The organism is Arthrobacter sp. fls2-241-R2A-172 (genome assembly GCF_030208885.1).
Lineage (GTDB): Bacteria > Actinomycetota > Actinomycetes > Actinomycetales > Micrococcaceae > Arthrobacter.
The window spans coordinates 171,941-229,611 of record NZ_JARVTB010000004.1 but is presented as its reverse complement, the minus strand read 5'-3'; the positions used below and the strand labels follow the sequence as shown (position 1 = coordinate 229,611).

Below are 57,671 nucleotides of genomic sequence, written 5' to 3'. Positions count from 1 at the left end.
TGCGACGGCGGCCGGCGTCCCCGGCGATCTGCTCACGGTTATCGCTGCGGGCGCCGGAGTTCAATTGTGGTTCCTGGCCGCATACCTCATCTGCCAAGCCATGGTGCCCACCATGGCCAAACTCCACAGCGTGGCACCCTACCGGACCATTGCGGCGCTGGCCGCGGGCGCCGTCGTCGTCGATGTTTTTCGCCTGGGCTTGGAGCACAATCCCTGGGGCTTCGACTCAAATCCGATCGGGTTGCTGAACATGGTGTTCGTTTGGGGGTTGCTGCAGCAACTTGGGTTCTTCTATGCGGACGGATTCTTTGATCGATTTGCGCGCTGGAAGCTGATTCTGGGAGCTGTGGCCTGTTACGTTGCGCTGGTTCCACTGACCCACGCCGGTCCGTACCCGGTGGACATGCTGACCAACCAAAACCCGCCGATGTTCCCGCTGATCCTTGTGGGTCTGGCCCATGTCCTCCTGGTCAAGGCCGTGTATCCCGTTTTGCAGGGGTTCGTGAGGGTCGGCTGGGTGCAAAAGACCATGTTCGTGGTCGGCAGCAGGGCCATGACCATCTACCTGTGGCACCTCCCGCTGATCATCGCGATGTTTGGCATCGCGCTGCTCCTCCGGCTTCCGTTCCCCGAGCCGGCGAGCGCCGAGTGGTGGTTGAGTCGTCCCCTGTTCTACCTGGCTGCATGGGCGCTTGTGCTCCTGGTGTCCACACCACTGGTCCGGCTGGAGCTAGCCGGCACCGCGCTCACTCCAGGTGCGGCCCGGCCCGCGATGTGGCGCATCCTGACGGGGACCGTAGTGGCGATCATCCCGCCCTTCGTGGTGATGCGGACAGCGTTGGATACAGTCAACGCGACGTGGGGACTGGTGCTACTGGTGGTTGCAGTGGTTTTGGTGACGGGCAACGTTCCTGACCGGGCGTGGAAGTCGCCCCGTCCGGTCGCGGTGGTCTCCTGAGCCTCTTTGAAAGCCAAACGGCCGCAGAGCAACCTGATGGGGGTGTTCTGCGGCCGTTCTCTGTGGTCAGGATTGCTAGCTATGGCATGCGGTAGAGGAAGGCCGCCATGGCGTCGCGGTTGATGGGCTCGAGAGCCTTATAGACGAAGTTGCCTTCGCCGATCTGCCAACCTGTCGAAATGCCGGTGACCTTCATCCAGACCATCTCTTTGTAGAACTGCTGGTTCGGGTCAAGATCACTGAAAGGCGGAGTCGTGGGAGCTTCATAATCCGGTTTGTTAGCCAAACGGTAAAGGAAGGCAGCCATCGCATCGCGGTTGATGGGGTTCAGCGGCCGGTAAGTCCGAGATCCGTCCGATTCGGTCCAACCCGACGAAATGCCACTATCGGCAAGCCAGGACATTTCCTTGTAGAACTGCTGGGTGGTCAGGACATCCTTGAACGGCGACTGCGCGGGCGGCGTGTAATCGGGAGATCCAGCCATCCGATACAGGAACGCAGCCATGGCATCGCGGTTGATGGGTGTTACCGGCCTGTAGGTGACCGACTGGTCCGCTTCAACCCAGCCCGTGGAGATTTTGCGATCCGCCAACCAGGACATTTCTTTATAGAACTGCTGGGTGGTCAGGACATCCTTGAATGGCGAAACGGCCGGCGCAGTGAAGTCCGGGCCCTTGCTGCTGAAGTAGGCCTTCCATTCGGAGGTGGCGCCGTTAAGCAGCGCCCAGCCTTCCTTCGGCTGGGCAGTGACCTTCACCTGGCCGCGGGCAGTGCGGGTACCGGCAACGACAGTTTTACCGTCCACCAGGTAATTCACTGACTCCGACTCCGGGATGGTGTAGCTGTCATTGGCCATGTATGGCTCTTCGTTGAAGATGACAGGCGCGGGGGTCACCGCTTTGTCTGCGGCGACAACTGTGGACGTGGGCTTGCTGGTCATTTGCAGCAACCAGTACGGCGTCTTTACGCCCGTTACTTCCACCGTCAGCGTGGAACCAACGTCCTCGCCTGTGAGTGTGTATTCCGGCAGGCTGGAAACGTTGTCACCCGTGGTACCCGCCTTATGGCGCGTCCAGTTGTAACGCAATTCCACGGGCGCTGGTTCCCAGGTTCCGGCATCGACGGTCAGGGTGCTCCCGACATAGGCATTGCCAACAATAAGGGGAACCACGCCACTCAAAGTACCTGGAGTGACCTGCGCTGTGGGTTCGGAAGTAGCTGACACAGCCGGAACATAGGACTTAGTGGCAGTAACCGTCACAGTTATCGCAGCTTGGTAGTCGTCTGCCACCAAAGTGTAGGTGGGGTCAGTGGCACCGGCAATGGGTGCGCCCCATCGGTTCCACTGGTACGTCCATTGTGCAGACTCCACATTGGACCACGTGCCGCGGTCGGCGGTCAGGGTCTTACCCACTGCGGCCTCGCCGGCAATGGTCGGGGTTCCTGCAACGATCGGTGCTGCGTCCGCGGCCACCTGCTTCACCGTGGCGTTGGCGTCTACCAGACCCGAACCGCACCCTGTGCAACCTGCTACCGGACGGGCATTGGCCTTCAGGCGCTGTTCGACGTCTGCCGGTGTGAGGGCGGGAAGCGTGGCCAGCATCATCGCTGCAACAGCTGCGACGTGGGGGGCCGCCATGGAAGTACCGGATTTCAGGTAGTAATCCTCGATGGTGGCTGTATCAGCACCCTGGTTGAGCGTGGACACGATCCCGTTCAGTGCGTCTTTCGTCATGTCTCCGCCGGGAGCCATGACGTCCACGTTCGCGCCAAAGTTGGAGTAGTAGGCCCTCTCAGCGGTCCGGGTGCTTGCTCCAACCGTGATGACGTTGTTGCAGTTGGCCGGGCTGACCAGGGACGCGTCAACGTTCTCGTTGCCAGCAGCTACCACAACGGCTGTACCCTGGCTCCGGGCGAAGTCCAAGGCATTCTGGTAAGTGGCTGAGCAGGTCCCGCGGCCGCCCACGCTGAGGTTTATCACACGGGCAGGGTTGGCGTTGGCGGGGACGCTGGGCACCGCACCACCGGCTGCCCACCTGATACCGTCTGCGATGTCTGACGTGTAACCGCCGCAGGTTCCAATGGCTCGGATGGGCACGATCTTGGCCTTCGGAGCAACGCCGGCTACGCCCTTGTTGTTACCGGCAACTGCGGCGATGATGCCGGCGACGTGGGTGCCATGCCAGGACGACCGGGCACCTGCGCGCCCAGCTGCACACTGGTTGTCGGAGGTTGCGTCACCTTCGTCGCGGGGATTCGGGTCGCGGCCATCGCCATCACGGGCCGTCGTCGCGTTGGAGATCATGTCATACCCGGGCAGGACGTTTGCGTTCAGGTCGCTGTGGTCCAGGATACCGGTGTCGATGACGGCGACTGTGCTGCCTTCGCCCCGGCTGACATCCCACGCCCCCAAAGCATTGATGCCCCCTGTTCCCGCGCCAAGGCCCCACTGGAGGTTGTAATAGGTATCGTTGGGCGCCGTGGCCAAGGTCTGCATAATGGCATCGGGTTCGGCGTACTCCACGGCCGGGTCGGCGGCCAGTGTGGCCACCAGCGCACTTGCCTCCTGGGCTGCGAGTTTACGGTCGGTTTTGACCACTTCCTCCCCGGTGGAGGTGGTCCGCAGGCTCTTGACGGGTACGCCCACAGAGTCGGCGGCTTCATTGAAGGACTTCTGCGGGTCCACGGACTGGATCCCCGCGCGATCCTTGAACTTCACAATGAACTGGTCTGTCGGAGTTGCCGGAATGGTTGATGTCACCGGCAGAGGCGCGGCGCTGGGAAGCGGCGGCGCAGGCGTGTCGACAGCTGCGGCCGGGAGTGCAGGCAGCGCTGCGCCCACCACGGCCACGACACTGAGAAGGATTAAACGAGAACTAACCACGGCTTTCCGCTGGTTATGCATGAACAGTCGCCCTTTACTCAAAACGCCCCCCAAAGAGCGCTGAAAAATGGCCGCGAGCGCAGCCAAAAATGAGTTTAGCCAAGAATTTGAGATTCCTGCGAATCTCCCGTGAGTCACGTCTCCGCGGCGGTGAACACCAAGGGCCGGTTGGAGGAATTCCTGCAATCGGCCCAGGTTGAGCTTGAACGGCTACCTCACGCCTTATGAAGGTGCCGGGGCCGGACTAGTAGTTCCGGCGGTGCTTCAGCCTCGGAATCGCGACGGCGAAGACCGCCGCCGCTGCGAACCCCAGTATTCCGGTGGCCCAGACGCCGACGGACAAGGACACCGCGGCCGTCAACCCGGACAGCAGCACCGGTCCCCCAGTTGCCCCCGAATCTGCGATGAACCTCCAAATGCCAAGAAAATGACTGCGGCCGTTATCCGGGGAGAAGTCGGCACCCAACGTCATGATCAGCCCCGAGCTGATGCCGTTGCCAAATCCGATCAGCAGGGCTGCCAGCAGCAAGGATACGAATCCGCCCGTGAAGGGGATCAATATCAGCGCTGTGCCCATGATCAGCGTGGACGGGACAGCTACCCATTGCCTGCCCTTCCTGTCCATGAGCTTTCCCGCCGGATAAAACACCAGCATGTCGATCGCCCCGGAGAGCCCGAAGAGCAGCGACGCGTGTGTGGCGTCGAGCCCCAGGTGATCCGCCCACAGCGGGATAACAACTTGTCGCGATGCCCTCAACGCGCTCAGCAGGAGGATCCCGAAACCAACGGTCAGGAACACTCCCGCGTGCGAAACGGCGACGCTCCGCAACGTCGACGCCGGAGGGCGGGGACCGCCGTCGGACATTTCAGGAGCCACCAGATCCGGAATGGTGAGCGACAAGGCGGCAGCCGCCATCATGCCCGCGAAGCCCACCCAGTAGGCCCCGCTGATGCCGGCAAACTGCATCACGCCAGCACCGACGAAGGGGCCAATGAAGATGCCTATCCTTGTCACGCCGCCCAAGGTGGAGAGGGCGCGTGCCCGGAAGATCACCGGGACGGCTTCGGTGAGGAACTTTTGCCGGGCAAGGTTAAAGACGCTGGCCGACATACCCACCAAGGTCATGGACACTGCCAACAACCACAGGCCGTTATCCACCTGCGGTGCGAAGGCTGATGCGCCAAGGGCAATGGCACCCAAAGCGCCGGCGCCAACGATGGACCAGCGTTCACCGAACTTCTCCGTGATGATCGACGCCGGAATGTTGAAAAGCCAGGAGCCTATGCCAATGAGCGTTACGACCAACGCCGATACTGCAACGGAGGCGCCGAGGTCGCGGGCAGAGAGAGCAATGACCGGGAGGACCGCACCTTCGCCAATACAAAACAACAGCGCGGGCCCGAATGCCGGGAGTGCGATGCTGCGCAGGCTGAAAGCTTGGTTTGTCTGGGTGTTGGTCATCCCTTTCATCCTAGGACTGCGGTAGCCGCAAGCCGTGCCAGCATGACGTTTCGCAATGCACGCACCGGTCTGATTGCACGCTGACCAGCGCGCGGGTGTTGCGGTTCCGGGCTCCGGAACCGCAACACCAACCTGCGACGTGGAATCGTCCGGTACTACCGGCGGCTGGCTGCCGCCTTCCGACGGCCGGCTACCGCCAGGAACAGGCCCATCAGGAGCATGGCTCCCGACCAGAGAACGAAGGTTTCGTTCAGGCCCGTCGTAGCCAGCACGCTGGGGCCTCCGACGGCGGTCGGAACCGCGGTGGTCGTCGCACCCTTTGTTACGACAGCGGCTACGACCTTGCCGGCTTGGGTGCCAGCGCTGCCGGTGGTGATGAGACCGGCGGTATTGATACCGGTTGTCGGAGTACCCGCGGTGTTCTCTCCACCGTTATCGGGGCCACCGGACGTCGGAGGGGTAACAGCAGGCGGGTTCACAACCGGAGGGGTCACAACAGGAGGAGTGACAACCGGCGGGGTGACAACCGGCGGAGTCACAACAGGAGGGGTCACAACAGGAGGAGTCACAACAGGAGGGGTGACCGTGCCTACCGAACCGCCCCCAACGCCCACCGAGGTGGAACCAGTGCTGATGGGAACCGTGATGGGGATGATCAGCTGAGTCCCCGAACCGATGCCGCCAGAACCACTCGTGGTACCGCCGCTCGTCGCGCCCGGAACCGTCCCACCTGTGGTGTCCGTATTCGTGGCGGAGGAATCACCCAACACACCAACCGCCGTGGAACCCAGGCCCACCGGAACCGTCACCGGAGCAACAACCTGAGTGCCCGATCCAATGCCGCCAGAACCATTAGTGGTACCGCCGGTAGTAGTGCCCGGAACCGTTCCGCCCGTAGTGCCAGTACCTGTGGCTGAAGAATCACCCAGCACACCAACCGACGTCGAACCCAGGCTCACCGGAGCCGTAACCGGAGCAACAACCTGCGTCCCGGAACCAACACCATCCGAACCACTCGTCGAAGCACCCGACGACGAACCATCAGGCGCAGCGCCAGCAGTGGAACCGGACGAACCGGAAGTGGCTGAGGAATCACCCAGCACACCAACCGACGTCGAACCCAGGCTCACCGGAGCCGTAACAGGAGCAACAACCTGTGTCCCGGAACCAACACCATCCGAACCACTCGTCGAAGCACCCGACGACGAACCACCAGGCGCAGCCCCAGCAGCGGAACCGGACGAACCGGAAGTGGCCGTCGAGTCGCCACCGACACCCACAGCAGTGGCTCCGATGTTAACAGGGACCGATATCGGAGCCACTACCTGAGCGCCGGATGCAAGACTCTCTCCCCCCGACGTTGTTGCCTGCGCTGGCGTTGAAGCTGCCGGCGCAGGAGTTGATGCCGCTGGTGCTGAGGTGGCGGTTGAGTCCCCCAGGACACCCGCCGACGTCGACCCCACCGTGATGGGAACCGTCACCGGTGCAACCACTTGGGTGCCGGACGCAATCGCGCCGGCTCCGCTGGTACCGGCTGTCGGCGTCGGACTCGTTGCCGCTGCTGGAGCGGCAGGTGTAGCTGAGCTCGTCGCAGTGGAACCCCCCAGCAGACCCACTGACGACGAGCCCAGGTTTATGGGCACCGTGACCGGAGCGACCACCTGGGTCCCGGAACCGATGCTGTTGGAGCCGCTGGTGTTGGCAGCGGGTGTTGCGCCGGAACCTGCAGCGTGTGCCGGCGCGGTTGTGGTGGCTGCTGAGTTTCCCAGCAGTCCCAGCGAGGTGGCGCTGAGATTGGTTGGTGCTGTTATTGGCGCTGCCACTTGCGTTCCGGAGAGGACTCCGTCCTTGCCGCTTGTGGTGTCCGCGGCGTTTGCCGCGGTGGCGCTGAGGACGATCATGCCCCCGGCAAAGCATGTGCCGATGAGGCACTTGCGAATGGTCGTGTTCATTGTGATCTTCTCCTGAAGGTCTTGTTCCCAGAGACGTCCGTTGACGGAACGTTCGAATGGCCGTCTGCCGCGTAAGTTGGTGCGGCAAGGTCCGGGAACTAGTCAGGAGAGGAGCCGGGGTCAAAACAAACCGGCTCGGGATGCTGCTCATCGCCGGCCGCAGAAAGACCAGGTAGAGCGCCAACGGGGACAATCGTGGCGTCGTGAAGGAAGACTGCGGCGGGGCTTGGTGGGCCATTTTGGGAGTTGCTGGATCCGGACCCGCCCACCCCAGCGGGTACCGCTTCGACATCAAGCGGCAGATCAGCAGGAGCTACAGGATGCACAGCGGACTGCCGGCCCTCCCTGACTGGGACACTCCCCGCCGAATCGAACACGCGGGATATCGACAACACCGGTGGGATGTCTGCGGCCCCCGGGACGGAAGCACGAACAGGCTGAAGAGTAGGCGCTGATGCTTGGAGCCCCACCTGTGTTCCGGTAACTGCGGACGGTGGGGCAACGACGTCGGAACTTGGATTTGTAGCGGAGTCCGGTGCCATGCTTCCAGCTGGGTTTCTTGGCAAAACTGAACCGGCGCCGCCCAGCAGGGGCGGAATGACGGCTCCGTTGGTCGGAAGAACGTTGTCCACTGCGTCGACGATCGGTTGAAGAACCGGAGCAGTTACGTCGGTTACGGGTTCCAGCCCGACCGGCGCCAAAATCTCGTTCACGGGTGGAACGACCGCCTCAGCTGCGTCGTCAACACTTCCCGTGATCGGCACAATCACGGCGTCTACGATGCCGCCAGTTGTGTCGCCGGGGACGAGTTGATTGGCCACCGGGATCGTCCTGATGATCCCATCCACTGATGACCCAGCCTGTTGCACGATAGGCGTCACAGCAGGCACGTGAACAGAAATGGATTTCTCCGGAATCACGGTTTTGACGGCTGCGGGCAACGGCACTTTCGGCGCGGGAATGCTGATGGTAGCCGGTGCAGTTTTTGGCGTGACTGCTTCCGCAACCGAGCCGACGGCGATAGGGACGGCTTTCGCCGTTGCACCCGGGGACTTATTCACCTCTGCGGTGGCGCTGTCCAAAGTGCCTGTCACTGACGACACCGCTGAGCTGACTTCGCCAAGAAGTGAATGGTTGTCTTGTTGGCCTGAGTCGGCACTTGCCGAGGCTGCCGAAAGGGCAATCCAGATTGCCGTACCGGCTCCAGCGACCATGACAGAGCGGAGAATGCTGGTAGCACGCGGAAAAACGCGTGAACCCTTCATCTCGACACCCCCAGGTAGTCGCGAACCAACGGTCGCCTTCATCCTAGGACGGACGGAAGCAATTAGTCCATGGCTGGGAGTAAAGAAAACTGTGAATATTGGTAGCGGGACGCATACATGCTCGCGCTACCGGCTCCGCGCCCTCTTGAACTTGAAGCAAACTCTCTGCTGAATTCGAGGGACCTATTGTTTAAGCCTATTTCCGGCCTGTACCGTGAGCGCCATCGTAAGCAACTTACGAGATCGTGTAAACATTCTGGGGAGATAACTACATGAAGCGTTCGCATGTTGCATTAATGGGGGCACTCGCACTCACACTAGCCGGACCGGTCTCGCCGGCTCTCGCTGCCACTACACCAGCTCAAGTAACTACCGGATTCTCCGGCACCGCGTATGGTTCCTACATTTTTAATGCGGATAAGACCCTGACGTCAGGACCGACGGCGACTTCAAGCATCAGTTGCACTGGTGTCACGGGTAAGTCGTCCTCGAACACTGCTGCGGCACTTACCGTTCCTGCCGTGGGAAACGTCGGTGCCGCCACAACCAGTGTCAAAACCTTGCAGACTGCCACGGGTAAACGGATAGAAAGTAAATCCACTATTAACGGCACCAACCTTCTGGGTGGGCTGATAACTGCCGGCGCCATCACGTCGGAGAGTTCTGCCGATAAGGACACCGCGGGCGCCTTCGCTGGAACCAACAAAACGACCATTGCCGACCTGAAGGTTCTGGGTGTCGCGGTTGGGGCCAACCCTGGGGCCAATACGGTGCTGGATCTCTCAGTACCGTTGGTGGGCTCGGTCGGCAAGATCACGTTGAACGGCCAGGAAAAGCGCCTGGTAAACGGTGTCTATCAGGTTTCCACCACGGCTCTCCGTGTCGAAGTCCTAAAGACCGGGCTGCCTGGACTCAAGGTGGGAACAGATATCCGCCTTGGGGTTAGCTCTGCGAACCTGGAGGCACCGCGGGCTGGATATCTTCTGGGCACGGGCTTTACCAGCCGGGCAATACTGGCCACTGGTTTAATCAACTCCGGCCCTACTGCCGTCGCATATCTCTGGTGCGGGGGCGGGACGACATCCGCGAATGCGGCTGGAACCACCATTCCAGGTCTAGCGACGATCGGAGCATCTACTACGAAGGCCACCGGCGTGTTAACTCCGCAGCCGAAGAGCACCGTGACGAACACCCTTGGCGGACTCAATGTCCTCAACGGCCTGATTCAGGCAGATGCAATAAAGGCTGAAACGACTGCAACCTTGGCGCCCGGAGCCTCTACTGCAGCTCTGACGGATACGTCCACCTTCACCAACCTAAGGATTGCCGGGCTGCCCGCCATCAATGCATCGGTCGCTCCGAACACGGTGGTCCAAGTCGCCGGGCTGGGGCAGGTTACCCTCCACAAGGTCAGCAAATCATCCAGTGCCATCATTGTCACGATGATCGACGTTGTCCTTAGCCAGCCCATCGGTGCATTGCCGACAGGGTCACGGCTGCAGATCGGATATTCCAGCACGGGAGTCACCCTCTAGGCGTAAACAGGCAGCAAAGGGCCCAAATCGGCCGGGCAAAAAGAGGAACGGTCCGTCACCCACCAAGGTGACGGACCGTTCTTTTATTTCGTTGAATTGGCTACGCGCTATCTCAGGAAGGGTATAAACCTGTTTTTCCCGGTCCAAAGTCGGGGGTACCCAAAGTGGTACGACCCGCAGCATTGGTCTCCTGCAGCCGCTTGATGAACCAGCGGGATTGTTCCGGACCATACGGCAGGACGGGGATGGCTTTGGTTGCGTCCGAGGGCATGTCACGAATCGACTGGGTGGCCTGCCGTACGGCGGTGCTCATGGTGTTGGCCATGGTTTTGACGAACTGGTCGCTCGCGGGCTCACCGTGGCCCGGAACTAGGTGTTCGTAACGGTGCCGCAGCGCAGAGATGTGCCGCAAGGCGTCCGCCCACTCTTCCGGGTATGAATCCTCGAAGGACGGGTGGGCGCCTTGTTCCACAACGTCGCCAACGTACAACGTCGAGCTGGTGCCTACCAGCAAATCACCATCCGTGTGGGCCCTGCCCAAGTAGAACAGCGTCGCTGTGACCCCACCGAGGTCAACCAGCACGGGCTGGTCATGAACAAGCGCATTAGGGACAACGACCTCGACGGCGTCCCCCTCCCCTGCTGCCATCTCCGGTTCGTTCGTGGCGACAAATCGGCGTTGATTGTCGGCGTCTTTTTCAATGGCCGCCGCGCAGTTGGCGTGGGCCCAAAACTCCGTAACGCCGTCTTCCGCAAAAACTGCATTCCCAAAGAAATGGTCGTAGTGGGCGTGGGTGTTCACCACCACCAGCGGCAGCTGGGTCTTTTCCCGCACGGCATTAAGGATCTCGCGGCCTTGGCGCGGGCCGCAGCCTGTGTCGATGACCATAGCGAGCTCGGCGCCCACCACGAGCCCGGTATTGAGTAACGAACCCTCAGTTTTCAAGACGTAGTTGTCCGGTCCGAGTTCTAGCCAAGCTGACAATGCGTTCTCCGTATCCAATGCAATCCGGCGATGTTCAGGCCTCTACTCTACCCACGGAAACCGGGGGGAAGCTGGAAAGGCTGGCGGCACACCGTGGAAAACGGCCTGTGGTTCCGTCTAGGAGCGGAGAAGCCTCAGGCGCCGTGCCAGTCGAACCACCTTGGACGACTCGAGTGCGCTGAACTGCTGTTCCAATCGGCTCACCTCGGACTCGACGGCGGTTATCTCCCCCGACATTGCCTCCAGGGCCACCCGTAACCTCTCACGCTCGGCCTCAGCCGCGGCCAGGGTTCCCGTGGTGTCCTCCAGAGCGTGCGTCAGTCGGTAGAGCTCCACGGACTGGTGCCCGATATGTGCCTCGTTGTTGGCCGTGAGCTTCGCTGCTTCGGGGTGTTCACCAGAGTGAAGCTCCGGGAAAATCGGTTCGGGGATGTCAAGAATCGGAGCGACCGGTGTCGCTCCCTTCAAGGTTTCGACGACGGTGTCCCACCAAGCACTTTGGAAGTCGGCTTGTGATGGGCTAATGGTGTTCAGGTAATCCCTGATGTCACGGCGGCGACCCCAAAGCTCGTCCACGAAATCATTGAATTCAGGAGTAACTACGTGCCGGAGTGACCGCATCGTGTGCCCCAGGCCCCAGTTCGCCAAGGCGCCGCCGAGGCGAACCTCTCCGTAATAATCCACGGCCAGAGCCAGGCAGGGCACGCCCGCTCCGAGCGCAAAAACGATGGGGTGGTAGCGGCTTGCGACGACGAATTCCGCCCGAGCAGTAAGCGCCACCGCTTCCTCGGCAGTAAATTGTCCACAGACAGTCACGTTCTTGGTCCGCATCCTGCGTTGGATGTCTGCGTGCATCTCGATGTCGATGTCGCGGTTTCCCGGACGGGACATGTGCGGAATCATGACAACATCAAGGTCGCCAGGTCCTGCCAGCCTGTCCAGGGTCTCGGCAACTCGCTGGGTGAAATCGTCCCGGGCCATGGCCCCCGTGCCAGGCGCGAAGCTGGCAACCAAATAGGGACGACCGGGTTTCGGTTGGTATGACGGTGCTGCAGATAGGTAGCCCGTGCCTTCGGGGCTGACGTCGAGGAAGCTCGCATCATCCAGGGTCAGTCCGGTTTGAAGGCCGGCCTCAGTCAGCATTTCCAGCGAGGTGCTCTCACGCACGCTCGCCAGCGCCGCGGAGCGGAAGAGTTCAACTGCAGTGTCGTAGTCAGGACCGGTCAGGACAGGACCCACTGTCTGTCCGGAAATTACGAGGGGCTTTTCGAGCGCCTCTGCAATTGCGCCGAGTGCTGCACGTTCGTAGAGCAACCAGCCGTAGGGAGAGTTCATGTTGCCGCCCCCGGCGATGACCACGCCATCGGACTCGCCAACGGTCTTGATCAGCGCATGTACCTGGTCGTCTGCCGGTAGCGCTTCCAAGTCCCCGTCCAAAACGGCGCGGATTTCCTTCAAGTACGTTTCCCGGCGATGGGGAGGCCAGGGGAATTCGAGGGTCTTTACAGCCGCGGTGCCGTAGAGGCGTGCACTCTGTTCAGGGTTCCGGGACAGCACGACTATGTCAGCAACACCCCGGGCCTGGAGTTCATCCACGACCGCATGAGCCATCGCCTCATCGCCGACGTGATAGACGGTTTGGCCGATATCTCCAAGAACTACAACTCGCACGATTCCCCGGTGTTAGATCATAAAAAGCAGATTCCAGCCTACTTGCTCCGGCCAAGCCCCTCTGACAGCGATGCCCCAGCAGAAGAAGGCATGACCCCGCCAAAGCGGAGTCATGCCTTCTCAGGGTGCTAAGCCAAGAGGCCCAAAACCACTAAGGGGTCTTGGAAAGGAAGCTCTGGATATTCTGCAGAATCGGCGCCCTTGTGTCGTACTCGAGGTAGTTGATATCCATGAGAACCACCACGCGGCCTCGCTTGGACTTCATATCCGCCTCCGACCAGACTCCCCCAACAACGGTGCTATCGCTCCGGGCGAAGACGTTCCGCGCATCGACTCCCCCAAGCCCGCTGATTGCTCCCGGGGCAAGGGGTTCAAAGGCGGACAGAACATTCGGGGCCTTCGAGATCTGGTTGGTTGCGGCCGGATTGAACGTGTACGGACCAGCAACGTCCCCCTGCCTACCCACTACCACATCCTGATCGACAAGAACCTGTCGCAGGACTCGTTGCACAGTGTCGTTCACGGCCTCGCAACAAGGCCGTTCACCCGTAAGGTAAGCCGCGCCGCCGTCGATAATGTAGCCGGCAACCTGCTGTTCCTCAGCCGCAGTCCATCCGTTGTATGACGGGTTCCAGATGGATTTGTAGGTGCCCAGATCTGCGGGAAGCGTGTCGGACACAACAACGTCCGCTCCGGCGGCCCGGAGGGTTTGGGCGACGTTGGCCACCCCATAACCTTCGTCGGTGGAGCCGTACACAAGGACCTTGTTGCCTCGCACGGGTTTAGGGTTCACCACCAGGGACAATGCCGCAGCTGCAGTTACGCCCCGGCTGTCGGTCACGCTGAACGTCATGGCCGTTGTGCCTGCAGCCGAAGGAGTTCCAGTGACGACGCCGGTTAGGCCGTTCAACGAGAGTCCCGCGGGCAGGCTTCCTTTCGATAGCTTCCACGCATAAGGTGCTACGCCGCCAACGGCCCCGAGGCCAATCTTGTACTGCTTGCCAACGACCGCTCCCGGCAGGCTCGTGGTAAGAATTTTCAGCGGCTCAATCTTTGGAGCCACTTCGGGCTCCGGTGCGCCAGGCGGCTGCGGCTTCGCCGACCACGTCGCGATGGTTTTCTCAAAAATCGTGCCTGAATACACCGTCAATTTCGCCGGGGAGTCCTCCCAGAAGCAGAACGCACACGCGCCCAGTTCCACACCTACGGATGCCTTGAGCTCAGCCATGGGATCCTCGGTCGGGTGGAACCCGGCCTCCAGAGACGCCTCGATCTTGCCGGTGATCCCGACGATGTCCATCCACGCAATTCGGGTATCCAGTGCGCCCGTGAGCGTCGCATCGATCCCTGAATCGCTGGAGAGCGCAAGCGGTTCATGTTCCGTGCCACATGAGGCGGAACGGCTCTCCTGCTGATCCCGCCACTGATATGACGTGCCGCACTTCAATACGACAGAGGCGCTGATATCGAGCTTGCCGGTGACTTCGAAGGTGATGCTTGGCTGGGCGGCCATGACGATCGCACCCGCGCCGGACGGTACCGTTACCTTTACTTCGGGCACAGTCATGGTGCATTTACCTTCGCCCGAAACTGCTGCACCCATTTTGACGGTTATCGATCCGTCAATGTTCGCCTGCATAAGGTGCAGACCGAACCAACCCCACTCCGCGTAGACGGACGGCTTAAGATCGGGAGTAACTGACAATCCCTTGAGGTCTGCTGTGGCCCCGCGATCACACTCCATTTTCGGCTTGACGGCGTTCAATGTTTCCTGGGGCGTAGCCAGGACTGGAGGAGCCTCAGCCTGCTCAACGGACGCGCCCGTTGAGGTGAAATGAACTGTTCCCTCTGAATAAGCCGAGGAAAGATTGCCGGGTGAGGTCTTGATTAGCTTGGTGCCGGCAGTCGTAACGCTCACGTCATCTGCAATAAGGACTGCTCCGGACTCGACGTTGGCCCAGGGGGCCAGCGTCAGGACCTGCCCCTGAGCCACAACGATGTCTGTCAGCTCGATTGATGTGATCTTCTTGGTGGCGGGGTCCCTTGTAATGGCAACGATGTTGTTGCCTGGGACGTGGATAGTGTCCTGCTTTGGAACTACGACTTCACATGGCTTTCCGACGCATTCCTGCGGAGCCGACTGCGGTACGTCGAGGGTCAGCGTACGCGATACGGTCATGCCGGATGAGTCCGTCGCCGTTACGGTGACCGAGCTGGGACCCGTGACGGTAGGCAACCCGGATATTTCCCCATTGGGTGCGATGCTAAGTCCCTGTGGCAGACCTTGCGCTTTCCACGCAAGCTCTCCGAATCCTCCGGCTCCCTTGAGTTGGTCAAGGTACTTGACACCGGCAATGCCCTCCATCAGTTGTTCATTCGTGATGGTCAACGGGCTCTTGAATTGCTGGAATCTGTACATGAATGCCGCCATTGCATCGCGGTTCACCGACTGCAGCGCACGGTAGGACTTGGTGCCATTGGACTCATTCCAACCCGTACTGATTCCCCTTTGGGACAACCACGTCATTTCTTTGTAGAACTGCTGCGACTTGGTGATGTCAGCAAACGGCGTTGTTGCTGGTGCGGTGTAGTCCGGGCTACCAGCTAGCCGGTAAAGGAATGCTGCCATGGCATCCCGGTTGACTGGCTGGGTTGCCCGGTACGTTTTGGTTCCATTTGCTTCCGTCCAACCTGTACTGATGCCGGTTGATGCAAGCCAGGCCATTTCTTTGTAAAACTGCTGTGAGGTGCTCACGTCAGCAAATGGCGAGACCTTTGGGGGAACAAATCCGGGGCTACCTGAAAGGCGGTACATGAACGCAGCCATCGCATCACGATTAACGGGCAAGAGGGCGCGGTAGGTTTTTGTCCCGTTCGCTTCGGTCCAACCAGTACTGACTCGCGCAGAGGCCAACCATGCCATTTCCTTATAGAACTGCTGCGACGTGGCGATATCCGCAAACGGCGACGTCACTGGTGGCTTGAAATCCTGAGACGTGTCCTGGATGACAGTTTTTGCCGGTTGGATAGCTACCGTTGCCGGTGCCGTACCAGGCGATGTTTGGGTTGTGGCTGGCGATGCTTGGGCCGGGACAAGGCCCACCAGCATGAGCGCCGAAAGGGCAAAACTCACCCCGGCAGCAAAAAGTCTGTTTCTACGGTTTTTATGGCGCACTAAAGTCTGCTTTCCGCGCTAATTGGCGGAAACCCGCCCCCATTTGATAGCTACCGAACAGTAACCAAGCGACACACTACATCAGCTTTGTAAGGAACCTTTCAACCGGAGAATTATGAAGGAACAAAGCCGTTAAGTTACAGCTTGAAAGGCTGACTCTTGCGACGCGCGTGCCTCCACTGGCCGGAAACCAGATTGTTCTCACTCGATGGAGTCGGATGACTAATTAAGTGGCTACGACCTGATCCGGAGATCAGGTCGTAGCCACTGCCGCCTGCTTGGCGCTACATATCCGCGAGGGCCCCCCCAGGGTTCTCAATGGCATCTGCCACATACCGAAGGAAGCCGGCAGCGGTTTCGCCATCGCACACCCGGTGGTCGAAGGCCAAGGTCAGTTCAGTCACCTTGCGGACAGCCAACGCGCCGTTGACCACCCACGGCTTGTCGATGATGCGACCCACCCCGAGCATTGCAACTTCGGGGTAGTTGATAATCGCAGCAGAACCGTCAACCCCGAATACGCCGTAGTTATTGAGCGTGAAAGTACCGGAGCCCAGTTCAGTGGGCGTGGCCTTTCCTTCACGCGCGACGGCGGTCAGGCGGCGGATCTCTGCGTCCAGTGCACGGGCACTCAGCTCATGCGCATTGCGCACCGATGGAACTACCAGGCCGCGGTCCGTCTGTGCTGCGAAACCAAGATTGATCCCTTCGAAACCGACGATCTCCTGGGATCCGTCGGCAGCTGTTTCAAAGCGCGTGTTGAGGGCCGGATACTTTTTTAACCCAGCCGTGACAAAACGAGCAATGAAGGCCAGCAGGCCGGGGGTGTCATGCGGCGCACGCTTCTTCAGTTCGGCCCGCATCTCCAGCAGGGCGGTTGCGTCGACATCCACCCACACGGTGGCCTCAGGAATCTCCGCGCGGCTGCGGGTCATGTTGGCGGCGACGGCCTTCCGAACGCCACGAACGGGAGTCCTGGCCGAAACACCGAGGCCAGTCCGTCCATCTACAGAACCTGCCACAGCCCCGGCACCAACGGTAACTGGCGAAGCAGGCGCGGCCGAAGCAGAGGCAGCTTCCGGTGCCGAAATGGCGGCCTCGACGTCCCTTCGCATAATCAGACCGCTTGCGCCCGAACCTTCGATGGTATCGAGTGAGACGCCGTGGTCGCGCGCCATCTTCCGCACCAAGGGGGAAATGACCGCGCTCAGCTTCCCAGGAATCCGGGTTGCTGCAAGGGCAGCCTCCAGAGACGGAGCCGGAGCCTCCCTGACAGGCTCGACGACGGCGACGCTCGCCTTCCGCGGACGAGTGCGGCCTCCGGTAGCCCCACCAGGAGTGCCGTATCCAATCAGCACATTGCCGGAGCCGGCCTTCTCCTCGGTCCTGTACGTCTCGGCGGCCGCCTCAACCTCGGGCGATGTCGCAACACCAGTTGATACGGCATCGTCGGTGGCTGATGGAGCTTCCGGCGCTACTGGAGCGGCACCGGCGCGAGCGATCGAGATCAACGGCTTGCCGACGTCGAGCGTTTGGCCGGCCTCTCCGTGAAGTTCGGCGACCGTGCCCGCATACGGCGAGGGCACCTCCACCATGGACTTGGCAGTTTCGACCTCGGCGATGGGCTGGTCCACGCGGACCTCATCGCCCACGGCCACGAGCCAGTTGACCAGTTCGGCCTCCGTGAGGCCCTCTCCGAGGTCCGGCAGACGGAATACCTGCATATCTGAGCTCATAGTTAGTCCTCCCATTGAAGGTCGTCGACGGCGTCGAGGATGCGATCGACACTCGGCAGGTAGTAGTGCTCCAGCTTGGGTGACGGGAACGGAACATCGAATCCGGTGACACGGAGAACCGGCGCGGCGAGATAGTGGAACGCGCGTTCCTGGACACGGGCCACGATCTCCGAAGAGACAGACGCAAAGCCATGCGCTTCAGCGATCACGACGGCGCGTCCCGTCTTCCGTACGGACGCGCAGACGGTCTCGTCATCGAAAGGAACCAGGGTCCGTACGTCTATCACCTCGAGCGAGCGGCCTTCTTCGGCGGCCGCGGCGGCAGCTGCGAGCGCCGTGGGGACGGACGGTCCATAGGCAATGAGCGTCGCATCAGTGCCTGGACGAGCCACAGCCGCGCGGCCCTCGGTGGAGGTACCGGCGTCGTGCTCTGCGCGCAACGCACCCAGGTCTACTTGGTCCTTGGACCAGTAGAGCTTCTTGGGTTCCATGAACATCACGGGGTCATCGGAGTCGATGGCTTCGCGGAGCATGCGGTAACCGTCGGCGACGGTGGCCGGGGTGTAGACCTTCAGGCCGGCCGTGTGGGCGTAGTAGGACTCGGAGGAATCACAGTGGTGCTCCACTCCCCCGATACCGCCGGCGTAGGGCACACGGATGACCATGGGCATCTTGAGCTTGCCCTTGGTGCGGTTGTGCATCTTAGCGACGTGGCTGACGATCTGTTCGAAGGCCGGGTAGGCGAAGGCGTCGAACTGCATTTCGATGACGGGGCGCATGCCGTTGATGGCCATGCCTACAGCCATGCCGACAATGCCGGATTCTGCCAGCGGGGTGTCGAAGCAGCGCTGTTCGCCGAACTCGGCCATGAGCCCGTCCGTGATGCGGAAGACTCCGCCGAGCATTCCTACGTCCTCACCGAAAACCAGGACGGATGGGTCAGCGCGCATGGCGTCGGCCATGGCTGTGTTCAGGGCCTTGGCCATGGTGAGGCTCTGCGGGCCGGCGGCGTCGGCGGTGGCCGCAGCGGAAGCGGCGGCGCTGGCGGTCGCTGCGCTCACGTTGCCATTGACGGTTGTGGTGACTGTCATTTTGCGCTCTCCTCACGGGCGAGTTCGCCGGCGAGCAGTTCGGACTGCTCCTTCAGCTGTGGGGTGGGCTTGGAGAAGACGTACTTGAAGAGGTCCAGCGGCTGCACCGGGACATCCTCCCCCAGGCCTTCCCTGAGCTGGGTGGCTACTGCTTCGGCGTGCTCGGCGATTTTATGGTTCGCGTCATCATCCAGCAGTCCCTTATCTGTTAGGTACGACTTCATACGGGTCAGCGGATCCTTGGCCTGCCATTCGGCGACCTCGCTGTCCGGGCGGTAACGCGTGGCATCGTCGGCGTTGGTGTGCGCTTGCATGCGGTAGGTGTGCGCCTCGATCAGCAGCGGTCCGGAGCCTTCGCGGGCCAGCTTCACTGCACGGTCCATGACAGCGAGCAGCGCGACGAGGTCGTTGCCGTCGACGCGCTCACCTGCCATGCCGTAACCCACGGCCTTGTGGGCCAACGACGGTGCCACAGACTGGTGGCTGAGCGGCACCGAGATCGCGTATTTGTTGTTCTGCACGAAGAAGATGACGGGCAAATGGAAGACAGCGGCGAAGTTCAGGGCCTCGTGGAAATCGCCTTCGCTGGTGGCGCCATCGCCACACATGGCCATCACCACAGTGTCTTCACCGCGTAGCTTGGCGGCATGCGCGACGCCGACAGCGTGCAGCAGCTGCGTGGTCAGCGGCGTGCACTGGATACCCACTTTGTGCTCTTGAGGGTCATACCCGCCATGCCAGTCGCCACGGAAGATGGTCATGACCTCAACGGGATCCACCCCGCGGGTCATGACGGCGACTGCGTCCCGGTAGGTCGGGAACAACCAGTCACCTTCGCTGAGGCACATGGCTGCCGCTACCTGGCAGGCTTCCTGACCGTGGCTTGAGGGGTAGACGGCCATACGGCCCTGCCGGACGAGCGCGGAGTTTTGATCGTTGACGCGACGTCCGACGACGAGTTGCTCGTAGGCGGCCATAAGTTCAGCGTCGCTGGGCGTGGGGTACTCGTGGCCGGGTTCGGTGCCTTGTTCGTCATGGGAACGGAGGGTGCCGTCGGGGTTCACCATCTGGATCTGGTGCCGGGCGGGGAGCATGTAGTCCTCAACGCTGATGCCGAATTTTGTCCGAACGTCAGCAGCGTGGTCCTCTACAGCCGTTTCCGGCGCAGAGTGGTCTGCGTGGATCGTCATTGGTCCGTCCTTCTCTAGCCACTATGTGCTTCCAGTATGTTCCCGAGTGAAGTTTCGTATCCAGCTTTTGCCAAAATCATGGAAGAGCTTGCTCAAAGTGGCTATTCTGAAAGACGAAATGTAATTGTGAGCTGGGTAACGAGCCTGTGCTGTAGACGATTTGGAGTGCCATGAGCGAGACCGAGGCAGAGCAGGCGGCAGTGCCGTTGGATGCGGTGGACCGGGACATCATCCGCGAACTCACCACGGACGGCCGCATGTCCATCACGCAGGTGGCTGAGAACGTGCACATCAGCCGGGCCCACGCCTACTCGCGCATCGCACGGCTCACTGGCGAAGGGGTTCTCACAAAGTTCACTGCCCTGGTGGATCCCATCAAGGCCGGGTTGCGCTCCTCCGCCTATGTGACGCTCAAGGTCCAGCAACACTCATGGCGCGAACTCAAGGAAGAGCTCCGCGCCATTCCGGAAGTTCACCACATTGCCCTGGTAGGTGGAGACTTCGACGTCATCCTGCTCGTCCGGGCAACGGACAACATCCACCTCCGGCGTGTGATCTTCGACCAGTTGCAGTCCATGGATGGCGTTCTGGATACGCAGACTTTCCTTGTTTTTGAGGATGTTGATACGAGGTAACCGATGCCGTGGTCCTCAGCTGGGAGGAAGCGCTCATTTCCTGACCTTAGACTGTCCCCGTGCCCCTCAAAACCGCCTCCGCCACGCGTGTCATTGGCATTTTCGTGGCGGCCTGCTTTTTGGCGGCACTCCTCTGGCTGATTGCCGCCTTCCAGTTCTTCTACGATCCTCCCCAGGGCACCCCTCATCGAACTGATGCAATTGTCGTTTTGGGCGGTATAAGCACGGAGCGATTGCCGGTGGCGCAGAAGTTACAGCACGAGCTGGACATACCCGTCCTGGTAGTCTCCACTACCGGGCTCGCCGGAAATCTTGAGGGCGACGCTCTCTGCCAAGAAGACGCAGGCGATCCTGACCTGGTGTGCTTCCGCCCCTCTCCTCTCAACACAAGGGGCGAAGCGGAAGCCCTTCGCTCGTTAATTGCGGAGCACGGCTGGAAATCCGTAACGATCGTTACGTCCGAATACCATCTCATGCGCGCGGGCACATTGATCGAACAATGCACGGCTGCGGAGATACAGATGGTGGGGTCCCGTCCCAACCTTTCCGCGGGCGCCTGGCTGGACCGGTTCGTGGTGGAAACGGGCGGCCTGATCGACGCCTGGATGCGGCCGGAGTGTAGTTCTCACTAGAGACGCTGCCATGCGGAATCGCCACCAACGGTCATGACAAGAGCTGTAAAGCGAACGCAAATTCCAAACAGCCTGGGTCAAAATATTTTCCCGTTCTTGAAGTTTATTTGACCTCTTGAAGGTTTTCGTCAACCACTTGAGTTCTGCTGACTCGGCGGTTCATCCTTTTGCCATAGGTCCAAGGTCTCACCCTACGAGCCCAAGGATCCACCGTGGAAAGATTCAGACCAGAACCGTCCACCAATCACTCCCATGCACGGCATTTCCTTGCCAGCGCCTTTGCCGCGTTCGTATTGGTAATCGGCTTCGTTCATGGACCCATCGCCCAAGCGGCACCCGCCCCGGTATACCCGATCAGTGGCTATTTCATCTTCGGCAGTACCAACGACGCAGCCAATCTGCAAAAGCTGACAGATATGAAGTCTGTTGGGGCAGACACAGTCATCACTTTTGGCTCAACGATTAAGACCGCGACATCTGCCTCAGTCCCCGCCGACTGCACCATTTCCGGCGTCAACTGTGTAACAGCTGCGACGTCCGGCATCAAGGTGAACAGATACTTTACATACGCGGACGGCAATACGTGGGGAGCACCATCCTTAGCCTGCCCACGCGACAAGAGTGTGACCAGCGGAAGTACCGTTTACACCATCTTGGTATTCCCCACCCAGGGAACCGGCTGCACGTCCTCCAACAACGCCTATGACGTCGTCATCATCACGAGCGGAACAAGTTCAATCTCCGTGTCCGTCGCCAAAGCCGCAACAGCACTAGGCATGAAGTACTACACCGGGATGCCCGCTCCGTCCAAGGACACGACGATTACCTACGTGCCCGACCTGACGTATAAGTCAACCTTCACTGCTTTTACGGCTCGGTTCATTCAACTTCAGGCGAAGGTCAACAACGTGGCCGGCCTTACAGGCTTCTACCACCACACAGAGATGCCCGTGGGGGGCGGAACCGTTTGGGCGGCAACCCGTGAGATCTATTCGATGCAGAACCTGGCAATCAAGAAATATATGCCGACACGATCAGCGTTGGTCAGCCCTTATATGGACACCCGTACCGCCTACTCCGCGAACATCACAGTAGACATGGCCCGAGATGGCATCCGTAACATAGCCGAAACAGCCAACGGAGTTAAGCTGGCCATTGCCGTGCAAGACGGAATGGGCACCGGAAAAGCGGGGTCATTTTTCAGCAGCGACGCAGAGACACCAGTTGACTCCTTTGCCGCATCAGTCGTTGGGTCCGGTACGTGGGGCGACAGCTACCTGGCACCGAACCGGGACTACTTTTGGGCCATGGCTGAGGGAGTCGAAGGTACCGGAGCCGAGCTCTGGGGCAACATGGAGGGGATGGCCCCCGGAACGAGCCAGAATCAATGTGACGGTAACTTCCGAGGTCAGAGCACCAAGGCGCGGCATGACAAGCAACTGCAGCAGATGGGCAACTCGCCCGTGAAGATCATTTCCTACATGTGGGATCCGTTCTACACGTGCCGGGGAACCTGGGCTCCGATGATGGACCAGATGCAAGCAGGCAAAATGACGCCGGTCATCACCGACTCCATCTTCTACTCAAGTGGGGACGTTCTGGTCACAGGCCAGAACCTGAGCGGAGGTACCATCCAGGTGAAGTGGACCGACACATCCGGGCGGACCTTCGACAAGACGGTCGTGGCCGCGGACTACAACCCGAACTACGGCAAGCAACTCGGCATTAATCCCCGGTTGGAGTCTGTCACCGCCAAGCTGGGCAGCACCTCACTTGGCTCAGGCAAGTACGTCTATATCAACGTAGTCAACGGATCCGGCGTCAGGAATGATGCTACTTACTCGGACCGCGGCTAGGAATTTCGGAGGCGGTGACGGGCACCTTGCTGCCCGTCACCGCAACCTCAGTCCACCGTGAACGCCTCTCGACACGCGGACCTTTGCCGAACCGCCAGTTCGAGGCCCAGCATGTCACCAGAGTTGCAGGCGACTCCGCGGATGTAAGAATTAGGTGTGGCCATGCATCATTTGGACGCACCTAAGGAGTGAAGAAGTGACGGATACAGTCGGACGAACGGCGGTCTCTTCGCCCTCCCCGCGGCACATGCGCAAGCGGCGCTTTCTGGGTGACGTCCCGCCATCCCTTCTGCCCATGGGCCGGGCCTCAACGAATCCTGCTTCCTTTTCGCCTCCTCAAAAGAGGGAGACTAGCCCTCCTGCGAACATTGACCAACACCCGGACGGCGCACCGTCGCATGAGTCAGCCGAGAGAAGAAAAGGCTCCAAGAAGGCCACCCTCCGGCAAAAACGCATGGTTGCGCTCGTCGTTGTGATCCTCGTCTCCCTCAGTATCCCCCTGCTGGCTTTGACCTTGATGTTTACCGGGTAATCAGGGAACTGCGTCATACATAATTGATCACCTCCAACGACTGTGCGATAACATCGGCTGGTCAGCCACTGCCTTTCCCGGGGGAATCCATGCCCAGCGTCATGCCAATTTTCGGTACCCGTCCGGAAGCCATAAAAATGGCTCCAATCGTGACGGCCCTTCAGCAGTCCCCCGATTTTGATTGCGTGGTGACGGTCACCGGTCAGCATAGGGAGATGCTCGACCAAGTCAATGAACTTTTCGGGATCGTTCCAGACCACGACCTCAACATCCTGCAGCAGCGTCAGTCGCTCTCCGCAATCATGACAAGAACAATCGACGGACTGGACAAACTGTTTACGGCGAACAAGCCTGACGCGGTCGTGGTCCAGGGCGACACAACCACGTCGACAGCCGGCGCAATCGCGGCCTTCTACCACGGGATCCCGGTTGTGCATGTCGAGGCCGGGCTGCGGAGCGGAAATTTGCTGTCCCCGTTCCCCGAAGAAGCAAACCGCAAAATCACAAGCCAGATTGCCAGCCTGCACCTCGCCCCGACGAGTACGAGCAAGGCCAATCTTCTGGCCGAAGGCATTGCCGAAGGTGACATTGTGGTTACCGGAAACACGGTCATAGACGCGCTACTCACTACCGTTGACAAAAATGTCCCTTTCTCGGATCCGCAGCTGGAAAACCTGGCCGCCAGTGGTCGAAAAGTCCTATTGGTAACCACACACAGGCGTGAGAACCAAGGAGACGCCATGCGGGGTGTCGGCCGGGCACTTGCCCGCATCGCCGAGGCGGAGCCAGAGCTCGTGATAGTCCTCCCGGCGCACAAGAACCCAGTGGTTCGGGAAGCCGTCCTCCCCGCCCTGGAAGGCAAGACCAACGTTATCGTCACTGAACCACTGGCCTATGGCGAATTTACACGGATGCTGGGTTTGGCCCATATTGTGCTGACTGATTCCGGTGGAGTCCAGGAAGAGGCCCCAAGCCTCGGCAAGCCTGTGCTCGTCATGCGTGAAAACACTGAGCGTCCTGAAGCCGTTCACGCTGGGACTGTTACCCTCATCGGGACCGACGAGGAAAAGATCGTTAGGGAAGTCGACCGTCTCCTCAACCAAAAGGATGCATTTGACTCCATGGCTAACGCCGTAAACCCATACGGCGATGGCAACGCCGCAGAACGCACACTCGCAGCTATAGCCGAATTGCTGGGCATTGGAACCAGAATCCCCGAATTCGACAGCGAAATCCTGGCAGCACGTTAGCTGGGCGCCCGCCCGGGTCCCAGACGTCATCACCAAGGTCACTCCCAAACTCAGAAAATTGGAGTCAAGCGTTGCTACGCAAACTCTTTGATCGTCCGGAACAAGCCCACAGTATTTGGACTGGCGAGGAGATCGCACAGCCACGTGCCGAGATCCTGCTCGACGCCTCCAGTCACCCGACCGCCCACCTTATGTTGCGTAAGAAATCCCATGAGGTCCGGATCCAAGTTGTACCCAGCTCCGAAGTGGCAATCCGGCTCCAGACCATTAGCAGTCCCGACCAGCACGGCACGAAGGCTGGCATCGTTTGGGTCAAATTCCTCGACAGCAACGGGCTCGAAGTCCCGAGCCGGGGCAGGATCAGCAAGGGCAGGCAAGGGCACTACGTATACATCACTCCGGATGCTTTGGGGTCGCTGGATCTGACCCTATACGTGCCTCACGACTGTGTTGAGGTCGTTCTGGGCTTCGCGCTGTGGAAGGCCTATGCTGGAAGCCTTTCGCTGGGCAACACAGTGGCCGTGAAACACAGCGTTCTCCCTCCCTTCACAGAAGGGCCGAGAGCCGACGAGGAAATGCGCCAACAACGAATTTCCATCACGCGCGACTTTCCTGCCAACACACACGTAGCTATGGGCAAAGATCCCCGGTGGCTGACAGTATCTACCCAAGACGCCAAGCACCTTCTCCTTGAGGGGCAAATTCAAAGTTCGCGGAAGCTCGGCCTTCGAGATGCCGTGGCGCTGTTCCGGTTTGTAGACAAAGATGGCGAAGAGGTTGGCAGCCTCACTGAAATTGCTCGAGGCCCGATTGGCGAGTACATGTACATTGTGCCCGACTCCTCAGGACGGTTCTCCCTCCGCGTTCACGCGCCTGCGGATTGCGTGAGCGTTAGTATTGGGTTCGCTGCCTGGCATGCCGCATCGGGTGACCTGAAACTGGAAAACGCTCTCGCTATCACGGAACTCGCATCCGGCTCAGCCAACGAGTTGCGTCCAGGTTTCGGACCCCCTCAGGTTGGCCCCAAGGAATTTCGATTCGATCGCCTCCACGAAGCAGGCAGCAGCGTACCGATCAAAGCACGGGCCCGTTGGGCACGTATGCCGATTACCCACATCAAAGGCCCTAAATTGCGCGTCCGGTTCACGGTTTCGCCACGCGTAGAGGGCCTGTCGAAAAAGAGCGCCCTCGCCCTCGTCGAATTCGCGGATAAGGACGGTGGCCGCATAGCCCCCACCGAACTGTCGACATCCGCAGAACACGGGTCCTACAGATACATCGATGGCAGAACCCCGAATGAAGTTTCTCTGGATCTGAGCATTCCTAAAAATGCAACAGAGATTCGGGTTGGTACGATGCTTTGGGAAGCCCGAAGTGAACAGATTTCCACTAGCAACCAAATCTGGGTTGAGGCAATTGAAAAGCAACGACCCACCCACACACCTCCGAACACTTCAGGCTCACGTCGCATTTCGGGCCAGATGTCTGCAAACACTGCCGTTGACTCAGTCGGTCCGAAACGAGCCAAGCAACTAAAAGTTGCCTTGATTGCTGACGAATTCACATATAACTGTTTCAAATACGAATTTACGCCAATCGTCATTGAACCCCAGAACTGGCGCGCACGGTTTGAAGAGGAACGCCCGGACTTGTTCATCTGCGAGTCAGCTTGGTCCGGAGTAGACAGCCAGCGCCGCCCCTGGAAGGGTCGCGTTTACACAAGTTCCAACTTCGCAAGGGAAAATCGTACAGAGCTTTTGGAGATTCTTGAGTGGTGCAACCAGGAAAACATTCCTACTGTTTTCTGGAACAAAGAAGATCCTACCCATTTCGAAGACAAGATTCACAACTTCATAGACACGGCTGTCCGATTCGATCATGTTTTCACAACCGACTCGACGTGCGTCGCCGGTTACAAGGAAATACACGGCCACCCCAGCGTGCACTGCCTCCCATTTGCCACTCAACCGAAACTCTTCAATCCCATCGAATCCACGCCCCGAGTTCCTGGCGTGTCGTTCGCGGGAAGCTGGTACGCGAATCATCTGGAACGATCCCGGGAAATGGAGACGATTTTTGATCAGATCCTTGCAGCTGACATGGAACTCAGGATCTATGACCGCTTCTGGGGCTCGGATGATGAGTTGCACCACTTCCCGGAGAAATATCGGCATCTAACCCGCCCCGCCGTCCCTCACTCAAAAATTGCAGATGCATACAAGTCGACCACGCTGGGACTTAACATTAATACGGTGACCACATCACCAACTATGTTTGCCCGCCGGATCTTTGAACTCATGTCATGCAACACCCTCGTGGTTTCAAATTACTCCCAAGGCGTTTCCGAGTTCTTTGATGGTCGTATTCGCTTTGCCGGTCACGGCTATTCTGACATTGATGATCTGCGTGAAGATGAAGCCAATGCGATTCGCCATACCGCACTTCACGATGTGCTCGCACACCATACATACCAGCGTCGTTTCGAAGAGATCCTGGACGCAATCGGTTTCTCCTACATAAAAGCCGACTCCATGGTTACCCTCGTCTGCCCGGTGGAGAACGAGACAGAACTGAAACAGGCGATTGCTCGTCAGGCAGAGTTTGTAGATATTGCAGATCGATTGGTCATCATTCTTGGCAGGTCCTTCAAGAAGAGTGATGCCGCCTACCTTCAGGCAACGTATGGTCGATTCGGCGTGGTGCTGGTCTCATGGGCTTGGGCTAACGACGAGACTTTAGATCCAGCCACTTATATTAAGGGTGATGTTTTCGCCCTGGTATCGCCGGATTCGAAGGCCAATGCAAAGCTGATCTATGAAGCCAGCCTTCACCGCACCTATGTCGATGGTCCAATCGTCATGGGATCGGAAGAAAAATACCAGTACATCCCAGCTTCGGTCGTCCAGGACATTGTGGCAGGTCCCGAGTTCTTCCAGAAGGCCATTAAGAACTACGGGCAAGCCATTTCCGACAACTTCTATCTCGTCTAGAAGTTGAACAAGCCATTGCAAGCATATGAGGATTCCCCGGTTATGAAGCTAAGCATCGTCGTCCCTTGTTATAACGCAGAAACGAAAATCGGTCCGTGCCTGGAGTCTTTGGAGAAGATCAGTCTCCCGGCGGAGTCCTATGAAGTCCTCTTCGTAGACGACTTCTCGACAGATGGAACTCTTGCTCTCCTTGAGAACCGGGCCAAATCCCACTCCAACTGGCGTGTAGAGGCTCTAGCTGCCAATAGCGGATCACCGTCACGTCCACGGAACGTAGGAACATCAAAAGCTGAAGGCGAGTACGTCTTTTTCCTAGACTGCGATGATGAAATATTGCCGGAAGCGCTCGGCCACCAGTTGGAGCTCGCAGCAGCTGAGGACTCGGATATTGTGCGCGCCTCTCTCTATACCGTAGAACGCGGGAAACGGCCCCAACTTCTCAACCGAGTCAAAGACTTCAAATATACCGATTCGCGAACAGATAAAATTGCCAAAATTGTTCGTGACCAGAGCACCACAAACTCGTCCTTGATCCGTCGTAGCATGCTTCTTGACAATGGCATTATCTGGCCTGAACACTTGCATATGGGTGAGGACACAGTCTTCCTCAACAACGTTTTGTCTGCAGCGATCAACATCTCCTATCTCGACGAGCCGGCAATCGTTTACCACAAGACGATCGGCTTCATTCGGTCCACCACACAGCGGTACGGTGCGCGGGAACTGGCTTCTCACCTTGAGGTCTGGGAGAGCGCGGAACTGACTCTGTCTCAGGTTGGTCTAAGTTACATGGCGATCCGCGGTCACGTTTCCCTTCGGGTGGCTTTGGAGTCCATCTACCGCTTCAATCGTGGAGATATCGACGCTGGTCTGTTCTCCAAACTCTCCCGCCTCGTTCACAACAACTGGGACTCACTTGGGGAGCGCACTTTTCGGCCACGTATCCGGGAAACACTTGAAATCATTAACTCCGGCGACTACGAACTGTTCCAACAGAACATTAAGCAGCGCCTCCTCATTGCTGGCATGGACCTGAAATTTATCTCACCGGCGATACCTTCATTGCAGGAACACTACGACATCCGGCTCGACGAGTGGACGGGTCATGATGCTCACGACGAGACTCAGAGTCGTGAGCATTTGGAATGGGCAGATGTTATCTTTTGCGAGTGGCTGCTGGGCAACGCCGTATGGTATGCAAATCACAAAAAAGCACACCAGCAGCTCATTGTGCGGATGCACAGGTTCGAGCTCAACGCGAGGTTTGGCCACGAGGTTGACCAAAGTAAAGTCGACTGCTTCATCTCAGTGTCGCTGCACACGAGTGAGGACATGATTCGGACTTTTGGTATGGACCGAACCAAGGTCCGCATCATTCCGAATTATCTTGATGTTAAGAACTACAAGTCCTCTGAGGATCCCACGAAGACCACCAGGCTCGCTATGGTGGGGATGCTTCCGAAGCTCAAGGGCTACCACCGTGCGCTCGAGCTGCTTAGCTATCTCAACGTGCACGGAGAGTTCTCCCTGACAGTTTTCGGGAAGGGGCCCCTCGATCTTCCGTGGGTCTACAAAAATCCTGTAGAGCGAGCGTACTACGAGTCCTGCGAGCAATACATTGTTGACCACAATCTGACCGAGAAAGTAACTTTCTCAGGATGGGTTGATACCAAAGAAGCCTTGGCTGATTTCGGTTTCGTTCTTTCCTTATCGGATTTGGAGAGCTTCCACGTCGCACCCGCGGAAGGATTCGCTGCCGGCAATCAGGGAGTGTTCTTGCCTTGGCACGGCGTCGACTACGTATACCCAGAGGAGTACATCTTCGAGGATATATTCGGGATCCGGGACTACATTCTAAACAATCAAGATCTTGCAGTTTTCAAGAAGAACGCCGATTTGGGGCAGCGCTTTGTTCGCGAACGGTATGCCCTGGAGAGCTTCGTGTCACTGGTCCAGGAAGTCCTCGAAGAGGTTTAGAGCGAAGGGGCCGTGGCGGGCCTGTCGGTCTCGCCAACGGCCCCACCCAGAGGTGCAGGACAGACTTCCGCTGGCCTGCACCGCGGAGGGCAGGTTAGGTCACTTTAAAGGCGATGCGGCAATGTGTTCAGGCGCCCGGCGAGTATGGGCAACTGCCTGACCTTGATGAAGACCTATTTGTCGATCAAGAGCCGCAGCTGATCCGCGAACCACGCCGCGAAAATATCATGTCCCTCATCATTGAGGTGAAGTTCGTCGTAAAAGGTCCACGGCTTGTCCAAGAACTCCGTGTCGGCGTCAATGAACTTCACACCGCTGTTGGCCACGAACTGGCGCACCGCACTGCGAATGTCTTCCCGTCGTTGCACCAGAGAATCATGCTGGTCTTGAGAGATCCGCTTTTCCAGATATGGATCATTTTGACGTGTCGCGTGCCTATGAGGCGACGTCACTAGGATCAAATCGATTTCGAATTCCTGGGCGGCCCAGACAGCCAAACCCAGAATTGCCGTAAGCGCCGAAGAGCCTTTGGGAAGGTCCTTTGCTGTCGGCTCCACGGGCGGCAACAAAGGGGCATATCGATCCGTCGGATACCAATAACTATGTGGGCGGAAGTAGATGGGCAGGTCCGACTGGGGCAAGAAGAATACGACGCGGCCACCACGCCCCACCAGTGGCACTACTTTATTGAGAAACACATTAAAGAGTTGAAGGGTCGTGGCGCCTGAATATCCGCCATTGAGGCAACGGAAGCCAAGGCCGTCGCTGAGTAGATGGCGTTCCACTTGGGACACGAAGCGAACGTCTTCCGGAGTGAACGTCGCTTCCACAAATGAATCCCCAAGAAAGACCATGGGTGGAGCTTCTGTGGGGACCTCGTTGCCCGTCATGATAAAACCGTGCTCGTCAGTCCTGACCCGCCAAGGGCCCTCGCCGATTGTACCGTCGGTGGCCTCAAGATAGCCGTTGGGACGTTCGCGCATGCCGTCCAGATTAGGCGTGGATTCCTTGAGCCGGATTATACGGCGATCTGACACTGTGGACTCCCCAACGATATGACGAACGGCAACCTTACGATCCTATCCCCTATGCCCTGCTGCTTTGTAATCTGGGCCGAGTCGGTTGCCAGCCCTCACCCGCCGTTACTGCCGTTGAGTGTCGGAATCGGTAAGCCGTTCACTCAGCGTTCGGACGAGGGCTTCCAGCTGCTCGATTCGGGCTGACAAGCCTGCTATGCCATCCTCTTGAGGGGGTGCGGTGAGATTAGCCGAATTGTAGGACTCCTGCACGTCACTCAGCGACCGCAGGTTAGTCGATACCAGCCCCAACCTGTAGTAGAGATCCCTCGTAGCCCAGTGCGTGCTCGTGAGAAGACCTGCAGCCCGGCGCTCGATATTGGCTCGCTCCAGGGCGGTTCGAGACGGGGCCAGAACGTACGTGGGTGTTGCATTGAAACGGTAGACAAACGAATACCCCGCCTCGGCCGCGAATGCTTCAAGTTCCGCTTGTTGCGCAACTGTGGCCGCTTCACAGGCAATGATCGGCCTGTCGCGCTCAATCAGTTCAACACCGCCCCTGAGGACCGGCACATCCATACCTTCGGCGTCCACTTTGATGAGCGAAACGGTCTTGGTGATTTCTTCATGATCGAGAGTGCTGACTTCGAAATCCCCGTCAGGGGCGACGGCGAAGGCAGTGGCACCCACGTTGGCAAGATCAAGCTTGTCAAGCTTCGCCTTCGCCAAGTTCTCGCCGAGGGCCCTCTGCCTCACCTGGATCTTGCCCGACAGTGAATTGGCATCAACATTCTTCTGCAGAATGTCTGCGGCCAAAGGCAGAGGCTCGAATGAGATCACGTCCGCACCACAAATGGCCGCAAAGAAGACACTGTGGTTGCCGATGTTCGCACCCACATCAACAACCAAGTCGCCCGGAGACAGGTACTCGGCCAGCGTCCCCAGGAACTGCCACTCGTAGAACTTTTTCGATGCGGCAATTGTGGCCCCGATGTGGTCTCCAGCTACAGCTTCTATCTGAATGACCTTGTCGCCATGCTCTATGACTACAGAGGTTGTTGCAATCGATTCAGTCGAACTATCCATGACTACTCTCATCAGTGAAAACCGGGGCTGCGCTATCGCTGGATTCTCTCACAAGTCGACCTCGATGGTGGATTCGGCTGCGGGAATGCCAGCCCCCGTTGGGCGCTGGCATTCCCTGAGCTCTGGACCTTCAAGGGCCGCAAAAGCCCGAGCGAGTCCACGCCATGCTGCCGCGAAGACCTCGCACGTCGCCCTGGTCAGACAGCCTGATTGGCGTGAGCCGCTGGCAAGTCGCCGCTGGCCAGACTGCGCCATATGCCCCGGGTATCTATCACAGACTTGCCAACCAGTGCGCTTTGTTCAGTCGCTTTGAATTCGTCGTGATCAACGAGGACCACCACGATGTCGGCCTTGGAAATGGCATCATCTGTAGTGGCCAGCTGGACGTTGGGTCGTCCGGCCAGTGCGACTGGAAGGGCATCAACATGAGGCTCGGCGACGAGAATTTCTGCTGTCGGCAGCTTGTCAGCTAAGGCGGCGGTAATCCCGATGGCCGGCGACTCCCTCAGGTCGTCAATGTTTGCCTTGAATGCCAGGCCAAGCGCAGCGATCCTAGGTTCCCGACCCAACTTTTCTGCCGCCTCGCGGACCTTTTCCACTACCCACTCGGGCTTTGCATCATTTACCTCACGTGCTGTTCTGATGAGCTGAGACTCATCGGGGGATGCAGCAACGATGAACCAAGGGTCTACGGCAATGCAGTGCCCGCCGACACCCGGTCCGGGCTGCAGGATGTTAACCCGGGGGTGGTGGTTGGCCAGTCTGATGAGTTCCCACACGTCGATGCCAAGTTTGTCGCTTATCACCGAAAGTTCATTAGCGAAAGCGATGTTTACGTCACGGTACGAGTTTTCAACAAGTTTTGCCATCTCGGCGGTTACGTCATCTGTCACGAGGATCTCGCCCTGGCAGAAAACTGAGTAGAGGTCCTTGGCCAAGGATGCGGCTTCTGCCGTGACGCCCCCAACGATGCGGTCATTAGTGACCAATTCGATCATGACGCGTCCGGGAAGCACCCGTTCAGGGCAGTGAGCGAAATGAATCACAGGTGCGCCCCCCTCTCCATCCAAGGAAAGATCCGGACGCAAAGCCAAGATGTAATCCGCCAGGTGTCGCGTAGCGCCAGGAGGGGACGTGGATTCGAGAATCACAAGTTCGTCGCCCTTGAGTTGGGGGGCGATACCGCGGGCGGCTGCTTCGATATAGCTGAGGTCCGCGGAACGGTCCGCCAGGAAGGGTGTCGGCACCGCGACAATATAGGCCTGCGCCGCCGGCGTTTCCGTAGCGGCCTGAAGCTTGCCCTGGCTTACTGCACCGGCAACGTGGACACCAAGATCAGGTTCAACAAAGGGAACTTCTCCCCTGTTTACCGCGTCCACGGTTTTTTGGTTGACATCCACACCTATGACGTTAATGCCATTGGTGGCAAGGATTGCTGCGGTCGGCAAACCAATGTAGCCCAAGCCGATTACAGCAACTGTATCTATCGTCGTCAATTTATTCCCCTTTTTTAAACAGTTATATGTTCTTTGGGATCTCCAAAGAACTGAATTTCGCCCGACGCCGCCAATTCCTCGTCTGTGGCATTCCACGTGTGCCCCTTGGACTGACGCATCTGGCAGAAATTGAACCTATCGGCTGCGTAAATTGATCCGCCGGCAGCCATAACGGTCTTCAGGAAAGCGGTATCCTCTCCTCGATTGATCGCTTCGAAGGGATGAGCCTCAAAGACCTCCCTGCGGGCTGTTATCGTAGGACCCATCACAAACCTGCTGAATTGGTGCTCCCGGTGGGGCATCCGCAAAACTGTCATCTTGCTTTTTTCGAAATGCATATGATGTGCATGCTTTCCGACAACATCCGCTTTTGAGTACTCAAGTGCATGAAGCAGGTCAGCGGTGTAGTTCGGACCGTAATAGTCGTCGTCGTCCATTTTCGTTAGAATTTCGCCCGAAGCAGCCTCGACGCACAGGTTCAAGCACTCGCCCAACGAGACCTCACGCGGGCGGGATAGCAGTTTAAAGCGTCTCACGCCATGCTTGTCAGCCAGCGACTGCGCCTCCTCCTGCGAAATCTGAAATCCATGAGTGAGCAGCACAAGCTCCAGGTCTACATTCAGCTGTCTTCCAACAGTGGCAAAAACGAACTCCACCTGGGATGGCCTCATGGAAGGTACCAGGGCACTAACGGGGGCTGACCCGACAGCGCGGGTTCTATGTGGAAGTACGGACGAAACTACGACTTCGGCCCTATGCGCATACGTGTTACCCGACCAAATCCGGCGCTGGCCCCGGTGTACAACCCGATCATTGAGCTCAGGGCTGCGTGCCAACATTCGTATCTGGTTGGATGCTTGTTCCCGTGAGTCTGCTACAAAGACCTCATCAGGCTCGAAAAACTGACTGATTGCGGCACTTCGTGTTGAAACAACCGGTGTCCCGGACGCCGTGATTTCAAAGATCCTCCGAGCGCACATGCTGGGAGAATCGACCACCGAGTTGACGTTCAAAAAGACCTTGTACGCACGGTAGGCCGTAAGCATCCGTGGGTAGTCCAAACTATCAACGACGTGGTCACTAAACGGCACCGGAAACTGGTAATTCGAGTCTCCGCCCAGCTGGCGTGAGAATATCTCGAGTTTCGGACCGGATTGGGCGCCTGCATCGATAGCCGCATTCAGGAGCATGTCCATCTGCTGCCTACGCTCCGGGTACTTGTGCGCGAAGTACATGCCGGCGAATGCAACCCCTCGGGAGTGCCGATCAAGCCCGACCCGTATCGGATTGTGAATGGCAGGCTGGGCGGCAAACGGCAGCGCTGAAACCCGATCGTGGCCCAGATCCTTTTGGTAAGAAGGAATCCGATCGGAGTCGCTCGTGAAGACGACATCGAACTGGCGAGCGGCGGCAAGAAAGTCCTCGTAGTGAGGAGGGTCTTCCTTGTTCCAGAACACCGTCGGGATGTTTTGCTGGCGGCACCACGCCATGAGCTCCAGGAACTCCGGCTTCGGACCGGTCGCACCAGTCAATTGATACTTCCAGGAGCCCCCGTTGCCGTTCCATGCAGATTCAACGAAAAGAAAGTCGATACTGCTCTCAGTCAGCTGCTTACGCCACTGTTCCTTGCGAAGCGATACCAGGTTCCACTCGAAGGAAAAGGCAGCAGCTGAGAAGTCGTCCAGTATGACTCCGACGGTAAGGTCGGCTCGCCGGGGCTTTCGATCAGGAACGCGGTGCGGCCCGAATATGGGGGGGCCTTTCTGCCGGCGGCTTGACTTTCCAGCGGGAGACAACCCTCCAGCCCCTTGGCCATCAATTTTCCTTCTGTAGAACCACTCTGCTAATTGTTTGGTTCCTCCCTGGCGCAAGTGCCAAGCCGCCTTGCGGGCATCCGCGATCACATTCATGTCAGCGCCCTTCCATACGGCGACCACTGGCCCGCTCAAGAACTTGAGTGGCTATGAGGTTCGCGCGCGCCTGATCCTTGATCTTGGCCGCGCTGATGTTGTTGCCTTTTGACAAGTGAGACGAGAACTCGTGGTAGAGCTGCGTGGTCTCCTGGGTCTCGCCGTCCATAATCAGTTCACCTTTATCAAGCCAGATGACCCGGCTGCACATGCTACGGATCGTGTCCAGGCTATGGCTAACGATGAAGACGCACCCAGCTTGTGCCCTAAGTTCGTCCATCCTGGCTTTGCTGCGGTTGTTGAACTGAGCGTCGCCTGTGTTCAACGCTTCATCTACCAGAAGGATCTCAGGATTGACGGATGCCGCGATGGCAAACCGGAGGCGGGAAGCCATACCGGACGAGTACGACTTCATGGGCAAATATATGGCCGAATCGAGGCCCGAAACCTCCACAATGCTGTCGAACCGCTCATTGATTTGATCCATGTCCATTCCCATGGCCAAGCACCCCAGTACTACATTCTGGTCACCCGACAAATCTGGTACCAATGCAGCATGAACTCCCAACAGCACAGGAGTGCTCGACGCGTACACGGCTCCGTGTGTTGGGGCGGCCTGCCCACTGATGAGCTTCATCATAGTGCTCTTACCGGAGCCGTTGCGTCCGATAATTCCGACCGACTCGCCTCGTTCAACGACCAAAGAAATTTCTTTCAAAGCGCTGACCGTTACCAAGTTCGATTGACGCAGAACCTTACGGATCGTTCCTCGGAAGCCTCCACGACCTCCCGTGGTAGTGCGTCCGTCTGAGGAGGGAACCTTGTAGCTCATACGGACTTTATCGACCACGACACATGGGGGGCCGTCGACGAAAAGTGTCTGATCAATCTCGCCCATACGTTTCTTCCCCTCTCCAGAAGAAGATGAACCCAATCAACAAGGCCGCGAACGCGACTACAGCCAAGCTCGCCCACGACTCCCAACTTGGAACAGTGTCATAGAGCACGCAATTCCGGACGATATCGATCACGTTGAACAACGGGTTGTACTTCATGATCGCCAACAGGGCGGGCTCGTGGACAAAGCGCTCATAAGAATAGAAGACGGCCGACGCATACATCCACGCCCTAATTGCGAAGGGGAGCAGATGCGTGGCGTCATGAACTATGGAAATGACGCGTGCCAAAATCATTCCGATACCCAGATTGAAGATGCCCTGGAGGACAACTGCTGGAATTATGAGGAACCACAGCCATGTGATCTTCTCAGCCGGTGGTATCAGCACGATCAAGAGCAACATGCCCAGAATCAGGGGAACCGACGAAAGTATTTCCCGGATGTTGGCGCCGATGGGTAGAGCCGCCCGCGGGAAGTTGAACGCCTGCACCACGGATTTTCCGTTGCGGATGGATCGCGCACCCTCTGTGATGGCCCCGGCGCTGAACTGGAACATGAAGATACCCACGACCAGGTATCCGATGAAGTTCTCAATCCCGCCTTTTGTATTGAGCAGAAGGCCAAAAATCAGGTAGTAAGTGAGCCCGTTGAAGACTGGGTTCAGCAGGAGCCAAGCGCTACCCAGCCGGTCCTTCCTGGTACCTGTCTGGACCCGAGCCCGCGCATCATAAAAAATGAACTGTCGGTAGTCCCATAGTTGAACCAAGTAGTCCAGGAAACCCGGCCTCGAGCCGACTCTCGACAGCTTTCGCATATCCACGGACATCGGTTGGATGGCCGCGGGCGGCGGAAGCTTTGCCTTTTTGGCCGACATCAGCTGACCCTCCTCGTGTAATTAGACGCCAAAGTCTCATAAGCCTGGCCGTACGCGCGCGCGTTTGCCTGCCATGTCCTTGTGGCAAGCACATATTCCCGTCCGGCTTTACCGAGCCGGTGACGTAGACCTTCATCCCCCAGCAGTTCTGACAAGACTTCTGCCAACCGGCCTGGATCCTCGGCGGGTGTCAGTCTGCCATTTACTTGGTCTTGCACAATCTCCCGCAAGGCGGGAAGGTCACTGGCAACAACTGGGCGGGCGGAGGCCAAAGCTTCTACGGGCTTGAGTGGCGTAACAGCCCGGGTTACGGCAGAGTCTTTCCGGGGTACCACAAAGACATCCAGAGCCAGGTGATACAGACGTGCCCTATCGGCTGGAACGCGCCCGGTGAAAATAGTCCGATCCAAAAGCCCAAGACTCTGTACTTGATCGCGCAGCGCGGGTGCCGCCGTGCCGTCCCCAACCAAAACCAGCTTCAACTTTGGCAGTCGATGCGCCAGCAATGCAAATGATGTGACCAGATCATCAAGACCTTCGTAGCCAACCAGGCTACTCACCGTACCGATGTAGGTGCTTTCTGTATCCAGGCCGAGGGCGTGCCGTGCCTCGCGATGAGAGAGGGGTGCTTCAAGATAAGCACCGCCCACGGCATTAGGAGTTATCAGGACTTTACTTTCGGGCACGCCGATCGCCACGATGTTCCGCTTCATCGATTCGCCGAGGGTGACCACGAGATCGGCGCTCCGCATGACATCAGCTTCACGTGCATTGAACAATTCGTATCTTTCGCTTGCCCGCACCGAGTCATCCCGGCTGGAGGCCCAAGTGTCGGCCAACTGTCCTCGCACCTCGTAGACCCAAGGAACGTCCAGTGCCTTAGCAACTTCACGCACCACCAGGCCGTTCACAAAGTGGGTAGTGGTGTGGACTACTGCCGGCCGAAATGCCCGGGCAATCTTCATCAGCTCGGACGTCTGCTGGTCCAGTCGGGCATCCATTCCGGGTGCCATGCGGCGGGGCAGTATCCGTTCATAAGTGATGCCGTCAACCACATCCCGATTCTTTGCAAGCAGAGAGCCGACCTGAACAGGGTAAGCCAATCGGGTCACGGCCAAGGGCTCCCAGCCGGCGTCCCGTTGGGACGTCAGGATGGAGTGAGTGCGTCGAGCGTAGCCACTGGCCGTGTGGGGGACGGAATTGGTCAGGAAATAAAGCACCCTGCGCGGCTCCGTGGTGACAGGCGACGGCCGCAGCGACGGAGTCCACCCCCTGAACACTCGGGCTTCTGCCATCAGGCGCGAACGTTGCTTTGAGTGCCTACCCGCCTGACCATCCAGCACAGCGATCGCCCCAGCCATGTCGCCGTCGTACCATTTACGCCTGGCAAGCGTGGCTGAAACCTGGGGACCGCTTCCCGCCTGTTTCAGAAAGATGTCTGCCCACTCGGGCTTTCCTGCAGCCAAAGCAACCTCAGCGGCCTTACGCGCGGGTTCGCCGTCGCGGCCAGAGGCGATCAACTGCTCAAAGCGTCGTAAAAGTTCGGAATCCCGACCCGAAGCGTGGCTAGCCAGTAAGAAGAGGGGGTGGCCCGAGGCTGGTGCCAAGGAAGACAGGAACCTAGCGGCCGGCCGCACGAACCCCGCTGGGAGTTTCCGCAACACCTGAAGCGTCAGGACAAACGGAGCCTCGCCCAGATGCTCAGATACGGTGCCTGCAGCAAGGCGGATGTTACGAATAGCTTGGATCACCGACGGCTCTCCTGCTTTTCGATCAGGTCCGGACGCACTAAGGAAGCAATGTAGTCCATATATTTAACGGCGAGCTGGGCGTAGTCCGCGTTTTCGCGCACCCACTCCCGGCCACTTGCACCCGAGCTGAGACGGCTTCGGTCGGCAGCTAGTTCCTTCCAGAGCTTGGCCACGGCTTCGGGGTTGGCTGCAACGATATCGCCGCCACCTGCCTCAAGAATTATTCGTTCCGCTTCACCTCGAACGATGGCTGTAACGTGCCTTCCTACAGCCAGTACTTCATAGGTTTTCGATGGAACTGTCGTCTCGAATGACTTCCAGTCGTCGCGTAGGGAAACCACACAGGTGTCCGCCTCCCTATATTTTTCCAAAACCTCCGGACCTTGGAGCGAAGGAAAAAAGGTTACGGGTGCATTTAGCTCACGCGCTAACTTCACCAGCTGGGGGCGGGTGGTGCCGTGCCCAACAAGCGTGAGATGAAAGTTCTCACCCAGGATCGCGCTTGCACGGATAAGTATGTCGAGGCGTTGACTCTTCCCATGATTACCCAAATAGAGGGCTCGAAAGACCTCACCCACGATGGCTGGGGGTTCCAGGAATGGGATTGCGTTCAGATCCAGTCCGTTACTCACCGTTACGACGTTGTTCAGACCCCGTCCTCGTAACGTGTCCGCGAACCCCTCGGTGACGGTGACGACGAGATCCGCACGCTGTTGTACAAACTCGACAACGCGCTCTACGAGGCTCTTAACGCTGCCCTGCACCATTCGGGCGTCGCGCGCGAGGTCTGGCCACGCATCTCGCATCTCGACAACCAATGGGACCTTGCGAAGCCTTGAAAGAACGTACCCGGTGATCAAAGTGGGAAGGCTGGGAGCGGTTGCGAGAATGGCATCCGGCTTCTTGCCCCCAATGCCCACCGGAATGGAGAGCATTGCTGAATAAAGTTGGTCCACGAAACGAGCGAGAGACGACGTGCCCAAGTGACGCAAGTACGGAACACGCCTGATAGTTTCCCCGTGCGGGCCCCTCTGATGGGAAAACGCGAGTCCAGCCTGCCGACGCGGCAGGTTGCGTCGGCCATTGGGGTAATGGGCTACGGGTGCTACTACATCCACGTCCCAACCAGCCCGTCGGAATTCCCGTGTCAGGGATGACCACCGGCGTTGCGGAGGGCTATGTTCCGGCCAGTAGGAATGCGTCAGGAGCATGAGACGCATTGGCAATGCGGGATTTTCCGCAGCATGGTCCCCAGCGATGGACGTAGCCATGAGCCTACTTGCCGTTAAGGCGGGGTCCGGGGACCCCCTTGGAACGCAGTGCCCGGAAGTAGGCAACCCCAAGCAGAATCAACACTAGGACTGTCACACCCTGAATCAGGGGGTTGTTCTCGGCAACGGGTGCTAACGCAACCTTAAGCGGACCAGCGATGTCCGCAGCGGCAACGGGCGGATTGGCGGTTTTTGAAGAAACAGGTGTGGGCGTGGGACTCGGAATCGCAGCTGCTGGGGTTTCGGTTTCAACAGGGGCTTCAAGATTCGCCACCTCACCGGCATCCTGGTTAGCCGTAACTGGGACCTGCTCCGGCAGCATTGTTGGGAGCGGTTGAGGATTCGCTGGTTGCGCTGGTTCCACCGCAGGCGGGACCACCGGAGCGACCGGCGGAGCCACCGGGTCAGGAACAGGCACGGGGGCCGGGCTGGACTCAACTGGCGCCGGGCTCGGTTCGACGGGAGTCACCGGGGGGATAACTGGAACAGGGTTGCCTGGGACCGGGTCCACCGGAAGAGGATCTTTCGGGTTCGGATCCGGTTGGGGCGTTTCCGATGGCTGTTCTGTGCTGGGTACAGGGTCAACGTCTGTAGCCACAGCGGGTTGGGCGCCAAAGACCGCAAGAATTGCCAGCATGAGGGCCGCGGTAGCAGCTTGAAGGCGGCTGGTTGCCTTTCCCATCTTCCCCCCGTTTTGTGTTCATCAGAACGCGTACGCGTCCGGTTCTTGCTCCACCGCCCGAGACAAGGCGGCACGCGGACGTCCACCATCGGAGGGCGACCCGGATTAGTTTATCTCATGGATTAACCTCTCCCATCGTGTGCTTCCTCGAAACTAACCAACCGACGGCGGCCCTGGAAGCTCAGTAGCAGTGGCTCCGCAGTTAGAATCGAAACCGCTGCAATCAACACCAAGGAACCTATGAGAGTCCGGATGGTACAGGACAGAGATACACAAAACTCGCGGCTACTCCCTCAGCGGTACAGGCTGCAGCTTGCGGTGCTCTGTACTTTGATAGCCGTCATCCTGGGCACTATCGGCATAAGCAATTCACTCGCCCCCGAACATCAAGGAGAGGGGATCGAGACTGTCCAGGCCAAGCCTCAGGCAAGCCCGGGCCCGAAAGTCCCAGCTCCCAACTACCCGATCAGCGGCTTCTTCATCTCGGCCAGCTCCAGGGATACTGCAAACTTCAAGAAACTCTCAGACATCAAGAAGTTTGGTGGCGACACCGTCATTACGTTCGGAACACCGCTAAAGCAAACCCCGCTTGACTCCGTCCCAGGTGGTTGCCTCATCAACGGAACGAACTGCGCACGGGTCGCAGCCGGAGCCCTTTCCGTGGAGCGGTACTTCACGTATTTGGATGGAAGTAACTGGAACTCATCTGCATTGAAATGCCCCAATGACCGCAGAGTTACAACAAAGGGCGAGTCCTACGTGGTCTTGGTCCTCCCAAACGCCGGCCAAGGATGCACCTCTACCAACGGCAAGTACGACGTTGTCATCGTAGGTGGCGGAAGCTCGAGTGCCACCGATCCTTCATCATCGCTCGCCTCTGCTGCCACAAAACTCGGCATGAAATTCTTTGCAGGCCTGCCCGCGCCAGCAAAGAGAACTGATTTGGCCTATTTGCCCGATGTTTCGTATGAGGCGACCCTGATGCGCTTCACGGATAGGTTCTTGCAGTATCAAGCGGCGGCCAACGATGTGCCGGGGTTGACTGGCTTTTACCACCACACTGAAATGCCCTTGACGGACAGCAAGGTGTTCGAATCTGTGCTCTCTATCTACACCAGCCAGAACCGCGCAATCCACCGCATCCTTCCTACCCGGCAAGCCATCATTAGTCCCTACATCGATGCTCGCGTCGGGAAGCCCGGGACCAGCGTCGACGATGCGCGCAACGGTGCACGACGGATAGCCCAAACATCGGCGGGCGTGCGGCTTAGCATTGCCATTCAAGACGGTATGGGCACTGGAAAGGGTGGCGCATTCACCATTCGCGAGGCAACCTCCCCGGTTGATGCGTTTGCTGCCAGCATTGTTGGCAAGGGGACATGGGGGCAGAAGTACATCGCGCCCAACCGGGATTACTTCCTGGCGGCCGCGGCCGGGATTAAGGGCACAGGGGCTGTGCTTTGGGCAAATGTGGAAGGGATGGCACCAGCCACCAAGTTCAATCCTTGCGGCGACAGCTTCCGTGGCCAGACAACCAAGGCAAGAATTGACCGCCAGCTTCAGCAAGTTGCCAACGCCCAAAAAGTTGTCTCCTTCATGTGGGACTCCTATTTCACGTGCGAGGGCACGGGGACTCCCCTTATAAGCCAAGTCGAGTCTGGCCTCACAACACCGATCGTCACAGACTCTACGTTCCGTCCTGAAACTGGGCAGGTCCAAATAGTCGGCTTCAATCTGCAGGGAGGCGAAGTCAGCGTTAAATGGGCAACGTCAAAGGGGACGCCGAACGAAAAAACGGTTGTGGTGAGCAGCGTTAACCGGGCCTATGGACTGGAGAACGGCATGAACCCAAAGTTGGAAATGATCAACGTCACGGTCGGCCCTACCTCTGTGGACGCATCAAAGAACTATTCCCTGAGAGTCACAAATGAGTGGGGAGCTCACGCCACGGAATTCGCTGCAAGGGTGACCTGAAGACCTCCATTGAACCGCCGCCGAGGCCGGGGCTGGTTCTGCCTTGATAGAATCATCACTGCTGATGCCAACCCCAAGGAACTCATGACGCACCCGACAGATACCGATGCTCCCTCTGCAGATTCCCGTCCCAGACGTCAGAAAAAGGGGAACAAGACTGCTCGGAATGTCCTCTTGGGCTTCGCTGCCGCTGTTCTTATTGCGGGCTTGGTTGGAGGCGCATACATCTTTAATCTGGCCCAGACCTTCAACTCGGGCACGACCAAGATTGATTCAGCCTTCCCGGAAGAATCCACGCGACCGCAGAAACCTCAGGCTGTGAACGGGACGGCAGCCATGAATATCCTCGTCATGGGAAGTGACACCCGCGGTTCCGCCGAATTGGATGTCGACACTCAGATGGCAACTGACCAACGCGCCGACACGCTCATGCTTGTCCACATACCAGCTGACCGCAAGAACGTGTACGCAGTGTCGCTCATGCGGGATCTTTGGGTGGAAATCCCTGGTCACGGACAGTCGAAAATAAACGCCGCCCTCGCCCTTGGTGGTGTACCCCTGATGGTACAAACGGTCGAATCCCTGTTCCAGCAGCGAATCGACCATGTTGCCATGGTTGATTTCGAGGGCTTCAAAGGACTAACCGACGCTGTGGGCGGCGTCGAAGTCGACGTCAAGATCCCTTTCGCACCCGCCTCCGGGCCCATGAAGGGTCACTTTTATCAAGCAGGCAAGCAGACACTGAACGGCGACGAAGCCCTGGCTTTTGTTCGGGAGCGCAAGTCATTCAGCGATGGCGACTACCAACGCGTGCGAAATCAGCAAGCGTATATGAAGGCCATCATCAGCAAGACAATTGCTCGCGAAACCCTTACGAACCCGGTCACGGTGAACAGTATGGTCAGCGCCGTATCGCCGTTTATCAGCGTCGATAAAAGTTTCGACGCGGCTGCAATCGGTGGTCTTGCGCTGGGAATGAAGGACCTCAGAGCCAACGACACGGTGATGTTCACCCTACCGACGCTCGGCACAGGCACCTCATCAGATGGACAGTCAATCGTTGTGGCCGACACGACGGCCATCTCGGAGATCGCGACGGCTCTGACCAAAGACCAATTGGGCTCTTACATCACTGCGCACGCTCTCGAAAAGGGAAACTAGTCGTGGACCTCCGATCGACTGATGCCATAGCCCGCTGCCGGCCAGAACCTACAACAAGGCAGATCCGTCTGCAGCCGTCGTTCCTGTAGGCTAGCGCGGGTGTCATCAGTATTCATTTATGGGAGCTGCGTATCCCGAGATCCGTTCGAAATCCCCAACGACTTCAAGCTTGAGGGCTACATCGCCAGGTCCTCGTTGGGGAGTGCGCTGAGCCGTCCACCCAGTGCCGACACTGAGTTGCCTGACATAGAATCGCTGTCCAGCCGGTTCCAGAAACGGATGCTCCATGCGGACATCAACAAATCGCTGGCTGAATCGCTAGCCACCACCTCCTTCGATGTTCTCGTGGTCGACTTCATTGATGAACGCATGAACACGCTGGAAGTGGGGAACACAACCATCACAGAGTCGGAAGAGCTCAAAGCCACCGGCTTTACCGTAGATCCAAGCCATAGCTACGAGCCATGGAGCGACCTGGGCCTGGGACGGCGGCTTGATGGGATCCGGCGCTTGGTGGACCTTGTTGATCCCACGAAGATAGTCGTGAACCGCGTCTACTGGGCGACAGTGGACACCGATGGCGTCCCTTTCCCCCGGTCCAGATGGTTTGATAGAAACAACCGGCTCCTTTATGACCTGTACAAAGAAATAGAGAAAGTGCCTGGAGTAAGGTTTATCGACTACCCCGGGGGAGCCCCTCTCGCCGCCACTAGCCACAGATGGGGCCGGCAGCCTTATCACTACTCGCAGGCCACCAACGATCATTTCCTCCGTGAACTTGAACGACTCACTGCTGATAAGGGTCAAGCGCGGGAACAATCCCAGATATCGAGTGTCGTGAACTGACTGCATCCGGCGCGAATTCGTTGTAGTCTTCTTCTATTGACGTTGTTTAGTAACCACAACTTCCGGGGGATTCTATGGGCCGCTTTTTGGCTGGTTTGCGTTTGGCCAAAAGGACCAGGGTACGGGATCGACTCGGAATAGTAGCCATCCTAAGCGCCACGTGTTTGGCGCTAGCTGCGCTGTCCCTCGGACCAATTTCGCCGGCCCATGCCGATATGGTGACCGATGATTTTCGTATAGGCCACGGCCCGGCGAGCATTGCAGTAAACCCTGTGACGGACACCGTCTATGTCTTGAATCAGGAAGGCATGTATATTCACGGCGGTCCCGCGGGAGGCCGCAATTTTCCGATCTACTATACATCGGATGTCGCCGTTAACTCATCAACTAACAAGATTTACGTCAGTTCCAATGATGGCTACGTCGCTGTAGTGGACGGCGCTACTTACGGCGAGCCCGAGCGGATTCCCGCGTCAGGGTGGATCTTGGCCGTCAACGAAACGAACAACAAGATCTACCTTGGCGGCACAAAAGTCCTTACGATTATCGACGATGCCACGAAAGCTACCGCTAGATTGCCCATCACCGCTGACGTAACAGACATAGTGGTTAACTCCACAACAAACAAGGTCTACGTCCTGGGTGACGGCACCATCACGGTCGTCGACGCTGGGGCCGTCAGTTCTACCATCAGCATCGGACCCGGCGGAATCCAAGCGATTGCGGTCAATCCGGTGACCAACAAGATCTATTTCACGGTTTCCGGCAAATACGGGGGCGGCATCAGGGTTATTGATGGCAAAACCGATACCGTCGAAAGTACCATTCCATCGTCAGGCCTCGTTGGGAAGTTAGCCATAAACACCTCGACCAACAAGGTCTACGTAGAAGTGGAACGCACCTCCACAGACAGACTCATTCAGGTCATTGACGCGGGAAATCAGCAGCAGGTGGCAGAATTCCGAACCCCGGCGCAAATCAGTGACTTGGTTGTTAACCAAAGCAACAATAAGGTTTATGCCCCAACGACTGCGGGGAGAACCACTATCTTCAACGGCTCGAACAACAGCACGTCAGTTGTTAAGACTGGAGGACGGTCTGGGAAAGCGGCGGTCAACCCCGTTTCGAACAGGGTTTACGTCGGCGACTCTGACGGATGGAACTTGGCAATTATTGATGGTTCCATTTCTTCTCCGGTGAAGAATGATTTCAACGGGGATGGTAAGTCCGATGTCCTCGCCAGGGACAACGCTGGGGCTCTATGGCTTTACCCAGGCAACGGCTCCGGCGGATGGCTGCCCCGCCGCCAGGTAGGACAGGGCTGGAACGTCATGACCGCCATGGTCTCTACTGGCGACTTCAATGGCGATGATAAATCCGACGTTTTGGCCCGGGACGGAAGCGGAGCACTATGGCTTTACCCAGGCAACGGCTCCGGCGGATGGCTGCCCCGCAGTCAGGTGGGGCAGGGCTGGAACGTCATGACGGCATTGGTGGGAGTAGGGGATCTCAACGGAGACGGCACAGCAGATGTCGCAGCTCGTGACAGCAGCGGCACTCTATGGTTATACCGGGGCGACGGACGGGGCGGATGGCTGCCGCGTCATTGGTACACCTCTGGCTGGAACAGTTATTCTCAGATTATCGGCGTCGGCGATTATGACGGCGATGGAGCGTCCGATGTGGCCGCACGGGATGGCTCAGGGGCGCTATGGTGGCTCTACCCGCAAGCAGGCGCTGGCACGCTGCCCAAGCAAATAATCGGTCAGGGCTGGAACGCGATGAACTCCCTGGCTTGGCCAGGCGACTTCAACGGCGACGGATGGTCCGACATCCTCGCCCGGAATTCGGCAGGTGAACTTTGGATGTATTCGGGGCACGGGGGATTTTCCTGGCCTACGGCGACCAAGGTGGGCACGGGTTGGAACGTCATGACAGCCATTCTCTGAGCCATTCGCTGCGCGGAGAAAGCAATCCGGCTAGCCCTGGAACCATTAAGAGCTAGCCGCCCACCAACAACCTAAGAAGCAAGAAACCCCCGAACATCCTCCCCCACCCGCTCCGGGCATTCCCACAACACCAAATGCCCGGTCTCCTCGTAGATCTTCAGCAGGGAGCCAGGGATCCGGGCGGCAAGAACCTCCTCGTGCTTCCGCGGAACCAGGTGATCGTGCGCGCCCCACAGAATGAGGGTGCGCGCCGAGATCTGACCGGATTCCGTGGGTGGCACCGCCCCGCAAAACCCCCGCAGCGACGCCTTCCACACGGCCGCAGGCACGGCCAGGCCATCCTGGACCCGATCCTCGATGTAAGCAGACGGCACAGTGTGCAGCAGTCGGTACCAGGACAGAGATTCCCGAACCCAGGATTCCGGTACGGGATCAGTCAAAGCCTCTACTTCGTCAGCGAAGGCCGGCTTACTGTGAAGGCTCAACGGGGAACCAATTAACACCAGCGACGAAACCCGATCCGGGTACATCACGGCCAGTTGCTGTGCTACGTATCCCCCGCTGGAGGAACCCAGGACGTGCGCCCGTCCAATGCCCAGCGCATCGAGGACCGCCACAGCATCACGTGCCACCTCCTCCAACGAATAACCGCCCAAAGGCTTGTCAGCACCGCCGTGCCCCCGCAAGTCGGGGACTACCAGCAGTAAATCAGGAAGCGAGGCAATCAGCCGCTCAAAACTGCGCCAGGATTCGCCCCAGGCGTGCAATAAAAGCAACGGTGCGTCGCCGTCGTCGCGCGTTTCATCAAGGCGGCCCTGAACGAAACACGGCACGCTGATCCCCGTGCTCAAAGCCAGTGTCCTGACCTGGGACTTCATGGGCTCAGCGTACGCCGGCCATCAGGAGGACACACCCCCGCGTCACACACTGCAAGGTTCCTGATTAGCTAGCCCGCGCCGGTACGATCCCATGATGTATGCGCTGCTCAGAGCGCACTAATCGAATATGGGGAACCCAGATGCCTAAGGCTCTTTCGTGGTTGGCGATCCTATCGCTGACCGCGTCGGCGGCTGTCTTTTTGCCGCAAACCGCGACGGCCTCAAACACGGCAAGCGTCGCCACACTTTTCTCTTCACTGACTGTCACCCAGGAAACTAACACCGGGTACAACCGCGACCTCTTCCAGCACTGGGTGGACGCTGACAGCAACGGCTGCGACACCCGGTCAGAGGTGCTCCAGCAGGAGTCGCTCACGCCGGTGACCTTCAATCCCGGAACCTGCACGGTGGCCACTGGCCGATGGAACTCCTGGTATGACGGAGCGACGTGGACCAACGCGTCCGACGTCGACATAGACCACCTGGTCCCACTCGCCGAAGCGTGGGGTTCCGGCGCAAGCGCCTGGACGGCCGAACAGCGCCGTGACTATGCGAACGACCTCACACTGGACGTCGGCCTGGAAGCCGTGACCGACAACGTGAACCAGTCCAAGAGCGACCGCGATCCTGCAGAATGGATGCCGCCGCTGGCCGGAACTGCCTGCAGGTACGCTACGGACTGGGTGCTGGTGAAATACCGCTGGCAGCTGACCATGGACGCGGCCGAATCCGCGGCGGTCTCGAACACGTTGCAGGGCTCGTGCGGAACCACGCAGGTCACCGTACCGGCAATCGCCATTGACACGGCCCCCACGCAACCGATCACCTTCAGCGACGTCAACTCCTCCACACAGTTCAACGTAGAGATCTCCTGGCTGGCGACACAGGGCATCTCAACCGGCTGGGTGGAAGCCAACGGCACCCGGACCTACCGGCCGCTAAACGCCGTCAACCGTGACGCCATGGCCGCCTTCCTCTACCGCCTGGCCAAGAAGCCCGCCTTCACTCCCCCGGCGACGTCGCCTTTCAGTGACATCACGCCGTCGAGCCAGTTCTACAAGGAAATCACCTGGCTGGCCGCCAGCGGCATCTCCACCGGTTGGACCGAAGCCAACGGCACCAAGACCTTCCGTCCGCTCAGCCCCATCAACCGCGACGCCATGGCCGCCTTCCTGTACCGCTATGGAGGCAACCCAGCCTTCACGGCACCGGGAACGTCGCCTTTCCAGGATGTCCCCGTCAGCAGCCAGTTCTACAAGCAGATCACGTGGCTGGCTGCCCAGGGCATCTCCACCGGTTGGGACATCGGCTACGGCTGCCGCGCCTTCAACCCGGTCCAGCCAGTGGCGCGTGATGCGATGGCCGCGTTCATGTACCGCTTCGTCAACGGTGGCAATGGCGGGATCACGGGCAGCAACTGCTCGCCTCCCCCGCCGCCCGTCGTGACGCCGCCGCCCGCGCCGAAGCCCCCGGTGACACCCCCGCCGCCGGTGGTGACGCCGCCAAAGCCGGCCAACCCGGGTGACACCAAGAACTGCAAGGACTTCAGCACGTGGCGCCAGGCCCAGGACTGGTTCAACTACTACTACCCGCACTACGGTGATATCGCCCGCTTGGACGGCGATGGCGACGGCATCGCTTGCCAGAGCCTGCCCGGTCACCCATAAATAGACGTACGACGGCGGGCCCTGGCTTTGGTGCCGGGGCCCGCCGGTTGCTGCGCGAAACCAGTAACGAGGAGACCACTGATGACCGACATTCCATGGAGCCGCGGCGAATGGACCAACCAGCCGGCCGCCGTCGTCGAACTGGAAGGCGACCTCCTGGTAACCGCCGCTGAGGGCAGCGACGCCTGGCGCATCACGTCCTATGGCTTCATCCACGACACCGAACACGCCCTCCTGGCACCCTTTCCGCAGGACAGTGCCATGGAGGTCGAATTCACGGCCGCGTTTTCCCAGCAGTTCGACCAAGCGGGCATCTTCGTGCGGATCAGCCCGGAACACTGGATCAAGGCCGGCGTGGAATACGCCGACGGCGCCGCGCAGCTGGGCGCGGTTGTCACCGACCGCGTCTCAGACTGGTCCTTGGCACCCGTTCCCGAGTGGAACGGGGGCCGTATCCGCGTACGTGTCAGCCGCGCGGGCGACGCCCTTACCATCCGGGCCGCGGCTGACGGCGGGGAACTCCAATTGGTGCGGGTTGTGCCGCTGGAGCCGACACTGACCGCCCAAGCCGGACCATTCGCCTGCTCACCGACGCGGGACGGGCTGACGGTCCCGTTCCACACATGGCGGAGCACTCCCCCGGACGGCCAACTTCACTGATCCGGAACTTGCGGGCCTGACCGTTCGTGAGATTATGGAGTCTTCTGCGGCCCGATGACCCAGGCCGCAACTGAGCTGGCTCCGTTACAGTCCTATGGGGGGCATCACGGTGGAAGATACTGCAAGTCTTTGGCGAACTGACCCTGCGACGTTCCGCGACGTGGTGATCAACCGCGACGCCCTGAACGAGGCCCTGGCAGGCGAGTGTCCACCAGTGGAGCGCATTCGATACCTGGCGTTGCTCCGCCGGGACACCGAGGCCTTGGATGAGGGTTTCAAGCTTCTCCCCGATTCACCCGACCGCCGGGAACTCCTCCTGATCCTCGCCCAGGTGAAGCAGCGCCAGTACCGCTGGCACGACGCCGCGGTGCTCCATGAGAAGGCACTCCGGACAGCGCGGACACCGGAAGAGGAAGCCTACGTCCGCCACCACATCGGCCGGAGGCTCTTTGATGAAGCCCGCTTCCGCTCCGCTGCCGACGAATTCCAGTGGGCCGCCGATCTCTACCGCGTCGCCGGCCAGCTTGAATCGGCCGAAGAAAACCGCCAGGCGATGCGGCACGCCCTGCACGTGCACAGCGCTGAGCGCACCACGGGACACTCCGGATTCGAGCTCTCCTGACCCCACAATCCATCATCCAGCCCATGGGATGTAGTCTTAGTAAGGAAGCTGACTATTCTTATGAGGCTGGGGGCCCGAATGCCTGACATGGACTATTGGCCAACAAGCCGGTTGCTGTCCACCGCAGCGCGGCTAGTGGAGCTTGGGTGGAACGAGCGGCTCCGCCCCTTGGGACTGACATATCCAACGGTGCTCACGCTCGATGCCTTGGCGGCTTCTGGGCCCATCTCCCCGGGCAAGCTGGCCGAAAGCATCCGTGTGCAAGCCCAAACCATGGGTCCGCTGCTGACCAGGCTGGAATCCCGGGGTTTAATCCATCGCGAGGTAAACCGTTTCGACCGGCGCGGCCAACTCGTGTCCATCACCGAGTTGGGACTGGACTTGCTGAACAAGTCCCACGGGCAGGAAAACACCGTACTCGAAGGCATCGATCTGGACTCCGAAAGCCTTCGGGCTGAACTCATTGCCATCGTTCGGGACACAAAAATCAACTAGGGGTTCACAAGGCCCACTTGGAGGAACCCGGTAGCCCAAGGCAGTATGGAGTTATTCGCTGATGAAGTCCGGCGACAAGGGAAATCCATATTTCCAGCTACCGGGCGGAGCCTCACACCGCGCCCGGACAACGAAAAGGGCATCATGAGTGAACTTCGCATCGGCGACAACCTTCCCGTAGACCTCCTGAGTTTCAGGGCCACAGAGTGCTTGGTCTCGACGGGCCCCCCAGGCTCGGAAGACATGTGCATCCTGGATGACGGGCACACCGGCAGCCACTTGGCGGCAGGCCCGGGCATGGTGGTCAAAGCCATCTGGGGCTAGCAGGCAATCCCTGCCGGGTGAGGGGAAGCGAGCGGGTCTGCGCCGCTTCCCCCTATGTTCCGCAGAAAGTCCGGTACGGCCCGAAACTGTCAGGCGCGGGAGCAGCGTATTTTTCCAGGCCGGGACGTTCCTCATACGGAGACGCCAAAGCCTCGAGCAAGTCCTCCGTCGGTCCGATGTCTCCCGCTGTTGCGGCCGCGAGTGCCTCCTCCACCACGTGGTTGCGGGGAATGTAGACAGGGTTCACCGCGTCCATGGCATCCGCATCAGGCGCAAGGGCCCGCCAACGCTCCAGCCACGCGTCAAAGGCGGGCAAGTCCAGCACCATGCCCCTGACTGGCTCCGCCTGCCCCCGGGCCGCCTTGCCCAGGCTGCGGAAGAACGACGTGTAATCCGCGCGCGCCTCCTGGACCAGGTTCAGCACGTCGTCCACCAAAGGCGAGGAAACGCCGTCGTCAATCTCTTCAGGCAGCCCCAGCTTGGCCTTCATGCCGCTGAACCAGGCCGCGCTGTACTGCTGCCGGAACCCACCCAGGGCCTCAACGGCCATGGCTACCGCTTGGTCCTGGTCCTCGTGGATCAGCGGCGCAATTGCTTCGGCGAAACGTGCAAGGTTCCACTCCGCAACCACGGGCTGGTTCCGGTAGGCGTACCGGCCCATCTCATCGATGGAACTGTACACGGCCACGGGGTCGAACCCATCCATGAAGGCACACGGTCCGTAGTCAATGGTTTCGCCCGAAATGGTCATGTTGTCAGTGTTCATGACCCCATGTACGAACCCCACGAGCATCCATTGGGCCACCAATTCCGCTTGCACGGAGATGACGCTTTTCAGGAGGCCAAGGTATCGGTTGTCCTCCTCGGATGACGCCGGGTGGTGCCGTTCGATCGCGTGGTCAGCGAGCCGCCGCAGCAACTCCATGTCATCGGAGGCCCGGGCATACTGGAAACTGCCCACCCGCAGATGGCTGCTGGCCACCCGGGTCAGGACCGCGCCGGGCATTACCGTCTCACGCTGGACCGGGCGGCCCGTAGCGACGACGGCAAGGGAACGGGTAGTGGGAATGCCCAGCGCATGCATCGACTCGCTCACGATGAACTCGCGGAGCATAGGGCCGATGACCGCCCGGCCGTCGCCATTGCGGGCGAAAGGCGTCCGGCCCGAACCTTTCAGGTGGATGTCGCGGAGCTTCCCGTCGGCGCCCACCACCTCGCCCAGCAGCAGGGCACGGCCGTCTCCCAACCGCGGGGAGTAAAAGCCGAATTGGTGCCCAGAGTAGCCCTGGGCCACCGGCGTCGCATCCTCCGGGACGGCGTTGCCGAGCAGCAGCCGCACGCCCTCCGGGCTCCGCAGGAAGTCCGGATCAAAACCAAGCTCGACGGCGAGTGGCCCGTTAAGCGCCAACAGCTGAGGATCCGGGGCTTCCTCCGCCCGCCACGGAATGGCCAGCTCCGGGAAGTCGCGGGCGAAATGGCCTTCGAAGGCAATGGTGGAATGCGCGATGTCACTCATCAATTAAGGATAATCGGCACTGGCGGGCACCTGTCCCTGTATTCTCTATCTGAGCCACGCCTTGCTGGCCCTTTTCTGGTTTTGAACCCCCTGAAGGTGCTGAACCATTCGTGTTTCTGGGGGAACCATGACTTCTTCGCTCACCTCACGGCCGTTCGCCCTTATCAAGTCGGTTGGGCTTGCCTTCACAGCAGTGGCAGTGGTCATCTTCCTGGCATCGTGCACCCTCATTCCCCTGCCCAAAATGACATCCGCCCCGAAGGCACCGCCCAGCGCCGAGCTCCTGAAACGCAGCAACAATGCCACCGTCGCGACATGGGAAGTACCCTTGGACCCCATCGGCCAACCGGTGGTGGCCGACGGCGTGGCTGTGGTCTATGGCAAGACGTCGGGTGGCATCACCGCTTACGCCTTTTCCGCAGCGGACGGCAAGCAGCTCTGGACGAACCCCGTTCATCCAGGTTTGGGAGCTCCCGGCATTCCGCTGGAGCCGGCCCTCACTACAACGGACTCCGGCAGCGCCGCCGCTGTCTTCCTGATGCCGGCCGGCACTCCCGCGGAGAACTTCGGCATGGCATGGTGGACCACCCCTGTTGCCGTTGAACTCAAAACCGGAAGGGTCGTCTACCGAGGCGACTCCCAGTTAATCGAAACCCGCCCTACCGCATGTGAGAACAAGAAGGACATGTGCTTCACGGCTTTTGACCCCAAAGCACAACTTTCCCGGCAGCACCGTGTCAGCCTTGCCACGGCCCAGGACAACTCCGGAGACACCCTCAATCCTTTTTCGGGCACCTATCGTTTGGTCGGCGAGGGCCTGTATTCCGTGGTGGAGAACGGAATCGAGTCGATTGCCAGGGTCCACGAGGGCAAAAAGGTTTGGTCCGCAGATATCCAAGAGGTGTTTGGCCGCGGAGCTACCACTAACCTGGGCTGGAATTTTCAGTACTCGGAGAAACTGGACCTTTACGTGGGATCGGTCGGGCTTAACCCCACGGGTGAGAATGACTACGACCTGCTGAAGGACAAGCAATTCTCCGTAAAACTCACAGACCAGCAGGCAGTGGGCTTCCAAGCTTCCACCGGCAAAGTGCTTTGGACCGCCAAGTCAGCCCATGTCTGGTGCGCCAACTTGGTAGGCACAGCCAGCTCCAAGCTGAACGGCAGCGGTGACGGCCTTCCCGTTCGGTGTGAATACACGCAGGGTTCCATGGAGTACCCCTCGGGCAAACTCGCCAACGCCAAGGCCAAGGCGGTGGGGTACGATCCGTTGTCCGGGATGGCGGCATGGCAAACCGAAGCGGTCGACGTGGAGTACGAAAACCAGCCTCTGGTTCCGGCGTCAAACCGAGGGGATGCGGTCCTGGCCGAAACCCCCGGCGGCGTCAAGCTCGTAGACACCCGGAATGGAATCTCCCGAGACGTCGCCGCCTCGGAAGTCTTCCTTTGCTTGAAAGGCACCCAGTACGCCCTTCCGCCCAACGGACCTTACGCAGACATGCCGAGGGGTGACACGGGCATGGGGTCGACGGTGTCCTTCCCCTGCAACGGAACTGGAAAAATCGCTCCGTCACTGACCATCGGAACACTCCAGGACATCAACACCACAGACAACGGGATGGCCGTGGTTTCCCTCGAAACCAAGATCTCGGGCTACAGGCTGCAGCAGACCGCTGGGATCGACGCCGGAACGCGGAACCGCGGCACTACCCCTTGAAAACCGGTGCCCGCTTCTCCTGGAACGCCTTGAAACCCTCGGCGTAGTCGTCGGTCTTGCAGAGACGGGCTTGCTCGGTGTTTTCCTCCGCCATGGAGGCCCAGAGGCCCAGGCGTTGGTCGCGGATGTGGGCCACGAGTTCCTTGGAGGCGTTGAAGGCCTGTGTCGCGCCCGAGGCCACGCGGGAGACAATTGCCCGCGTCTCCTCAAGCAGGACATCGGCGGGCATCGCACGGCTGAACATTCCCTGGGCCACGGCTTCGGCACCTGAAATGAGGTCCGCCGTGTAGATCAGGTCCAGCGTGCGGTGCATGCCCAAACGCTCGGTGAAGTACCAGTGCCCACCGGAATCCAGGGTGGCGCCAAGCTTGGCAAAGGGTGAACCAAACTTCGCGTTCTCAGCCACATATACGACGTCGGTGGCCAAGAGCAGCCCCAGCCCGACACCCAAACACGCCCCATGGGCTGCGGCGAAAGTGGGAGCAGGGAACGCAGCCATCTTCTTCAACAGCGGCTCCACCAGGCCGCCGAGGTATGCTTGCGCATCATCGGATTCGGGTGTCACTGCGGCGATGTCGCGACCGGCGCAGAAGGCCCGGCCCTCACCGCGGAGCAGCAGCGCCCGCACCTCACCGCGGGAGGCGGCGGCAGCAGCGTCGTCGTACGCCTTATCCAGTTCGGCAAGCGCGTCCTCGTTGAGCGAGTTCAGCTTTTCCGGGATGTTGAGGACAATTTCGGCGATGCCGTTGGCAATGGAGAGCTCGATCATGGGGACTCCTTAGACGTCGAAGTCGACGGTAACTTCTTCGCTGGTGGGGTGGGACTGGCAGGTCAGGACGTAGCCCTTGTCCAACTCGTCCTGTTCAAGGGCGTAATTCTCATCCATGGTCACGGAGCCGGAGACCACCTTGGCGCGGCACGTACCGCACACGCCGCCCGCACACGCGAACGGAACGTCCGGGCGGACCCGCAGGGCAGCGTTGAGGATGGACTCGCGCGCGTGCGTGGGGCTGGCGACGTCTCCGGTCAGGCCATCGAGCTTGAAGGTGATCTTGTACGTGTCCTGAGATTCGTCAGCTACCACCGGTCGGCCGGCGTTACCTTCGGGGCGGTCCGGACGGCCGGTGGTGAACAGCTCAAAGCGGATGTGCTCTGGCTCAACGCCGCGGGCGGCGAGGGTGTCACGGCACAGCTGGACCAGTTCGAACGGCCCGCACAAGAACCACTCGTCAACATCTTCGGAGCGGATCGCGGACGAAAGAAGAGCCTGCAGCTTCTCGGAATCGATACGGCCTGTCATCAGCGGCGCGATACGCTGCTCGCGGGACAGGACGTGATGCAGTGCCAGGCGCGACGGGTACTTGTCCTTCAGGTCCGCCAGCTCTTCCAGGAACATGACGTCCATGGCAGCCTTGTTGGCGTAGATAAGATCGAACGTTGTTTCCGGATTGGCGGCCAGCAGTGTCCGTGCAATCGCGATCACCGGGGTAATGCCCGAGCCCGCGGCGATCGCCACGAAGTTCCCCGGCTCACCCGCCAGTTCCTCCGGGTGGTTCATGGAGTTCATGACGTTGTGCTGGACGGCCGCACCGTCCTTCCCGTGGCGTGAAATGAATGCACCCTGCGGACTCATGACATCCAGGACGTCTCCGGCCTTCAGCTCGGCGTTGGCCCACGTGGAGAAGATTCCACCAAGGTCCTTCTTGATAGCCACCCGGATTTCGCTGCTGCCGTCCTCGAAACTGCGCGGCTCTGCGCAGATCGAGTAGCTGCGGCGGACCTCATGCGGCTCCCCGGTTTCATCGGGCAGCGTGGTTCGCAGGGCGACGTATTGGCCAGGAAGGTAGTCATACTGGCCCGCCAGCTCAGCGGGTACACCGAACGTGACCTCAATGGCATCGTCCGTGAGGCGCCGGACTTCCGCGACGGTCAGGTTGTGGAAAGACGCACGACGGCGGCTGGCCGTCTGTGTTTCGGTGGTCATGGCTGCTTCCTTAGAGGACTTTGAAGTAGTCGAACGGCTCCTTGCAGTCCTGGCAGACGAAAAGCGCCTTGCAGGACGTGGAACCAAAACGGGTGAGTTCCTTGGTGTTCAACGAGTTGCACTGCGGGCACTTGACCGCCAGGCTCAGGCGCACTGGACCGGAGTGGCCGCCAGCAGCAGCCATGCCGCTGGGTGGGGCGATCCCGTATTCCTCCAGCTTGGCTTTGCCGGACTCGGTCATCCAGTCCGTGGTCCACGCCGGGGACAACACCAGGTTCACGTGGACGCTGGCGTAGCCCTCCCGCTCGAAAGCCTTCCGCAGGTCGTCACCAATGGCGTCCATGGCGGGGCAGCCGGAGTACGTGGGCGTGATGGTGACCTCGACGGCGGTACCCGCCGGGCCGCCGTCGTGCGTTTCCGTCGCACCTGTCGGGGTGACCTGAACGCCGCGAAGGATTCCCAGGTCCTCGATGGTGAGGACCGGGATTTCCGGATCGCAGACCGTGGACGCGATGTCCCAGGCCCGCTGCTCTTCAGTCTTTTCCATCGTTGACATTGTGGTCACCAGCTCGCGCCGGGGTGTTCACGGGCCAGGACCTGCATCTCGGCAAGGATGTAGCCCAGGAATTCGGAGTGCTTGCCGCGGCGGCCGCCGCCCAGGGACTGCGGAACGCCGGGGATCTCAAGCTCAGCTTCGGCCATGATTTCGCCGGTCAGGCGGTCGAATTCTGCCCGGAGGCTGGACGGCTGGACAGCAACGCCTGCCTCGGCGAGACGGGTGGTGAGCTCGTCGTCCTCGAAAATCTCGTCCACGTACGGCCACACCAGCTTGAAGCCCTGGATGATGCGTTTCCGGGACTCGTCCGTGCCACCGGCCAGGCGCAGCACCCACTGGGCGCTGTGGTCGCGGTGGTAATCCACTTCCTTGACGGCCTTTGCGGAGATAGCAGCAAGGGTGGGATCGGTCGATGCGGCGAGCGCCGAGTAGAGCTCAAACTGGTAGTAGCTCACGATGAACTGGCGGGCGATGGTGACCGCGAAGTCGCCGTTGGGCTGCTCGAAGAGGTGCGCCGAGCGGAACTCGTGCTCGCGGCGGAAGTAGGCGAGGTCGTCCTCGG

The 57,671-nt window shown here is 59.4% G+C and carries 42 protein-coding genes (2 of these 42 running past the window's edge); 18 read left to right on the top strand and 24 right to left on the bottom strand.

Annotated elements, in window-relative coordinates; genetic code table 11:
• On the top strand, nucleotides 1-958 hold the 3' portion of the coding sequence (locus tag QRM57_RS09220; RefSeq protein ID WP_284986372.1) for an acyltransferase family protein. Its footprint begins 392 nt before the window's first position; only the last 958 of its 1,350 coding nucleotides appear in the window; its start codon lies beyond the left edge, outside the window; its stop codon occupies nucleotides 956-958.
• Nucleotides 959-1,037: 79 nt separating this feature from the next.
• Here the strand turns inward: QRM57_RS09220 and QRM57_RS09215 are convergent, their stop codons facing one another.
• The 4 genes from QRM57_RS09215 to QRM57_RS09200 all read right to left on the bottom strand — a co-directional run bounded on the left by QRM57_RS09215 (nucleotide 1,038) and on the right by QRM57_RS09200 (nucleotide 8,470).
• Nucleotides 1,038-3,863: a S8 family serine peptidase gene (locus QRM57_RS09215; protein WP_284986371.1), complete on the bottom strand. Its 2,826-nt coding sequence runs from the start codon at nucleotides 3,861-3,863 to the stop codon at nucleotides 1,038-1,040.
• 223 nt (nucleotides 3,864-4,086) lie between these two features.
• Entirely contained in the window at nucleotides 4,087-5,304 is a 1,218-nt protein-coding gene (locus QRM57_RS09210) for an MFS transporter (protein ID WP_284986370.1), read from the bottom strand.
• A 155-nt stretch (nucleotides 5,305-5,459) separates the two neighbouring features.
• Nucleotides 5,460-7,256, bottom strand: coding sequence for a cell wall anchor protein (locus QRM57_RS09205; RefSeq protein WP_284986369.1), 1,797 nt, complete (start codon nucleotides 7,254-7,256; stop codon nucleotides 5,460-5,462).
• A gap of 98 nt (nucleotides 7,257-7,354) precedes the next feature.
• Nucleotides 7,355-8,470: a hypothetical protein gene (locus QRM57_RS09200; protein WP_284986368.1), complete on the bottom strand. Its 1,116-nt coding sequence runs from the start codon at nucleotides 8,468-8,470 to the stop codon at nucleotides 7,355-7,357.
• Nucleotides 8,471-8,817: 347 nt separating this feature from the next.
• Between QRM57_RS09200 and QRM57_RS09195 the strand changes: the two genes are divergently transcribed.
• Nucleotides 8,818-10,056 carry a choice-of-anchor P family protein gene (locus tag QRM57_RS09195; RefSeq protein WP_284986367.1) on the top strand — a complete coding sequence of 413 codons (1,239 nt, stop codon included), beginning with the start codon at nucleotides 8,818-8,820 and terminating at the stop codon, nucleotides 10,054-10,056.
• Nucleotides 10,057-10,168: 112 nt separating this feature from the next.
• Here the strand turns inward: QRM57_RS09195 and QRM57_RS09190 are convergent, their stop codons facing one another.
• The 6 genes from QRM57_RS09190 to pdhA all read right to left on the bottom strand — a co-directional run bounded on the left by QRM57_RS09190 (nucleotide 10,169) and on the right by pdhA (nucleotide 19,904).
• Nucleotides 10,169-11,041, bottom strand: coding sequence for an MBL fold metallo-hydrolase (locus tag QRM57_RS09190; protein WP_284986366.1), 873 nt, complete (start codon nucleotides 11,039-11,041; stop codon nucleotides 10,169-10,171).
• 117 nt (nucleotides 11,042-11,158) lie between these two features.
• Nucleotides 11,159-12,712 carry a polysaccharide pyruvyl transferase family protein gene (locus QRM57_RS09185; protein WP_284986365.1) on the bottom strand — a complete coding sequence of 518 codons (1,554 nt, stop codon included), beginning with the start codon at nucleotides 12,710-12,712 and terminating at the stop codon, nucleotides 11,159-11,161.
• Nucleotides 12,713-12,863: 151 nt separating this feature from the next.
• Nucleotides 12,864-15,821, bottom strand: a complete 2,958-nt coding sequence (locus QRM57_RS09180) for an Ig domain-containing protein (RefSeq protein ID WP_284986601.1) — start codon at nucleotides 15,819-15,821, stop codon at nucleotides 12,864-12,866.
• 350 nt (nucleotides 15,822-16,171) lie between these two features.
• Nucleotides 16,172-17,623, bottom strand: coding sequence for a dihydrolipoamide acetyltransferase family protein (locus QRM57_RS09175; protein WP_284986364.1), 1,452 nt, complete (start codon nucleotides 17,621-17,623; stop codon nucleotides 16,172-16,174).
• A 2-nt stretch (nucleotides 17,624-17,625) separates the two neighbouring features.
• Complete coding sequence (locus tag QRM57_RS09170; RefSeq protein WP_284986363.1) at nucleotides 17,626-18,714, bottom strand: alpha-ketoacid dehydrogenase subunit beta; 1,089 nt, start codon at nucleotides 18,712-18,714, stop codon at nucleotides 17,626-17,628.
• Nucleotides 18,711-19,904: a pyruvate dehydrogenase (acetyl-transferring) E1 component subunit alpha gene (gene pdhA / locus QRM57_RS09165; protein ID WP_284986362.1), complete on the bottom strand. Its 1,194-nt coding sequence runs from the start codon at nucleotides 19,902-19,904 to the stop codon at nucleotides 18,711-18,713. The genes QRM57_RS09170 and pdhA overlap by 4 nt, the downstream gene beginning before the upstream one ends.
• A 170-nt stretch (nucleotides 19,905-20,074) precedes the next feature.
• Between pdhA and QRM57_RS09160 the strand changes: the two genes are divergently transcribed.
• The 6 genes from QRM57_RS09160 to QRM57_RS09135 all read left to right on the top strand — a co-directional run bounded on the left by QRM57_RS09160 (nucleotide 20,075) and on the right by QRM57_RS09135 (nucleotide 29,776).
• Complete coding sequence (locus tag QRM57_RS09160; protein ID WP_235517275.1) at nucleotides 20,075-20,539, top strand: Lrp/AsnC family transcriptional regulator; 465 nt, start codon at nucleotides 20,075-20,077, stop codon at nucleotides 20,537-20,539.
• 59 nt (nucleotides 20,540-20,598) lie between these two features.
• On the top strand, nucleotides 20,599-21,171 hold the full coding sequence (locus tag QRM57_RS09155; RefSeq protein ID WP_284986361.1) for a YdcF family protein: 573 nt from the start codon (nucleotides 20,599-20,601) through the stop codon (nucleotides 21,169-21,171).
• A gap of 212 nt (nucleotides 21,172-21,383) precedes the next feature.
• The gene (locus QRM57_RS09150) at nucleotides 21,384-23,027 is read left to right on the top strand and encodes a hypothetical protein (protein ID WP_284986360.1); all 1,644 of its coding nucleotides are present in this window, start codon (nucleotides 21,384-21,386) and stop codon (nucleotides 23,025-23,027) included.
• A gap of 621 nt (nucleotides 23,028-23,648) precedes the next feature.
• Nucleotides 23,649-24,809, top strand: coding sequence for a non-hydrolyzing UDP-N-acetylglucosamine 2-epimerase (gene wecB / locus QRM57_RS09145; RefSeq protein WP_284986359.1), 1,161 nt, complete (start codon nucleotides 23,649-23,651; stop codon nucleotides 24,807-24,809).
• A 71-nt stretch (nucleotides 24,810-24,880) separates the two neighbouring features.
• Nucleotides 24,881-27,799: a CgeB family protein gene (locus QRM57_RS09140; RefSeq protein ID WP_284986357.1), complete on the top strand. Its 2,919-nt coding sequence runs from the start codon at nucleotides 24,881-24,883 to the stop codon at nucleotides 27,797-27,799.
• Between the two features lie 42 nt (nucleotides 27,800-27,841).
• The gene (locus QRM57_RS09135; protein ID WP_284986356.1) at nucleotides 27,842-29,776 is read left to right on the top strand and encodes a glycosyltransferase; all 1,935 of its coding nucleotides are present in this window, start codon (nucleotides 27,842-27,844) and stop codon (nucleotides 29,774-29,776) included.
• Nucleotides 29,777-29,949: 173 nt separating this feature from the next.
• On the opposite strand, the gene QRM57_RS09130 is transcribed toward QRM57_RS09135, so the two are convergent.
• From QRM57_RS09130 to QRM57_RS09095, 8 genes are all read right to left on the bottom strand, one after another.
• On the bottom strand, nucleotides 29,950-30,813 hold the full coding sequence (locus QRM57_RS09130; RefSeq protein WP_284986355.1) for an SGNH/GDSL hydrolase family protein: 864 nt from the start codon (nucleotides 30,811-30,813) through the stop codon (nucleotides 29,950-29,952).
• Between the two features lie 105 nt (nucleotides 30,814-30,918).
• Complete coding sequence (locus QRM57_RS09125) at nucleotides 30,919-31,878, bottom strand: FkbM family methyltransferase (protein ID WP_284986354.1); 960 nt, start codon at nucleotides 31,876-31,878, stop codon at nucleotides 30,919-30,921.
• Between the two features lie 197 nt (nucleotides 31,879-32,075).
• Nucleotides 32,076-33,374: a UDP-N-acetyl-D-mannosamine dehydrogenase gene (gene wecC, locus QRM57_RS09120; protein ID WP_284986600.1), complete on the bottom strand. Its 1,299-nt coding sequence runs from the start codon at nucleotides 33,372-33,374 to the stop codon at nucleotides 32,076-32,078.
• A gap of 14 nt (nucleotides 33,375-33,388) precedes the next feature.
• Nucleotides 33,389-35,284 carry a glycosyltransferase family protein gene (locus QRM57_RS09115; protein ID WP_284986353.1) on the bottom strand — a complete coding sequence of 632 codons (1,896 nt, stop codon included), beginning with the start codon at nucleotides 35,282-35,284 and terminating at the stop codon, nucleotides 33,389-33,391.
• Between the two features lies 1 nt (nucleotide 35,285).
• Nucleotides 35,286-36,182 (bottom strand): ABC transporter ATP-binding protein, encoded by an 897-nt coding sequence (locus QRM57_RS09110; protein WP_284986352.1) that lies wholly within the window; start codon nucleotides 36,180-36,182, stop codon nucleotides 35,286-35,288.
• Nucleotides 36,169-37,056 carry an ABC transporter permease gene (locus QRM57_RS09105; RefSeq protein ID WP_284986351.1) on the bottom strand — a complete coding sequence of 296 codons (888 nt, stop codon included), beginning with the start codon at nucleotides 37,054-37,056 and terminating at the stop codon, nucleotides 36,169-36,171. The genes QRM57_RS09110 and QRM57_RS09105 overlap by 14 nt, the downstream gene beginning before the upstream one ends.
• Nucleotides 37,056-38,807, bottom strand: a complete 1,752-nt coding sequence (locus QRM57_RS09100) for a glycosyltransferase family 4 protein (protein ID WP_284986350.1) — start codon at nucleotides 38,805-38,807, stop codon at nucleotides 37,056-37,058. The genes QRM57_RS09105 and QRM57_RS09100 overlap by 1 nt, the downstream gene beginning before the upstream one ends.
• Complete coding sequence (locus tag QRM57_RS09095; RefSeq protein ID WP_284986598.1) at nucleotides 38,804-40,018, bottom strand: glycosyltransferase family 4 protein; 1,215 nt, start codon at nucleotides 40,016-40,018, stop codon at nucleotides 38,804-38,806. Before QRM57_RS09095 ends, QRM57_RS09100 begins: the two co-directional genes overlap by 4 nt.
• 982 nt (nucleotides 40,019-41,000) lie before the next feature.
• Here QRM57_RS09095 and QRM57_RS09090 point away from each other — a divergent pair.
• From QRM57_RS09090 to QRM57_RS09075, 4 genes are all read left to right on the top strand, one after another.
• Entirely contained in the window at nucleotides 41,001-42,734 is a 1,734-nt protein-coding gene (locus tag QRM57_RS09090) for a hypothetical protein (protein ID WP_284986349.1), read from the top strand.
• Between the two features lie 84 nt (nucleotides 42,735-42,818).
• Nucleotides 42,819-43,895 carry an LCP family protein gene (locus QRM57_RS09085; protein ID WP_284986348.1) on the top strand — a complete coding sequence of 359 codons (1,077 nt, stop codon included), beginning with the start codon at nucleotides 42,819-42,821 and terminating at the stop codon, nucleotides 43,893-43,895.
• Nucleotides 43,896-43,994: 99 nt separating this feature from the next.
• Nucleotides 43,995-44,741, top strand: coding sequence for a DUF6270 domain-containing protein (locus QRM57_RS09080; protein ID WP_284986347.1), 747 nt, complete (start codon nucleotides 43,995-43,997; stop codon nucleotides 44,739-44,741).
• 215 nt (nucleotides 44,742-44,956) lie between these two features.
• A complete protein-coding gene (locus QRM57_RS09075) occupies nucleotides 44,957-46,690 on the top strand; it encodes an FG-GAP-like repeat-containing protein (RefSeq protein WP_284986346.1) in 1,734 nt (577 codons plus the stop codon).
• A 71-nt stretch (nucleotides 46,691-46,761) separates the two neighbouring features.
• Here the strand turns inward: QRM57_RS09075 and QRM57_RS09070 are convergent, their stop codons facing one another.
• Complete coding sequence (locus QRM57_RS09070; RefSeq protein WP_284986345.1) at nucleotides 46,762-47,568, bottom strand: alpha/beta fold hydrolase; 807 nt, start codon at nucleotides 47,566-47,568, stop codon at nucleotides 46,762-46,764.
• Nucleotides 47,569-47,708: 140 nt separating this feature from the next.
• Between QRM57_RS09070 and QRM57_RS09065 the strand changes: the two genes are divergently transcribed.
• The 5 genes from QRM57_RS09065 to QRM57_RS09045 all read left to right on the top strand — a co-directional run bounded on the left by QRM57_RS09065 (nucleotide 47,709) and on the right by QRM57_RS09045 (nucleotide 51,336).
• Nucleotides 47,709-49,235, top strand: a complete 1,527-nt coding sequence (locus QRM57_RS09065; RefSeq protein WP_284986344.1) for an S-layer homology domain-containing protein — start codon at nucleotides 47,709-47,711, stop codon at nucleotides 49,233-49,235.
• A gap of 78 nt (nucleotides 49,236-49,313) precedes the next feature.
• On the top strand, nucleotides 49,314-49,895 hold the full coding sequence (locus QRM57_RS09060; RefSeq protein ID WP_284986597.1) for a DUF1349 domain-containing protein: 582 nt from the start codon (nucleotides 49,314-49,316) through the stop codon (nucleotides 49,893-49,895).
• Between the two features lie 94 nt (nucleotides 49,896-49,989).
• Nucleotides 49,990-50,517, top strand: a complete 528-nt coding sequence (locus tag QRM57_RS09055; protein WP_257371368.1) for a hypothetical protein — start codon at nucleotides 49,990-49,992, stop codon at nucleotides 50,515-50,517.
• Between the two features lie 78 nt (nucleotides 50,518-50,595).
• Nucleotides 50,596-51,012 carry a MarR family winged helix-turn-helix transcriptional regulator gene (locus QRM57_RS09050; RefSeq protein WP_257371367.1) on the top strand — a complete coding sequence of 139 codons (417 nt, stop codon included), beginning with the start codon at nucleotides 50,596-50,598 and terminating at the stop codon, nucleotides 51,010-51,012.
• A 144-nt stretch (nucleotides 51,013-51,156) separates the two neighbouring features.
• The gene (locus tag QRM57_RS09045; RefSeq protein ID WP_235517296.1) at nucleotides 51,157-51,336 is read left to right on the top strand and encodes a hypothetical protein; all 180 of its coding nucleotides are present in this window, start codon (nucleotides 51,157-51,159) and stop codon (nucleotides 51,334-51,336) included.
• Between the two features lie 52 nt (nucleotides 51,337-51,388).
• On the opposite strand, the gene QRM57_RS09040 is transcribed toward QRM57_RS09045, so the two are convergent.
• Nucleotides 51,389-52,852, bottom strand: a complete 1,464-nt coding sequence (locus tag QRM57_RS09040; protein ID WP_284986343.1) for a protein adenylyltransferase SelO — start codon at nucleotides 52,850-52,852, stop codon at nucleotides 51,389-51,391.
• Nucleotides 52,853-52,979: 127 nt separating this feature from the next.
• On the opposite strand from QRM57_RS09040, the gene QRM57_RS09035 reads away from it, so the two are divergent.
• The gene (locus QRM57_RS09035; RefSeq protein WP_284986342.1) at nucleotides 52,980-54,569 is read left to right on the top strand and encodes a PQQ-binding-like beta-propeller repeat protein; all 1,590 of its coding nucleotides are present in this window, start codon (nucleotides 52,980-52,982) and stop codon (nucleotides 54,567-54,569) included.
• Here the strand turns inward: QRM57_RS09035 and QRM57_RS09030 are convergent.
• The 4 genes in view from QRM57_RS09030 to paaC are tightly spaced (at most 10 nt apart) and all read right to left on the bottom strand, a layout consistent with a single transcriptional unit that may run on beyond the window.
• Nucleotides 54,559-55,338 carry an enoyl-CoA hydratase/isomerase family protein gene (locus QRM57_RS09030; RefSeq protein WP_235517299.1) on the bottom strand — a complete coding sequence of 260 codons (780 nt, stop codon included), beginning with the start codon at nucleotides 55,336-55,338 and terminating at the stop codon, nucleotides 54,559-54,561. The genes QRM57_RS09035 and QRM57_RS09030 overlap by 11 nt on opposite strands.
• Nucleotides 55,339-55,347: 9 nt before the next feature.
• Nucleotides 55,348-56,553 (bottom strand): 1,2-phenylacetyl-CoA epoxidase subunit PaaE, encoded by a 1,206-nt coding sequence (gene paaE, locus QRM57_RS09025; RefSeq protein WP_284986341.1) that lies wholly within the window; start codon nucleotides 56,551-56,553, stop codon nucleotides 55,348-55,350.
• Nucleotides 56,554-56,563: 10 nt separating this feature from the next.
• A complete protein-coding gene (gene paaD, locus QRM57_RS09020; protein WP_257371363.1) occupies nucleotides 56,564-57,109 on the bottom strand; it encodes a 1,2-phenylacetyl-CoA epoxidase subunit PaaD in 546 nt (181 codons plus the stop codon).
• A gap of 5 nt (nucleotides 57,110-57,114) precedes the next feature.
• Nucleotides 57,115-57,671, bottom strand: the 3' portion of a protein-coding gene (gene paaC, locus QRM57_RS09015) for a 1,2-phenylacetyl-CoA epoxidase subunit PaaC (protein WP_284986339.1). The gene runs 364 nt beyond the window's last position; the window shows 557 of its 921 coding nt (coding positions 365-921); the start codon falls outside the window, past its right edge — the gene reads right to left on this strand; its stop codon occupies nucleotides 57,115-57,117.

What these genes read in the sequence shown, in the direction of transcription:
- QRM57_RS09215 (WP_284986371.1), bottom strand. Translation starts at nt 3,863, where the DNA reads ATGCATAACCAGCGGAAAGCCGTGGTTAGTTCTCGTTTAATCCTTCTC.
- QRM57_RS09210 (WP_284986370.1), bottom strand. Translation starts at nt 5,304, where the DNA reads ATGACCAACACCCAGACAAACCAAGCTTTCAGCCTGCGCAGCATCGCA.
- QRM57_RS09205 (WP_284986369.1), bottom strand. Translation starts at nt 7,256, where the DNA reads ATGAACACGACCATTCGCAAGTGCCTCATCGGCACATGCTTTGCCGGG.
- QRM57_RS09200 (WP_284986368.1), bottom strand. Translation starts at nt 8,470, where the DNA reads ATGGTCGCTGGAGCCGGTACGGCAATCTGGATTGCCCTTTCGGCAGCC.
- QRM57_RS09195 (WP_284986367.1), top strand. Translation starts at nt 8,818, where the DNA reads ATGGGGGCACTCGCACTCACACTAGCCGGACCGGTCTCGCCGGCTCTC.
- QRM57_RS09180 (WP_284986601.1), bottom strand. Translation starts at nt 15,821, where the DNA reads ATGCTGGTGGGCCTTGTCCCGGCCCAAGCATCGCCAGCCACAACCCAA.
- QRM57_RS09175 (WP_284986364.1), bottom strand. Translation starts at nt 17,623, where the DNA reads ATGAGCTCAGATATGCAGGTATTCCGTCTGCCGGACCTCGGAGAGGGC.
- QRM57_RS09170 (WP_284986363.1), bottom strand. Translation starts at nt 18,714, where the DNA reads ATGACAGTCACCACAACCGTCAATGGCAACGTGAGCGCAGCGACCGCC.
- pdhA (WP_284986362.1), bottom strand. Translation starts at nt 19,904, where the DNA reads ATGACGATCCACGCAGACCACTCTGCGCCGGAAACGGCTGTAGAGGAC.
- QRM57_RS09160 (WP_235517275.1), top strand. Translation starts at nt 20,075, where the DNA reads ATGAGCGAGACCGAGGCAGAGCAGGCGGCAGTGCCGTTGGATGCGGTG.
- wecB (WP_284986359.1), top strand. Translation starts at nt 23,649, where the DNA reads ATGCCCAGCGTCATGCCAATTTTCGGTACCCGTCCGGAAGCCATAAAA.
- QRM57_RS09135 (WP_284986356.1), top strand. Translation starts at nt 27,842, where the DNA reads ATGAAGCTAAGCATCGTCGTCCCTTGTTATAACGCAGAAACGAAAATC.
- QRM57_RS09125 (WP_284986354.1), bottom strand. Translation starts at nt 31,878, where the DNA reads ATGGATAGTTCGACTGAATCGATTGCAACAACCTCTGTAGTCATAGAG.
- QRM57_RS09115 (WP_284986353.1), bottom strand. Translation starts at nt 35,284, where the DNA reads ATGAATGTGATCGCGGATGCCCGCAAGGCGGCTTGGCACTTGCGCCAG.
- QRM57_RS09110 (WP_284986352.1), bottom strand. Translation starts at nt 36,182, where the DNA reads ATGGGCGAGATTGATCAGACACTTTTCGTCGACGGCCCCCCATGTGTC.
- QRM57_RS09105 (WP_284986351.1), bottom strand. Translation starts at nt 37,056, where the DNA reads ATGTCGGCCAAAAAGGCAAAGCTTCCGCCGCCCGCGGCCATCCAACCG.
- QRM57_RS09095 (WP_284986598.1), bottom strand. Translation starts at nt 40,018, where the DNA reads ATGCTCCTGACGCATTCCTACTGGCCGGAACATAGCCCTCCGCAACGC.
- QRM57_RS09090 (WP_284986349.1), top strand. Translation starts at nt 41,001, where the DNA reads ATGAGAGTCCGGATGGTACAGGACAGAGATACACAAAACTCGCGGCTA.
- QRM57_RS09085 (WP_284986348.1), top strand. Translation starts at nt 42,819, where the DNA reads ATGACGCACCCGACAGATACCGATGCTCCCTCTGCAGATTCCCGTCCC.
- QRM57_RS09075 (WP_284986346.1), top strand. Translation starts at nt 44,957, where the DNA reads ATGGTGACCGATGATTTTCGTATAGGCCACGGCCCGGCGAGCATTGCA.
- QRM57_RS09070 (WP_284986345.1), bottom strand. Translation starts at nt 47,568, where the DNA reads ATGAAGTCCCAGGTCAGGACACTGGCTTTGAGCACGGGGATCAGCGTG.
- QRM57_RS09065 (WP_284986344.1), top strand. Translation starts at nt 47,709, where the DNA reads ATGCCTAAGGCTCTTTCGTGGTTGGCGATCCTATCGCTGACCGCGTCG.
- QRM57_RS09055 (WP_257371368.1), top strand. Translation starts at nt 49,990, where the DNA reads ATGGGGGGCATCACGGTGGAAGATACTGCAAGTCTTTGGCGAACTGAC.
- QRM57_RS09050 (WP_257371367.1), top strand. Translation starts at nt 50,596, where the DNA reads ATGCCTGACATGGACTATTGGCCAACAAGCCGGTTGCTGTCCACCGCA.
- QRM57_RS09045 (WP_235517296.1), top strand. Translation starts at nt 51,157, where the DNA reads ATGAGTGAACTTCGCATCGGCGACAACCTTCCCGTAGACCTCCTGAGT.
- QRM57_RS09040 (WP_284986343.1), bottom strand. Translation starts at nt 52,852, where the DNA reads ATGAGTGACATCGCGCATTCCACCATTGCCTTCGAAGGCCATTTCGCC.
- QRM57_RS09035 (WP_284986342.1), top strand. Translation starts at nt 52,980, where the DNA reads ATGACTTCTTCGCTCACCTCACGGCCGTTCGCCCTTATCAAGTCGGTT.
- QRM57_RS09030 (WP_235517299.1), bottom strand. Translation starts at nt 55,338, where the DNA reads ATGATCGAGCTCTCCATTGCCAACGGCATCGCCGAAATTGTCCTCAAC.
- paaE (WP_284986341.1), bottom strand. Translation starts at nt 56,553, where the DNA reads ATGACCACCGAAACACAGACGGCCAGCCGCCGTCGTGCGTCTTTCCAC.
- paaD (WP_257371363.1), bottom strand. Translation starts at nt 57,109, where the DNA reads ATGTCAACGATGGAAAAGACTGAAGAGCAGCGGGCCTGGGACATCGCG.